Below are 57,671 nucleotides of genomic sequence, written 5' to 3'. Positions count from 1 at the left end.
AAAGTAGAGAGGAGCTATCCTCTGCTACCGAACTTGAAAACAGAGACTACAGCACCTCATGGATAAGACGTATCAACCGCAAGCAATCGAGCAAAAGTGGTACCAAGACTGGGAAGAGAAAGGCTTTTTCGCACCTTCAGGTGAAGGTGATGCCTACTCAATCATGATCCCACCGCCAAATGTCACGGGCAGCTTGCATATGGGTCACGCCTTCCAGCACACCCTAATGGATACTTTAATTCGATACCGTCGAATGCAGGGCCGCAACACGCTCTGGCAGGTTGGTACAGACCATGCAGGCATCGCCACTCAGATGGTAGTTGAGCGCAAACTAGCTGCTGAGACCGGCGAGAGTCGTTACGATCTTGGTCGCGATGCGTTCATTGAAAAAGTCTGGGAGTGGAAAGGCGAATCGGGTGGCACCATTACCCGCCAAATGCGTCGTCTAGGTAACTCTGTCGATTGGCCAACCGAACGTTTCACTATGGACTCTGGTTTTTACCATGCCGTTCAAGAGGTCTTTGTACGCCTTTACGACGACGGCTTAATCTATCGTGGTAAGCGCCTCGTTAACTGGGATCCTAAACTTCACACAGCAATCTCCGACCTTGAGGTGGAGAACCGCGAAGTGACTGGCAAAATGTGGTACATCCGTTACCCACTTGCTGATGGTGTGACAACCAAAGAGGGTAAAGATTACATTGTCGTGGGTACCACGCGTCCAGAGACACTGCTGGGTGACACTGGTGTCGCAGTCAACCCTGAAGATGAACGCTACGATGACCTAATCGGTAAAGAGATCCTACTGCCATTAGTCGGTCGTCGCATCCCGATTGTTGCCGATGAACATGCCAGCATGGAAAAAGGGACTGGCTGTGTAAAAATCACACCGGCGCACGATTTCAATGACTACGAAGTGGGTAAGCGTAACAAGCTGCCAATGATCAACGTTCTGACCCTTAACGCAGATATTCGTGATGAGGCTCAAACCTTTAACTTCGATGGCAGTGTCAACAAAGAGATCGATCCAACGCTACCTGAGAAATATCGTGGCATGGAACGTTTTGCTGCACGCCGTGCCATCGTCGCTGAACTGGAAGAGCTCGACCTTCTCGTGAAGATCGAAGAGAACGCGATGACCATTCCTTACGGTGACCGTGGCGGTGTGGTGATTGAACCGATGCTAACCGATCAGTGGTTCTGTGATGCTAAGACACTGGCTAAGCCAGCGATCAAAGCAGTTGAAGATGGCGACATTAAATTTGTCCCTAAACAGTACGAAAACATGTACTTTGCTTGGATGCGTGACATTCAAGACTGGTGTATCTCACGTCAGCTTTGGTGGGGTCACCGAATTCCTGCATTCTATGATGCTCAGGGTAACGTCTACGTTGCGAACTCAGCTGAAGCTGCGCGTGAAAAATACAACTTGGCGGCCGATTTAGAGCTCCACCAAGATGATGACGTACTAGACACCTGGTTCAGCTCGGCACTGTGGACCTTTGGTACTCTTGGCTGGCCTGAAAACACGGAACGTTTGAAAACCTTCCACCCTACCGACACCCTTGTAACCGGTTTTGACATTATCTTTTTCTGGGTTGCTCGCATGATCATGATGACCATGCACTTCATGAAAGATGAAAATGGCAAACCTCAAGTGCCATTTAAAAACGTCTATGTGACAGGTCTTATCCGCGATGAGAGCGGCGATAAGATGTCGAAATCGAAAGGCAACGTGCTTGACCCTCTCGATATGATCGATGGCATCTCACTTGAAGATCTGTTGGAAAAACGTACCGGTAACATGATGCAACCTCAGCTAGCCGAGAAAATCGGCAAACGTACTGAGAAACAGTTCCCTGAGGGCATTACGGCGCACGGTACTGATGCATTGCGCTTTACATTAGCAGCACTCGCTTCAACGGGTCGTGATATCAACTGGGATATGAAGCGACTAGAGGGTTACCGTAACTTTTGTAACAAACTCTGGAATGCTGCCCGCTATGTCATGATGAATACCGAAGGTGAAGATTGCGGCAACAATCAAGAGCCAGTGGAACTCTCACTGGCTGACCGCTGGATTATCAGCCAGTTACAACGCACCGAAGCGACCGTCACCAAACAGCTAGACGAGTACCGCTTTGACCTTGCTGCACAGACACTCTACGACTTTATTTGGAACCAGTACTGTGACTGGTACCTAGAGCTGTCAAAACCTGTTCTATGGGATGAGCAAGCGTCTGAAGCGGCTAAACGTGGCACACGTCGTACACTGGTTCGCGTTCTTGAGACGATTCTCCGTTTAAGCCACCCTATCATGCCATTCATTACTGAAGAGATCTGGCAGACAATCAAAGGGCTGGCCGGTGTTGAGGGTGAGACACTGATGCTTAAGGAGTTCCCTGTTGCATCAGAAGAGAAGATTGACGAGCAAGCAGAAGCTGACATCGAGTGGCTTAAGGGCGTGATCACAGCGGTTCGAAACATTCGTGGTGAGATGAAAATTGCACCATCACAGGATCTTGAACTTCTGCTATCTAACTGCAGCAGTGAAGACACTCGTCGTTTAGCTGAGAACCAAACATTCTTGATGAAACTAGCCAAATTGAGCAGCATCACGACCCTAAACGAAGGTGATGATAAACCTCTTGCCGCGACTCAGCTGGTTGGCGCAATGGAACTGTTGGTTCCTATGGCGGATCTTATCGATAAAGAGGCTGAAATGGCTCGCCTTCAGAAAGAGATTGATCGCCTACAAGGTGAGATTGACCGAGTTGATAAGAAACTGTCTAACGAGAAGTTTGTTGCCAACGCACCTGAAGCCGTTGTGACTAAAGAGCGCGCTAAGGCTGATGATGCTGCACGCTCTAAAGTTCAACTAGAGAAACAGTTAGAGTCGATTAAAAACCTTTAAGCGACGTTGATAGTTAAAAAGGGGCTCAATCTAAGATTGCGCCCCTTTTTTATACCTCTAGCGTTAGCGATACACCTCTATACTCCAGAGCCAAAATCGCCACTTTGAAGGTCTCTAATTGAGCCAATTCAACTAACAGTGTTTTATCTACTATCTCTGTATAGCTAGCCGATAGCTCTTCAGCCGCTACGGCAGCGATGACCTGTTGAATGTCAGCCTCTAGCTCGTAAGGATATCGGATCTGGCACTCAATCTTAGGAGCACATTCAATGGTCGGCAGATGTTCTGAGAGCTCACTAACCGAGGCACCATAGGCTCTAATTAACCCACCGGCTCCCAGTTTAGTGCCACCAAAGTAACGTGTCACGACGACACCGATGTCTCCCAAATTTTTATGCATGAGGATATTAAGCATCGGCTTACCCGCTGTACCACTGGGTTCGCCGTCATCACTGGAGCCAGCGGCCTTAGGTGCCTGAGGTGCGCCTAAAATATAGGCCAAACAGTGGTGGCTGGCTTTAGGGTGCAGACGCTGCATCTCTGATTGCAGCTGATAGAGTGCATCAGTGGAACTAAGAGGGATTGCGGTCGCTATGAAACGACTTTTTTTGACTTCGATCTCATACTCAAATCGATCGACTGGGGAGAAGTAAGCAGCCATAAGCCTCCTTAAAGAAGAGGCTTAGACTACTGACATGAAGAGGAATGTAAAGTGATTACTTTTTCTGATCTTCGTTCATCAGGTTCTTCACTTTGAAGAAACCCCAAGTCATTACACCTGCCATTGCAGCCACACCTAGAAGGCTTGGCCAAACTGTTTCAAAAGTGTATGCATCAATACCGAACATTTCGTTACTCCTAGTTATCAAGTTTTAATAACTGTAACTCGAAGGCGGCAACAATATATTGATATAACTCAAGCCTGCAGGGCAGACTCAAGAACATTCGGATTTAACAGGGTCTGTTTTATAGCCAATAGCAATATTACTCGGCTAACTCGGCTAGCTCCTCTTCAGTGGCCATGCGGACATCAATCACCTCAACATCAAAGTTTAAATCCTGCCCTGCAAATGGGTGGTTAAGATCAACCTTCACCTCGCGGATATCGATCTCTGCAACTCGACCCAAGCGCGGCTCGCCATCTTCATCCTCTAGCTGAACCAACATCCCTTTTTGCAAACCTGGCATATCAGCAAAGGCCTCACGAGGAAGTACATCGAACAGCTCCTCATCACGTTCGCCATAGCCGCGACCCGCTTCTACAAGAACCTGAAAATGATCACCAGCCGATCGCCCGTCTAGCGCCTGCTCAAGACCCGGCACCAGCATCTTGTAACCATGGACGTAGGTGAGCGGTTCATCATTTCTCGAACCATCTTTTACCTCACTCTCATCACTTACAATGGCGTAGTGAAAGGTGACGTAAGCATCTTTACAAATATTCATTATCCAAAATCCTTAAGGTTGCAGGCGGGTAACGACCCAACCTGTGTCTGATGGTTCAAAACGAAAACGGTCGTGCAGGCGACTTTCACGCCCTTGCCAAAACTCAAAACGGGTCGGTACAAGTCGATAACCGCCCCAGTTATCGGGACACGGAACCTCAGTCATATCTGACAGCTGATTGACCGCTTGTTCAAGCACAGCTCGAGATTCGACTGGCTGACTTTGATGAGACACAGCAGCACTTCTCTGGCTACCCACTGGGCGAGAGTGGAAGTAGGTTTCACTCTCAATGCGATCGATCTTTTCAACCTGTCCGCGAACGCGAACTTGACGCTCTAACATCGACCAGTAGAAAAGAAGTTCTGCTTGCGGATTGGCCGCTAACTGCTCCCCTTTCTCACTCGAATAGTTAGTAAACCAGGTAAACCCTTCTGAACTAAACTCTTTTAACAGAACAATACGCGCACTGGGCATCCCCGACTGATCAGAGGTCGCCAGAGTCATAGAGGTAGCATCTTTAGGATCCACAGCCAATGCATCCTGCATCCATGCATCAAACTGCTGAATCGGATCTCTGACTAAATTATCTTCATGAAGACCTGCCACGAGGTATTCACGACGCACATCACTTAATTGGGTTGTCGACATCGAAACTCCTATCATTCAGATTTTCGAGCGTTATACTCTAAACATTATCTGATCAGGATCCCAGCTCAAATGGCTAGAACTGCACAAATAGTGACGCTCATCATGGCACTCGCTCTTAGCGGCTGTGTCGGTGTTCAAAACAAAGAGCTTCGCCTGCAGAATCTCGCCAAGTCTGACGTCGATATGATCGTTGATCAACACATTAAGACGATCAACGCGATGAGTCGTGAACTCACCATCAAACTCTACAAACGCAACCCGCGCGAACTCAAAAAAGCGGCCGCTGGTACGACCGTTGAGACGCGTCTAAAACAGCTATTAAGTTACCCCAGACCCATCAGCCATCCTGAACTCAACCACCTCTACGGAGTTGATGCACTCAAACTGGCTTTTGATGAGGAGTATCAAGGGGACCGAGTCTTCGCTCTAATGGTGGCTATCACAGGTATGGTTCACGCCTCATACAACTACCGTGAAGAGTTCTTTATGCTCAACGAAATCGATTCGCAAAAGCTATATAACTCAGCACGTAATTTAGAGAAGATCGCTTGGCAACTGCACAACTTCAAAACATCGAGTGGCGAACTGTTCATTCTGACTGACAGCATGAATGAGGGAGTCATCAACCTCAGCTACGAGCGACTCTTCGGGAAGATGATTGCCACTCAGGATATGCTCGCTGAGATTGTTGCGCAGACGACGGACCGAACCATCAATCGAATTGTGCTAAGCGTCGCTACAGCTCCCTTTCTGCCCATTTAAGGCAGTATAATCTTCTCAATCTTGTGGTTGGCATTCAGCGCTAACGTAATGTCCGCTCGTGTTGGAATCTCATCGAGCATCCAACGCGTCAATCGCTCATAGTGCGCTATGAAACGTGTAATCTCAGTGCCATCCATAATCCGCAATGGGTCTGCAGGAGCTATTTCGTCATACAGCAATGAGGCTCGATCTTTGAGTTTCTGCTCTTGGACCGTACGCCAATCGTACACCGCCTGCATGTTGGGCACTTTGAGCATGACGAGCATATCTAAAAAGCTGAACAGCTCTTGATAAGAGGTTGCCAGCTGTTGATTGACATAATGTCGCCAGATACCCTCAGGGTCTTCGAGGGTCTCAAGCTCATTAACAGGTGCAGCGAGCGACTCTTCAGGCTCGGCGATACCACCGACACACCATCCATCAAAAATAATGACATCCGCTGAACCATGCCATTCATGCCACATCTGTTCTGGCACACGCTCATCGGTCGATTTATCAAAAATTGGGATCCGAGTAAGGTCGTCTGGCCCCGCGTGCTTGAGTCGATTTAATAGCTCTATACCCAAATCGACATCATGGGTACCAGGCACTCCACGTGTCTTTAAAAGAGGGTGAACGGACTGTGCCAACGCGTCCCTCTCAGCACGCGTCAGATAGAGATCATCAATCGAAAAACCCGTCACCTTTAACCCAAAACCCTCGGTGAGAATCACCTCTAGGAGGTTATAAAGTGTCGCTTTTCCCGCCCCTTGTGCACCATTAATTCCGACAACCAAAGGGGAACCCGGCATTAGTCGATCCAATATAGAGCAAGCAACGGGCACGTAGATCTGCTCAAACAGCTCATTCAAACCAAGATCGACATCTAAAGACTCGACGGTCGGCGCAAATGCTCGAGTGACCGCATCAAGCGCCTTCGCTCTCATCTCTGGGGAACCAGGCAGCCTATGTTTAGGCCAGGTCACTATGCTGCCCATCAGGCATCACTCCTTTTAAGAAACTCTGTAATTGCTTGGACCTCAAAGGGCGTCATTAGAGGCGGCGCGTGTCCAAGACCCTGTAACTGCAACAACTCCAAATCGGGCTTGTGTTCAAGCATTGCATCCACAATCTCTTGCGTCAGCAAGTCAGATGCGGTGCCGTGAATCAGCATCTGCGGGCACTCTATCACTTGCCATAATGGCATAAGATCAATGTCTTCGTTAGAACCCAAGCGAACGTTAGTGGCAATGGCTGGGTCATAGTGAAGATGCAGGCCATCATCAGCCTGTCGTGAACCATATTGAGCCACTCGCTGCCATTGCACTTCGGATAAATCGCGAAAACTGGGGTAAGTGCGTTTGATGTGATCAATAAGCGCCTGTTGATCGGTAAACAGAGGATCTTTAACGTAGGCTGCAATGCGCTGCAGAGACGCTTTGGGTATGTGACAACCCACGTCGTTCAGAACAAGTTTTTCAATATTGGCTAGCTTCAGGCTTGCGGCAGCCATAGCCAGAATCCCACCAAGGGAGGTACCCACCCAATGGACAGGCCGGTTATCTACAGCGTTCAACACCGCACTGATAGCCGGCAGATAGCTCTCTGGACTGTACTGCTCAGGTTGTTTCAACCAATCACTCTGACCACGTCCAGGCAGATCAATAGCAATACAAAGAAAATCATCCCTTAGCGCTTCGATCAACTCATCAAAATCACGACTACGGCCTAACAGTCCGTGAACACAAAACAACACTTTTTTTGCCAAAGGAGAACCACTCTGCCAATAAGCGACACGATAGCCGTCACCGTCCAAATGATAGGTAGTCGATTTTAATTCCATGAAATCTCAAACGCTGGGTAAAGTTTTGTAAAATCTTGCCTGATCTCATTGAAACGGTCCAGTTTCGCTGTGCGAACGTAGATCTCAAGCGGTATACTTACTGACAATTTAATTTAACTTCGTAGGGAGAAAAGCCTCCGTGAAACGGTTACTGAAATGGCTTCTACCAATCATCATTCTTGGCATCGCTATTGCTGGATTCATCTCGTTAAAATCAAGCAAACCCAAAATGCCACCCAAACCGATCACGGAACGATCTTGGAGCGTTAATGCAATTGCCGCGTCACCTCAATCGATCGCGCCAGAGATTGAGCTCTATGCTGAAGTTGAAAACCCCCGCCAAGTGGTTCTGCGCGCCTCGATTGCTGCCGATGTTCAATCGGTTGAAGTGCGTGAAGGGGCAACGATTAAACAGGGTGATCTACTGATTCAACTCGATACCCGCGACATCGATCTTCAAATCGCTCAGCAGCGTGCCCAAATCGATGCTCTAAAAGCACAACTGTCTGCAGAACTGCTTCGTTTTGAAACCGATAAAAAGGCCTTGGCCATTGAAGAAGAGATGCTAGTGATTGCTCAACGCTCTCAACAGCGCCAGCTTAACCTATCAGGTAAAAAACTCGCCAGCCAAGAGCAACTCGATACCGCTGAGATGAACACCCAGCAGCGTCAATTGAGCCTTGTATCTCGCAAGCAGTCTTTGGCGGACCACCCCAACCGCGTTGCGCAGCTCAAAGCATCGATTGCCCAGTCACAGGCTCAATTAGATAAATCACTACTTGATCGTGAACGTGCTTTCGTAAAAGCACCTTTCGATGGTCGTGCAACCAAAATTTCAATTGCCGTCGGTGACCGCCTAAGAGCCAATGATGCGCTTGCCTCTGTTTACCCGAACTCAGATCTTGAAGTTCGTGCTCAACTACCTAGCCGTGCACTAGCACTTATCAAGAGCCAATCGTCACTCGCTGACCTTGAGGCGGTCGCAAAGATTGATGGTCAGCAGTTCGAACTTGAACTTGATCGTCTCAGTGCCGAAGTCGCGACTGGCTCGACCGGTGTGGATGGCCTGTTCCGTTTTGTCGATTCTGACTACCTACCCGAGCCTGGTCGCACCATCAGCGTTGCACTGACGCTACCAGAGCTGAATGATGTCATCGCACTGCCGCCAGTGGCGCTTTACGGCACGGATCGCATCTATCGTGTCACCGACTCTCGACTCGAAGCGGTTAAAGTCAACCATCTAGGTTATCGAACTAACTCAGATGAGAAGCGTGAGATTTTGATCAAGAGCGATCAGCTCAACGCCGGTGATAAGATCATTACAACCCAGCTACCCAACGCGGTCAGCGGCATGTTGGTTGAGGTGAAACAGTGAGTCAGGCAACCGGTCTAAAAGGGTTTGTCAGCCTATTTACGACCCACCGGGTTGCGGCAAACCTGTTAATGATATTGATGTTAGCGGCCGGTCTATTGGGCCTTAACCGTCTTAACATCCAGTTCTTTCCAACCTTTGAGCTCGATATCATCAACATAACCGTTCCCTGGAGCGGTGCCAGTGCTGAGGATGTGCAGACCTCTATCGTGGTTCCTGTAGAGGAGGAGCTTCGTGCACTTGAGGGGATCAAAAAACTCTCGGCCATTTCACGTGATGGCAGCGCCGTTTTTCGTCTAGAGATTGAAGATGGTACCGATGTAGATTACACCCTGTCAGAGGCAAAGCAGAAGATGGATGCTGCACGTTCAGCACTGCCCTCTGATGCAGAAGACGCTGTTGTACAGCTACTGACGCGATACGACAACATTGCTGATCTTATCGTCACCAGTGATCGCGCCTCTCTTGAAGAGCTAAGAACTCTCGCGCGCACCTACGAGCAGCAACTTCTTCAGCGTGGCATTCGTAAAATCGATTTTACCGGCATGCCTGAGCAAGAGATTGCTATCCAGTTCAGTCCAGACAACCTTAATCAACTAGGCCTTACGCTGAGCGATATTTCGGGATTAATTCGCCAACGCTCAGTTGACCTACCTGCTGGCGTTGCAGCACAGGATGATGGCGCTCGAAGAATTCGCAGTTTAGGCCAACAACGCGATGTTACCGGCTTTGAAGAGCTACCTCTGATCACTGCAGGCCAAGGCAAACTGGTTCGCCTTGGCGATATCGCGCTGATCGAGCAGCGCGACAAAGAGGATCAAGTACGCCTCTACCATGAAGGCAACCCAGCGATAGTTCTGAGCCTGAAACGAACGGAATCAGAGAACAGCTTAAAGACGGCCAATCTGTTTAACTCTTGGCTGGAAGAGACCCGCCCTACTCTGCCAGAAGGCGTTGAACTACTGACCTACAATGAGCAGTGGACACTGATCAAAGACCGTATCGACCTTCTTATCGAAAACGGTGCTAGCGGCTTAGTTCTAGTTGTCTTGATTCTATTCCTCTTCCTAAACGGCCGTGTCGCGTTCTGGGTGACTATTGGTATTCCAACCTCATTCATGGCGACCTTAGCGGTGCTCTACCTAGTAGGCGGCTCGATCAATATGATTTCGCTGTTTGCACTGATCATGGCTCTGGGCATCATTGTCGATGATGCGATTGTCGTTGGTGAGGATACCCTCGCACATGCTCAGATGGGAGAGAGCTCTCGACGTGCTGCTGTTGGTGGCGCGCTTCGAATGCTCGCCCCTGTGACCGCCTCATCGATGACCACCATCGCGGCCTTTCTGCCACTGATGATGATCGGCGGTATCATTGGCAACATTCTGTTTGATATCCCGCTGGTGATTATCTGCGTCATTATCGCCTCGCTGGTTGAGAGCTTTTTGGTGTTGCCAGGTCACCTCCACCACTCATTAGCACGAGGGGATGCCGCCCACCCATCGAAAATCCGAATCAAGCTCGATAACGGGTTTAACTACTTCCGAGACCGCATCTTCAAACGTTTCGTTGAAACGGCAATCAACTATCGTTGGGCATCCATTGCAACCGGTGTCGGTGTACTGATCTTTGCTGTGGGCCTGCTTGTCGGTGGTCGAATTCAATTCACCTTTTTCCCAAGTACCGATCAAGACACCTTCTCGATCAACACGCAGTTTGTCTCTGGCACCAGTGGTGATCAGGTCAGTGAGTTTCTCTTCTACATCGAAGATCAACTTCACAAAACAGATGAAGAGCTGGGTGGTGGCATTCTTAAGTTTGCACTTATTCGCCAAAACATCTCCCAACCATCACGTAATGCGTCGCCTAAACGCGGTGATATTTATGGGTCGATACAGGTTGAGCTGACGCCGGGAGACAACCGAGAGGTCTCGACTAAAGCCTTTACAAGAGCTCTGCGCAAAAACATTGAGCAACCTGCCGGCCTAGAGCGCTTATCGATCGATGTCGATCGAGGTGGCCCTCCAGGTAAACCGGTTGAAGTTCAACTCACCGGCAGCAATATCAACCTGTTGAAACAAGCCTCACTTGAGCTCCAAGAGAAGCTGAAGGTTTATAACGGGCTCAGTAATATCGATGATGACCTCCCGTTTGGTACTTCTCAGCTAATCTACACCCTGACTCCGGCTGGTGAAGCGGCAGGTTTAAGACTTGAGCAGGTTGGACGTCAGTTAAGAGCTGCCTTTGATGGCCAAGAGGTACAGAGCTACTTTGAGGGCCGTGATGAGATCAGTGTGCGCGTTCAGATGCTCGATGAGCAGAAGAATCAACTAAGCTCGCTCAGTCAGCTACCGATCGTGTTACCGGATGGCCGAGTGACACCGGTATCCAACGTCGTCAACTTCACCGCACGTCAGGGTTTCGATTCACTTCAACGTATCGATGGTCTTCTGTCGATCAACGTATCGGCTGACCTTGATGAGAGCGCCAACAATGCCAATGAGATCATCGCTGACCTGCAACAGAAGGTGATGCCTGAGATCCTTGGTAAGTATGGAGTTGATTCGAGCTTTGAGGGTAAAAACCGTGATCAACGCGAAACCCTGGGTGATATGAAAACCGGCCTAGTCATTGCATTGGTGCTGATCTACGTGATTCTGGCTTGGGTATTTGGTTCCTACAGCTGGCCAATCACGATCATGCTGACCATTCCGCTTGGATTAACCGGCGCCCTATTGGGACACTGGGTGTTAGGACTGGATCTGACCATCCTGTCACTGTTTGGCTTCTTCGGTCTTTCCGGGATCGTGATCAATGACTCAATCGTCTTGGTGACGTTCTACAAGAAGTTACGTGAACAGGGTATGGCGATTAAAGAGGCGGCTATTGAAGCCTCCTGCCAGCGCCTGCGTGCCGTGCTGCTAACATCACTAACAACCATTGGCGGCCTGACACCCATCCTATTTGAAACCTCCATTCAAGCTCAGTTCTTGATCCCAATGGCGGCTGCCATCGTATTTGGATTAGGTTATGGCACCTTGTTAATACTGGTTGTGGTTCCATCCCTGCTGACACTGATCGAAGGGGGTCGGGAGAAGCTAGGAATGAAACCGATCAGCTCTTACTCGGTCGATACACCTTAAAGCAAATTACGACCTGTGTTCTAAGGCGGCGATCCATTTATTGGATCGCCGCCTTACGTTATACTGTCGCACCCATTTTTAATGACTAGAGCGCTTGGTCGCTTGAGACACTGTTTATGAATCGAGATCTTTCGTTACTACAGCCTTATCCTTTTGAAAAACTGGCAAAGCTATTGGGCGGTCTAAAACCACCTCAAGAGATTGAGCACATCTCATTGGGCATCGGTGAACCGAAACACCCTGCCCCTGAGTGTGTGACTAAGGTGTTAAACGAAACCGTCGATCTTGTTGCAAACTACCCAACGACCAAAGGCAGTGCCGAGCTTCGCGATACGATTGCCGCTTGGGCCACACGACGCTTCAAACTTAAAAGCGATAGCCTAACTGGAGAGCAGAACGTGCTACCGGTAATGGGTACTCGTGAAGCGATCTTTGCTTTCACACAGTGTGCAGTCGATCGCAAACCAGGGGCTTTGGTACTATCACCGGATCCTTTCTACCAGATCTATGAAGGTGCCGCTTACCTAGCGGGAGCAGAGCCTTACTTCCTACCCACTTTGGCTGAAAATGGGTTTATTCCAGATTACGACTCGATCACTGATGATATTTGGGAACGTTGTGAGCTGCTATTTATCTGTTCACCCAACAACCCAAGCGGTTCAGTCCACTCTGCAGAGACCATCAAAAAGCTGATTGCGCTAGCGGATAAATTCAACTTTATCCTAGCCTCTGATGAGTGCTATTCCGAGATCTATTTTGACGAAGCGAACCCACCCGTAGGTCTCCTAGAGGTCTGTGCGCAACTTGGCCGTCACGATTACAAAAATTGTGTCGTATTCCACAGTCTCTCAAAACGTTCCAACCTGCCTGGACTTCGCTCAGGTTTTATCGCCGGTGATGCCGCTCTAATCAAGCCGTTCCTGTTGTTCCGCACCTACCATGGATGTGCGATGCCACTTCAGGTTCAGAAAGGCTCCATTGCTGCTTGGAATGATGAGACTCACGTCCAAGATAACCGTGAACAGTACCGTCAGAAATTTGCGGCCGTTCTTGAGATTCTTGCACCGGTTATGGATGTCAAAATGCCGGATGCTAGCTTCTACCTTTGGGCGAAGACACCGATCGATGACGACGCTTTTACCGCAGGACTGTTTGAACAACAAAACCTAACAGTGCTACCCGGTCGTTACCTATCGCGTGAAACCGATGCAGGTCTCTACCCTGGTGCCGGTTATGTTCGTATGGCACTGGTAGCAACGGTTGAAGAGTGTGTCGAAGCGGCTTGGCGAATTCGCCGTTACATCGAGTCGCTGTAAGGATGGCTATGAACCTTTACGGCATTCCAAACTGCGACACGGTAAAAAAAGCGCGCAAGTGGCTCACTGATCAGGGTGTGGAGTTTACCTTCATCGACTTTAAAAAGAGCCCACCCACAGTTGAACAGATTAAGCAGTGGGTTGACGCGGCCGGTATTGAGGTTGTCCTAAACAAACGCGGTACAACCTGGCGCAAGTTGGACGATGCCACAAAAGCGATGACAGATGAGTCTGTATTGATCAATTTGATGAGCGAACAGCCCAGCATGATCAAACGCCCAATTTTTGAATTCAATGGTCAGATTGAGGTCGGTTTTACCCCTGATACTCAATCGGCATTAACGATTTAACACGAGGATATAGAGATGACTAATTTTGCATTTGGCCTAGGTGTAGGTACTAAATCAGCGGCTGGCGACTTGCTAGAGGTCTACTACAACCAACCACTGCTTAATGCAGACTCAGCACTGGTTAATGCTGCAGGTAAAGCTGTGGGTTACACCGGTGGCAACGCTGCGATCGAGGTAGATGCCGCTCAGCTAAAAGCTCTAGAGGCTGCATTTTTGAGCGTTGGCGCTGAAGATCAAGCCGAGATTGTCGAGGTTCTTGAAGGAACCGCACAGCCCGTCATCTTGACGATCCTTGAATCTGACGATGCACCAACGACCACGGCTGAAGTCTACCTTAAGCTGTCATTGATCTCGCACCGTCTCGTTAAGCCTCACGGCCAGAACCTAACCGGTATCTTTGGTCTGCTACCGAACATCGCCTGGACGAACGAAGGTCCAATCGCGGTCGATGAGCTCTCTAAGCGCCAGCTAGCCGCTCGTGCACAGGGTCGCATGCTTCACGTTCACTCAGTCGACAAGTTCCCACAGATGGCGAACTACGTTGTGCCAACGGGTGTTCGTATCGGTGCCGCATCTCGAATCCGCCTAGGTGCTCACGTAGGTGAAGGCACCACTGTTATGCACGAAGGCTTCATCAACTTCAACGCAGGCACTATGGGTGTCAGCATGGTTGAAGGTCGTATCTCTGCCGGCGTCGTCGTAGGAAACGGCTCAGACCTAGGCGGTGGTTGTTCGACTATGGGCACTCTCTCTGGCGGCAACAATGTCATCATCTCTGTTGGTGAGAACGCACTGCTAGGTGCCAATGCAGGTCTAGGCATTCCACTAGGGGATCGCTGCACACTGGAAGCGGGCCTCTATGTAACAGGCGGCTCGAAAGTGACCATTCTTGATGACCAAAACAACGAAGTAACCACGGTTAAAGCGTCTGAACTGGCTGGCAAGTCGGATCTACTGTTCCGTCGTAACTCACAAAACGGCCGTATCGAAGTTAAAACAAACAAGTCAGCAATTGAGTTGAATGAAGAGCTACACGCTCACAACTAATCCTGAAAGACAAAGGTAGATAGAAGATGACTCAGCGCTCCGCCACTCTCGAACTTGCTTGCGATCTAATCAGCCGCCCTTCTGTTACCCCAGAGGACGCAGGTTGCCAAGCAATGATGTGTGAGCGCCTTGAAGCGCTGGGCTTCACTATCGATCATATGCCGTTTGAAGAGGTGACCAACTTCTGGGCACGTCGAAACCAAGAGGGTCCTGTACTCTGTTTCGCAGGACACACTGATGTTGTGCCAACCGGCCCTATTGAGCGCTGGAAAACTCCACCCTTTGAACCGACCATCATTGATGGTCAGCTGCACGGGCGCGGCGCGGCTGATATGAAAGGCAGTATCGCTGCCTTTATGACGGCACTGGATCGATTCGTTGCTAAACATCCGGATCATAAAGGCTCTATCGCTCTTCTGATCACCAGTGATGAAGAGGGTCCCTACGTCAATGGCACAACGCGAGTCATTGATACCTTGGAAGCTCGCAACGAGAAGATCACCTGGGCAATTGTGGGCGAGCCATCGAGCACAACCTTGGTTGGCGATGTCATCAAGAACGGTCGTCGCGGATCGCTTGGCGCCACCCTGAAAGTGAAAGGGGTTCAAGGCCATGTCGCCTACCCTCATCTGGTGCGCAACCCCATTCACGAATTCGCGCCAGCATTAGCCGAACTGTCACAAACTGAGTGGGATCAGGGCAACGACTTCTTCCCACCCACCAGTTTTCAAGTCTCTAATATCAACGCAGGCACCGGTGCGACCAACGTTGTACCTGGCGAAGTCGAAGTGAAGTTTAATTTTCGTTTCTCAACCGAGGTGACTGACACTGAACTGCGAACGCGTGTTGAATCGATTCTAGAGAAGCACAATGTTGAGTATGAGATTGAGTGGAACCTATCGGGTCAGCCTTTCCTAACGGCAGCCGGTGATCTAGTCGATGCGGCTCGTGATGCCATTCGATCGGTCACAGGCCGAGAGACCGAACTGTCAACAAGCGGTGGTACATCAGACGGTCGCTTTATCGCTCCGACAGGTGCACAGGTGGTTGAGCTAGGTCCTGTTAATGCCACCATTCATAAGATTGATGAAAACGTTTCTGTCGCCGATCTAGACACCCTCTCCGAGATTTATGAACAGGTCATGATCAACCTGTTGACTGACGCCTAACATGGAGCTGATCTGCCCTGTCTGTCAGGAGCGACTATCACTCAACGAGCAAAAGAAAACGCTCCGATGTGATAACAATCACAGCTTTGATCGAGCCAAACAAGGCTACTGGAACCTGCTTTTAGTGCAAAACAAACGCAGTAAGGATCCTGGTGACAACCCCGAGATGATTGCTGCGCGAAGTGACTTCTTGAATGCCGGCTATTACGCCCCAGTCTCAGACACTTTGAACGAACTAGCTCGGCAATATACTGACACCCACCCAAGCGTTATCGATTTAGGCTGCGGCGAAGGCTACTACACCCTCGCACTGCAAAACACCTTAGATCAGGCCGAGATTCTAGGCTTAGATATTTCCAAACACGCCATCAAAGCGGCCTGCAAACGCTCGAAGTCAATCACCTGGGTGGTTGGATCATCAGCTAACATCCCAACAGAGAATCACAGCTTAGATCTCGCTGTCATCGTATTCAGCCGCATACTCGGCGAGCCTATCGCAAACGCCCTGAAAGAAGATGGACACTTAATCATTGCCTATCCAGGCGAGCGCCACCTCTACTCACTGCGCGAAGCGATCTACGATGAGGTGCGAGAAACCGACTCTTCACCCGAAAGCGCTTTAGGTACACAGTTCGAACGCATTGATGAGCGACGTGTTCATTTTGAGATTGAACTCACCTCACGCGACGCACTGCATAACCTATTTATGATGACCCCCCACGGCCAACGCGCAGCAAAACAGCTGGCTGATTATCAACAATTCACGACCGAAGTGGATATTCATCTCGCAGTTTTCAAGAAAAGCGCCTAAATTACCCCTATACCCTGTCATTCGCGTTAAGGAACAGTGATGAGCGAGCAACGCCACCCCGACATCGAGGTCTACGTCAAAGAGCGCACAGCCCAACAGATCCTAGAGTGGGTCCAAACACTCGGCACCCTGACAACCGATAAGAGCACTAAAGAGTCGATAAAATCTAAGCTCCTCATCGGCGATGTTGAAATCCCCGTTTTGATTCAACAGCGTGTTATCGGTAAAGCGTGGAGCTCTGTTTGGTTTGATAGCAGCGAGACACCCTGGGCAACCGATCTCGAATGTGCGCATCAAATCGCGAAAGAGATGGAGACTCAAACTCGCTGTATCGCCTCCGGCTGGCAAGAGGGAGATGAGCCCGATGAGTGGTATAAAGTCCACCAGGGGGGCGAGGAGAAAATTGTATGGAATACGAACTAAAACAGCCTGCACTACTCCACGCTCTTTTGCTAGATGGTCAGGGCGGTGCTATTGCACTGAATTCTGAACAGATCTCTCAGCGGAGTGAGCTTGACGGTGAAGTTTGGATACATTTGGACTACACCGAAAAAGAGAGCCACACCTGGCTAGAGGAGCACTCAGGTCTATCGCAATCAGCGATCGATACCCTTCTAGCTGATAAGGTTCGTCCAAGAACAACCAGACTCGATGATGAACTGCTCATCGCATTGCGAGGGGTCAACTTAAACGTCAATTCTGACCCTGAAGACATGGTCTCTATACGCCTTCTTCTTAAACAGAATTGTCTCATCACGACACGCAAGCGTCGCCTACAATCTGTGACACAACTGGTTGAACAGCTCCAACAGGGCAAAGGTCCACACACCCTCTCGGATCTGATCACAGAGTTGGCAGACGGCCTGACAGAACGTATTGGTCGTTTAGTAGAAGAGTTAGATGTGCGGCTTGAGTCCCTTGAAGAGCAACTGGAGCAACAGGGCTCAAAGAGCCTGCGTGAACCGCTAGCCGAGATGCGTACGACTAACGCTCGACTCAAACGTTATTTAGGCCCACAAAAAGAGGCTCTGACACAATTGATAGCCTCTAAGAGCACTCTTCTCAATGACGATCATCGCGCCTCGCTGTTTGAGACGAATGACCACCTCACTCGTCATATAGAAGATCTAGACATGTTGCGAGAACGCGCAGGTGCGGCACAAGATAGCATCATGGCCCAGCTGTCAGAGCAACTGAATGAGCGTCTATACCTTCTCGCCATCATCTCCGGACTCTTTCTACCCTTAGGATTTTTAACCGGTCTACTCGGAGTAAATCTTGGTGGTATACCCGGTGCTGACAACAGTTCAGCGTTTTTCATTTTCCTAGCGGCTCTATCGGGTACGACCGGCTTACTGGTCTACCTACTTAAGCGCAAAGGCTGGCTCTAGTGGGCCGTTGGCGACCCCCTGCAGAGAAGAGCTCCCCCTACATTACCAAAGAGGGGTATGAGCGCTTGAATGCAGAGCTTAAACATCTTTGGAAGGTCCGACGTCCTGAGGTCACACAAGCCCTCAAAGAGGCTGCTGCAGAGGGCGATCGCTCAGAGAATGCCGAGTACATCTATCGTAAAAAAGAGCTCAGAGAGATCGATAGGCGCGTTCGATACCTCGCTAAACGTATGGATCACTTTAAAGTGGTCGAGCATCTACCAGAGCAACGCGATACCGTCTTCTTTGGTGCCTGGGTGACCCTAGTTGATGAAGAGGATAACGAGATTGAGTACCGAATTGTCGGAGCCGATGAGATCAACCCTAAACTAGGTTACATCAGCGTTGACGCCCCACTGTCGAAAAAACTGCTAAAGCGTCAACTAGGCGAAGAGATAGAACACAATACACCAGACGGAAGAACACTCTGGTATGAGATATTGGCGATACGATATGAGTAGCAAGAAATGGTGGGTCGTATAGGATTCGAACCTATGACCAATTGATTAAAAGTCAACTGCTCTACCAACTGAGCTAACGACCCTGAACAGGTAATGTGAGATTTGTGAGAATGGTGGGTCGTATAGGATTCGAACCTATGACCAATTGATTAAAAGTCAACTGCTCTACCAACTGAGCTAACGACCCACTCCAAATCTCGGTTTGGCTCCTCGAGCTGGACTCGAACCAGCGACCAATAGATTAACAGTCTACTGCTCTACCAACTGAGCTATCGAGGAATAAACCTTGGACATCCTAATGGCGGAGGGACAGGGATTCGAACCCTGGGAGCCTCTCGACTCGTCGGTTTTCAAGACCGGTGCTTTCGACCACTCAGCCATCCCTCCGTTAGGATGGGCGCAGATGTTACCGTCCTCAGTTTTTCTGTCAACCATTAGCCACAAAAAATTCACAAAAAAGTGAAAAAAAGTTCTTTTTTGATCACCCAATGATCAGTTTGTTCAAGGATTGATCAGACAAGCGACATAAATCGGAAATCTTCCAACAAACGCCTTAGCGAATTGTGATGAATGTCAGTACTTGCAGCGACCGCCCTGTGATAGGATTCGACTAACAATTTCTACATTGAGTAACGCTATGTACAACATTCCTAAGGTCAATCTTCGGGGCAAAGTATCTGATATCGAGTGGCAAACACGCATCGATTTAGCTGCAGCCTACCGACTGGTCGTACTGCATGGTTGGGATGATCTTATCTATACCCACATCTCGGCACGTATCCCCGGTACCGAAGAGCTACTGATCAACCCGTTCGGCCTACGATTCGATGAGGTAACCGCTTCCAATCTGGTCAAGATCGACATTGATGGCAATAAAATCGATCCGGACTTTCCGTATGACATTAACCCTGCGGGTTTTACCATTCATAGCGCGGTGCACCTCGCACGCCACGAAGACCAGTGCTCATTTCACCTGCATCACCCTGATCTGATTGCGGTTGCGACTCGCAAAGAGGGACTACTGCCATTAAGTCAGTACTCAGCCTTTGCGTTAGCCAGCATCGCTTACCACGAGTATGAAGGTCTGGCGGTTAATCCAGAGGAGATCAAGCGTCTACAGGATGATCTTGGCAACGCTAACTTCTTCATGCTGCGAAATCATGGTGCACTGACAATGGGCAAAACCATTGGCGACGCTTTCATGCACATGTACGACCTGATTATGGCCTGTGAAGTGCAGGTCAAAATGCAGCATAACGCGACTGATATTGTTCCTGTTCCACAAAGCGTGATCGATGGCATCAAAGCCCAGGCGAATGTCGTACACACCGGAACAACGGGTGGCCAAAAAGCTTGGCCAGCGATGCTACGAAAAGTTAAACAAGCTTACCCAGAATTTGATCAATAATTATTAGAGTTTAAGCAATGAAAATCACCGAAGTAGAGATTTTTGATATCCACTGTCCAGAGCGTCCACCCTGGAACCCTGTCTTTGTCCGCATTCATACCGATGAAGGCATTCACGGCCTCGGTGAAGCGGGCCTCGCCTACGACTGGGGACACAGTGCAGCGGCCGCAATGATTAAAGAGATCGCCGAAGCGGTGCTGATCGGCTTTGATCCGTTTAAGACAGAGCTTTTATGGTCACGCATGCTACGCGAGAGCTTCTGGGGACTTGGTGGAGGCCCTGTTCTATATTCGGCGATGAGTGCCATCGACACAGCACTGTGGGATATCAAAGGTAAAGCACTCGGACTCCCTGTCTACCAACTGTTAGGTGGCAAGACCAATGACAACCTGCGCACCTATGCCAGCCAACTGCAGTTCGACTGGGATAAAGATTGCACCAAGATGCTAACGCCTGCTGATTACGCCCGTGCAGCCTCAAAGGCGATGGCAGAAGGCTACGATGCCGTTAAAGTCGATCCGATCGTCTACGATGCTAACGGTGATTCAAGCTTTGACCGCACCAAGCTCTTTACACCTGCGCAGATGAAGCTGTTTGGAGATCGCCTGCGTGCCATTCGTAACGAAGTCGGTGACGAAGTCGACATTATCTTCGAATCACACTCTTTAATGGGTGCCGCATCGGCCATCCAGATGGGTAAAGTGATCGAAGAGGTGGGCTGCATGATGTACGAAGAGCCTGTGAACTACCTCAACTCTAAAGTGCACAAAAAAGTATCCGACGGTGTTAACGTGCCCATCGCAGGGGGTGAGCGCCTATATCACCGCTGGGATGTTCGTCAGTACTTTGAAGATCAATCGATCGATGTACTACAACCCGACGTCGGCCTTTGTGGCGGCTTCACTGAAGCTAAGAAGGTGTGTGACTACGCCGATGTCTACGACATTCGCATTCAAGCCCACGTGTGTGGCGGACCCGTAGCAACCGCCGCGTCACTGCAACTGGAAGCAGCGATACCTAACTTCCTAATACATGAGCACCATACCTATGCCATCAAGTCTTGGAACCGCGAACTCTGTATTCAGGATTATCAGCCAGTGAACGGCAAGTTCAGCGTACCGGATCTTCCAGGCATCGGAATTGAGCTAAATGATGAGATCGTCTACCGCTCACCCAACGTGAAGGTTAAATAATCCCGGAAGAAGCTAGAAACGGTAGATCTCACGCGCGTTGAGATCTACCAACCGCTCTAAATCCAATCCCGATTTACGCACAGATTCAACAACCAACAACCAATAGGCCTCATAGCTCATAGAGAGGGTTATCAGCGGGAAATTAGACGCCACCATCACCCTACTCTGACCAAAAAGAGTCACAAGCTGCTCAAGCGTCTGTTGAAGTGTCTGTGCAGTAAATGCTCTATCCAACATCTCGAACCCTGAACACTTAACGTACAGGTTTGGCAGCTCAGCAAGCTTCGTTAAACCGGTTAGCCAATGGTGCTTTTGCTCGCTAGAGAACGCGGCTGAACCAAAGCCTTGGTGATTCAAAACCACCGTCAGATTAGGTAGCTGTTTGAAAAGCACTACGACCTTATCGACAGCCACTTCATCCGTAGCATCAAATTGCAGCTCAAAGAGCAGTCCGGCCGACTCTAGGATTTTAAGATTAGACAGGGTGTTAGGGTGGCTAATGATCAAATCTAACTGATCATCAAAGATATGACGCACCCCCACCATGGATGAGCGCTCGGTTAGCTCTGAAATAGCGTTTCTGAACTCAGACTGTGAACGACAAAGATCTACACAGCCTATCGTTCGAACAGGGAGGCTGGCCTGTGATTCAATCCAATCGATCTCAAGCCAGGATTGATCATTACTAAAACCCGCTTCAATGTGTGTATAACCCGCCAAGCGCATTGGTTCAGATAGACGTATATCTGACTCAGTAAAATTACGAAGCAAGGCTGATTTATCAGGCCAATTAGGCCCTTGATTAGGCTGAAGCCAACCATACTCACCCTGTGAAAGATTAAACAGATGCAGGTGCGGATCAGTAATATTGATCATTAGCGTGCAGTGTATCCACCATCAATCGGCAGCATGGCACCGGTGACAAAACCCGCCTCATCACTGGCCAAGTAAGCCACCATCGCGGCCACCTCATTAGGTTGTCCAATGCGCCCGATAGGCTGCTCATTGGCCTCTGCCTGATGCACCTCATTGAGATCTGAACCCGAGCGAGCACAATAGGCCTCGACCGCTTTAGTGTAGAGCGGCGTCTCTATCGTACCTGGGCAGACAATATTGGAGCGGATATTAAACTGGGCGTAATCGATTGCAGTGGTTTTGGCGAGTGAAGCCAGAGCGTGCTTAGTCATGTTGTAAGCACAAGAGTTCGACTTAGCCACTGACGATTGATCTGAACCGATAAAAATGATCGAACCGCCCTGCTCCTTCATGTGCGGAACAGAAGCCTGCACCAGGGAGAAGGCGCCCTTCACGTTCAGATCAAACATCGCAACGAAATCCGCTTCGCTCGTCTGTTCAATATTAGCTGATAGATGACGCCCCGCATTGGATACGACCACATCGATGCCGTATTGATCGGCAATCTGATCAACCGCGTTTGTTACCGCTTGATGATCCGTCACATCACAGATCAACGTCTCGCCAACGGAGCCTTCACTGATGTCGAGGTTAAAGACCCTATCGCCCAGCTCAGCAAAGCGCTCAGCAATCGCCAAACCTATCCCCGAAGCACCACCTGTAATCACAACTGTTCGCTGCATAACTCACCTATCTAGACTGAACAAGCATTGTAACCATCAGTCGTCTGACCCGTCTATTAGGCTAGAGTGAGTAATAGTTTTTTTCGACTTTTATTTCTCAGAAAATGTACTAATCTAAAGTTTCATTAAAAGAGCGATCGACTATGTCTGCCAAGTCACCAGAACTAAACTACACAATGCGGGTCGGGCTTATCCCTCGCCTCGGCAACTCAATTCCCAACGACCCCGTTAATTGGGCAATTGATCAACTGAGTTATAACAAACCACTTAAATCGCCGGCTGCTAATCGGAGTACAGATCCAGTCTATGAAGAGTGGCCTGCTCATTTAGATCCAGGATTAAAAGAGCGCTTAATCAATGTATGGCGTTGGGACGAAGCAAGGGAGTCACTTCGAAAACAGCATGCAAATGAGGAGCGACTTTTAAGGCAAAAGTTGGATGAGGCTCAATTCAAGTATGACCTAAGGTGGTTTGATGCAGCTAAATTTAACCACTATGGAGCATACGGTGAAGACCCCGTTAGACAGCGTCTTGGGCACTTCTGGTTCAACCATTTCACCATTGGCTCGTACGACTCTTTTTACACAGCCGGTGATTTTTACGAGCATCGTATTCTAAAAAATTTGAACGGTAGCTTTGCTGATCTACTCTACGAAGCAACCACGCACTACTCGATGCTACGCTATCTCGACAATGTCGATAACGTTTCACCCAATTCTGAGCAGGGACGTCATCGAAGGCAGAAGGGCAAACAGGTCGGACTCAATGACAATTTAGCTCGTGAGATCATGGAGCTTCATAGCTGCTCTCCTGCTCAGGGTTACACCGAAGAGGACATTCACAACGCAGCAAGAATACTGGCCGGATGGGGAGACTATGCTTTTAATCCACGCTGGGCCTATCAAGATTGGAAAAGTGCAGATTACCCGTACATTCGAAAGCGTGCCGATACCGGTACCAAAGTGGTAATGGGTAAAAAATATGGTCGTGGCAGCTCTGCACTTAAAGAGTTTACCAATGACCTTGCCGCACTGGATAAAACGCGAGAATACATATGCCACAAACTTGCACTGCACTTCATCAGTGACAATCCCAGTAAAAAGGTCACACAAGCCCTAGAAAGTAGCTGGAAAAACTCCAATGGCAACTTACTCGCAGTTCATACAAAACTTTTAGAGCTCGCCTGGAGTGAGGGAGAAAACAAAGTCCTGTGGCCAAGCCATTGGCTATTCAACATAGTAAGAGCCGCTGATGCACACTATTTTGATAGTCACCAAGACATTACCTCTTGGCAGATGGGGCGTGAGGTGGTTAAGCCGATGCGGGAGCTCGGCAACAGTTTTTGGGAAGAGCGTCAGCCCAATGGCTTCCCTCTCAAATCTAGAGAGTGGATAAGCCTAGAGCACCTTGATAGGCGTGTGCGATTTGCTCAATCCGTCTGGAACAGAGCTTTTGTTACCGCCAAACCTGAAGAGATTATGGATCACCTACAGGTTCCTCTGAGCTACCAATCAAAGGTGATGGAATTTGGTCAGGGGCATGAGCAATTCATTGCATTAACTGTGAACCGCTGGATGATGGAGGTGTAATTTGAAACGTAGAGACTTTTTGAAATTATCAGGCGGTTCATTAGCACTTGCGTCTGTTCCAACCTGGGCACGCTCCAACAACCCAAATCGACGCTTAGTTGTCTTCTTCTTAGAGGGTGGTCTAGATGGCCTAAGTGCATTGATACCCAAAGCGGAAGGTGCACTGGAGAGCCACAGGGAATCGTTGTTACCTACCTCACTTCTAGATCTCAATAGTCACTGGGCATTGGACCCATCGCTTCGAAACACGCACAAACTGATGCTGAGTCAGGACATACTTGGAGTCCATGCAACCAATTTCCCTTACACCAAACGTTCCCATTTTGAGGGACAAAACTTCATACAGGGCGCTGGCAAAGCTCCTTTTACAGAGAGTACTGGCTGGATAGGTCGAGGCTTAGATTTAGTCAACTACGGTGGACGGGCGATGAGCTTGGACACCCCTCTTCTACTCAGAGGAACGACTAGCATCGACAACTACTATCCGGCTCATGTAAAGGGTGCCTACAACCCCTCTTCCGATCTCTTAAAAAGAATTCACTCAGGTCTATCAGAGCAGTGGCAAACCACCAATGAAAAACTGATTGCTAGGGTGACTAAAAACACTTACCAATCCAATGATCGAAGTCCGAATGCCTTAGCGCGAGAAGCCGGCAAAGCACTATCACAAAAGGATGGCCCCATCGCCGCAATGATTCGACTAGGGGGGTATGACACTCATGCAGGACAAGGATCTCGTTTAGGATCTAAGCTAACTGAGCTAGATCTATGCATCAGTTCATTAAAAGATTCACTCGGTGAGGCTTGGGATAACACGACATTTATTACTCTCACCGAGTTTGGCCGAACCGTCAAAGTGAATGGCAGCAGCGGCTCTGACCATGGCTACGGCACCTGTATGTTTATTGGGGGTGGCGCTGTTAATGGTGGTGCGGTATTGGCTGACTGGCCCGGATTGGCAAAGAGTGACCTATTTGAGCGACGCGACCTGATGGCTACTTTGGATTCACGAAGTCTGTGTGCAGCTGCACTAGAGCACACACTTGGCCTTGAGCACGACGAAATCGCGGAACGCGTATTTTTTGAGCCAAACCTAAAACGAGTTACTGACAGGATATATCTATGAAGCTAGCTTATCTGGCGGTCGTTACCGCTATGCTGGCAGGGTGTCAGTCAGCACCACAAAAACCCAATGGAACCGGTTCTGTTGAACGAATTAACATTGAGTCACAAACCTATCAAGAGGGAATGCACCGATACCCAGTCGATGCCGAGTTTTTAAAACCTAAGCTGAGCATTGCACAACAGCAGTTAGCGAAACGAGAGGCTGAAAAAGAGCGAAATCGCAAACGCAATTTAGAAATGGCCGAGGATGTTCAACTAGCCTCTAAATTTTATGCCGAGAAAGATGGCTGGTTCACATGGGTTACAGATCAAAAGCAATTCATAGCTGCTCCCAATCTAAAATCCAAACCGATGCGACTTTTGATGGCGGATGGCAGAGAACAGATCGTTAAAGGACAACTCGGCAACAGACAAATCGAAGCCCGCGCAAAGGTGATTCATTTTGGGGTATTAACAGACCGAAGCGTCATGTTGATTATTGCCCCGATTAATAGCACTCCGGGCTCTGAAACCAGCATATCTATATTCAATGATGCAGTTGCAGCCTGTGGAACCGCACTGCCTTACGCCTTTGGAGATATTCACTTTATCTCCAAAACCACAAACCCTGCTGTAGCTGCTAAACAGGCATGTATCGTAGAAAAAACGCAGCATGATCGATTCTTAAGAGTTTTCTACAACAACGCACTCTCTATCGAGCAACAGGTTGAAGGGGCTGAGTTGGAGTTGGGACTCTCCTCATAAAAAACAGCCACTCAGCTCTGATGAGCTGAGTGGCTAGCAAAGAGTAAGACAGTTAACGATTAGCCAACCAAGCCTCTAGATCGTCAGCTCCACCGACTCGCTGACCATCAATGAATACCTGCGGTGTTGTTCCCTGACCAGTTACAGCGGCTAGTGTCGAGTAACTTAGTCCTTTCGCACCTAGGTTGATCTCTTCGTAGCTGAAACCAGCCTCACTCAATGCTTTCTTAGCACGCGTACAGTGCGGGCATCCTGGTTTGGTAAACACAGTGACGCGTTTAGGCTGCTCCGCATTGGCGTTGATGTAGTTCAACATTGTGTCGGCATCGGACACTTGGAATGGGTCACCTGGCACATCCGGTTCGATGAACATCTTCTCAATGACGCCATCTTTAACCAGCATCGAGTAGCGCCAGCTGCGCTTACCAAAGCCAAGATCCGCTTTATCAACCAACATACCCATGCCGTCGGTAAACTCGCCATTACCATCAGGAAGCATGTAGATATTCTCTGCACCCTGATCACCAGCCCAGGCATCCATCACAAATGGATCATTCACTGATAGGCAGATGATGCTATCCACACCCTCTTTGGCGAAGACAGGAGCCAATTCGTTATAGCGAGGCAAATGGGTGCTTGAACAGGTCGGTGTAAATGCTCCGGGTAATGCAAACACAATGACCGTTTTACCCTTGAAAAGATCATCTGTAGTGACTTTAGCCCACTCGTTACTTTCACGAATTGGAAATGTAACCTGTGGGACTGTTTGTCCTTCTCGATTCATCATGGCTTGACTCCTTTTATGTAAAGCTCGTTCGTTTCGATAGATTTAGAATATGAGAAATAGATATTTTAATAAAATTAATTAAAACTAATCACTTCATATTTAAAACCTATAGCAACAATAAATAGAGAGCCCTGTTGCCTAATCTGATAGAATCGCGCCATTCATTTATGTAGGAACTTTGCGTGTTTAGCGAACTCGATATCAGTGATCGTATCTTAAAAGCGATCGACCAAATGGGCATTACTCAACCCACCCCAGTGCAACAGGAGAGCATCCCTGTCGCGTTAGAAGGTAAAGACCTTCTGGTTGGTGCAGAAACAGGCAGCGGTAAAACACTCGCTTTTGTTGTGCCACTGCTACAAAAGCTGCTCGACACGCCTAAACCTCGCTCGGGCACACGCGGACTGATTCTGACCCCTACACGAGAGCTGGCTGAACAGGTCGAAAACATGTGTGCAGAGCTAGCGGCATTTACACAAATTCAGGTTCAGAGCGTGTGTGGCGGTGAAAACTGGTCAAACCAGGTCGCTCGTCTACGTAAAAACCCAGAAATTTTAGTAGGCACACCAGGTCGTTTGAAAGAGCACCTTGAGCGCAACACCCTCGATTTTGATGATCTTGAGTACCTTGTTCTTGATGAAGCCGATCGCATGCTCGACATGGGCTTTAAAGATGAGATGAGCTTTATTATTGATGCCTGCCCTGCACAGCGTCAGACGCTTCTGCTCTCTGCAACGCTCAACCACAGCAAACTGCAAAGCCTCATCAATGTTGGTCTTAAAGAGCCAGTTCGATTGCAGCTTGCGACTGCACAAGATGCTGTTGAGACGATCACACAGCAGATGATCCTAGCTGATCACCCTGGTCACAAAGAGAAGATACTACTTTGGCTGCTAGATAACGAAGAGCATGAGAAAGGGATTATCTTCTGTAATACCCGTGCCTTTGCAGAGCAGCTTGGTACTAAATTACAACGTGAAGGTCGTCGCATCGGCATTCTTCATGGCGAGATGGAGCAGCCGGAACGTAAACGTATTCTCCAGCTATTCAGAGATGGCCGCATCAACCACCTAATCGCAACCGATGTTGCTGCACGTGGATTGGACATTGAAGGTGTCGACCTCGTCATCAACTTTGATATGGCGCGTAAGGGTGACGAGTACGTTCACCGTATCGGCCGCAGTGGTCGACAGGGACGCAAAGGTTTGGCCATCAACCTGATCATGTCGAACGAGTGGAACCTATCCGCGACCATCCAGCGCTACCTTAAGGTGACGTTTGAGATGCGATCCATTGCGGGACTGAAAGGTCACTACAAGGGACCTGAAAAAGTTCGTAAGAACGGCCGTGCAGCGGGTACTAAAAAGCGCAAAGAGTCTGATAAACGTAAGAGCAGCGATAAGCCTAAGGTTAAACAGCGCGCTCGCGATAAGAAGGATATCGGCAAGCGTCGTCAACCAGCAGCTGCTGCATTAGGCGATGGCAATGCACCAATGATGCGCCGTAAGACAACGGGACTGGATCCAAACGACTGATGAAACAAGCACTGCCCTCTTTCTATCTGAGCCACGGCTCACCGCTTGATGCATTGGTGTTCGGGGAATCTGAACAGCAGCGCCTTGATGAGCTAGCAAAATACCCGCAACCCAAGGCGATACTCATCATGTCGCCCCACTGGTTTACTGGCGGGATTAAACTGACCTCATCACTCCAGCCTGAAACCATTCATGATTTTTACGGCTTCCCTGATGAGCTGTTTGCCATTCAATACCCTGCCAAAGGGGATTTAGAGTTGGCGATTTACACGCAGTCGCTACTCACCTTTGCCGGTTATGAAGTGGAGTTGGATACACAACGCGGTTTAGACCACGGAGTCTGGGCCCCGCTTAGACATCTCTACCCAGAGGCAGATATTCCGGTTGTGGCTCTCTCTATGCCAAGAACCAGCACGCCTGAATCACTCTACAAGATGGGGTATGCACTGCGTTCCTTAAGACAAGAGGGAGTGCTCGTCATTGGATCCGGCAGCACAACCCACAATCTAAGAGATGTTCGCCAACCTGGGCAGCCTGAGTACGTAAGCATGTTTACCGACTGGCTAAAAACTCGACTGGAAAAACGTGAACTGGCCACTCTACTGAACTACCGTTCAGTGGCCCCTTATGCACAAGCCGCCCACCCCACTGATGAACACCTTATCCCGCTCTACTTTGCACTGGGTGCGGCCGGTGATGAGTGGGTCAATCTGAAACATATGAACGACGAAGTCCGACACAGCGCTATCGCCATGGACTCTTGGATGTTTGGCATCAATGCTGAGTAAGTTGTTTAAATCAAACATCGATAAACTCAAAAAGGCTCTTCTCAAAGAGGATCTCAAAGGCTTTAGGGAGATCCTAAACAGAGTCGACCCTGCTGATCTATCAGCTGCATCCACACAGCTCATTGAAGCGGCGATTCACGAGTCCGCACCTGACTATCTAGAGTCACTTCTGCAGAAGCTGCAGATCTCTGATACTGAAAAATTGCTCAATTACGGGCTATTAGCCTGCACCACTGAACAGCCGATCAAGACCCTAAGAGTGTTACTAAGAGAGGGGTTAAATCGCATCTCCAACCAGCAAATCAATCAGCTGAGTAGGTTTATTGTAAACAATAGGGAGAGTGATCGAATGGCCCTGCTCAGCCTAGTGTCACAACATGGCTGTGACCTCAACGGTGCGACTGAAGCGATTGTGTTCGCAATTAAAAATGAAGATAGAGAGCTGATGAAGTTTTTGATTGAGTCCGGTGTCAGACTGAACGAGCAACAGTTAACAGAAGCCTCTGAAACCTTTCAAAGCTACGCCAGCCGCATTGTAGCTGACAAAACATTGAGAGACAGTTGGCTTTAAATCCCACTAAGATTTAACCACAGACCTCACAAGTTGCTCGCTTAGATAACTTCAACGTTTGAAATTGCATCGTCTTGGCATCAATAAGCAGCAACCGCCCTTCTAAAACCTCGCCGATGCTAGCCAACACTTTGAGTGCTTCCGCTGCTTGAATCGTACCGACCATACCAACAAGAGGCGCAAACACGCCAGAGGTTGAACAGTTTTGATCAACATTGGCATCCGCAGGATAGAGGCACTGATAGCAAGGTGTTTCAGGGTGGCGAGGATCATAAACACTGACCTGCCCTTCAAAACGAATCGCAGCACCTGAGACCAGCGGCTTACCGGCCTCAAAACAGGCTCGATTCAGTGCATGGCGGGTTTGGAAGTTATCGGTACAATCAACGACCAGATCCACACTGCTGACGGTGCGTTGCAACAACTCACCATCTAATCGATCAGTGATCACGCTGGCCTGGGTATTGGGATTGATCTCAGCAATCTGCGCTTGGGCCGACTCTACTTTAAACTCACCCAATCGTTGATGCGTATGGATCACCTGACGCTGAAGGTTGCTTAGCTCGACTCGATCATCATCAGCCAGTACCAACTCACCCACACCTGCCGAAGCCAAATAGAGTGCAACTGGGCTGCCTAATCCACCCAAGCCAACGATCAACACTTTGGCGTTTAACCAAGCCTCTTGACCGGCCGCGTCGACTTCCGGCAACAGAAGGTGTCGGCTGTATTGCAATAACTGTTCATCATTTAACATCAGACTCTCCAACAACCACCGGTAATTCTGGGATTACCCCCATAATCTTGCCGTGTTTCAACCTGTTCAAATCCAACCTGTTTAAGTTTATTGGCCACCTGCTCCGCTTGATCATAGCCATGCTCTAGTAGCAACCAGCCATCACCCTTCAAATAGGCTGGAGCTATCTCAATAATATAGAAGAGATCGGCTAGCCCTTCATCCTCGGCAGTCAATGCCGTTAGGGGTTCAAAGCGGACATCACCCTGCTCTAAATGAGTATCTTTAGGATCAATATAGGGTGGATTTGAAACGATTAAATCGTACTGACCGGCCAAAGGTTCAAACCAAGAACCGGATAGCACCGTTAAATTAGAGGCGCCTAAACGAACTGCGTTTCGTCTTGCCAACTCAGCGGCCTCTGCAACGAACTCCACAGCACTCACTTGCCATGCAGGGTTTTCCAGCGCCAACGCGATGGCGATAGCACCCGTTCCTGTACCTAGGTCGACTGCAGATGCTTTCGAATTGAGAGGCAACTCAAGGGCCCACTCAACCAAGGTTTCGGTATCAGGACGAGGAATTAACGTGTGTTGATTGACCTCTAGATCAAACGACCAGAAGCCACGACGTCCCGTTAAGTGAGCGACAGGAGTGCCCTGTGACCGTTTAACTAGGAGTGAATCAAACTGGCTAAGCTGCTCTGCTGTCAGCTCTTTTTCCGGCCAAGTTCTAAGATAACTGGGGTCTTTTTGAAGGACAAAGCAGAGTAGATGTTCTACATCGACGCGAGCAGAGTCTGATTTCAGCTCTGCCGATTTCGCTAGGGCCTCGTCGATGCGCATCAATTAATCGTCAGACAGCGCCGTTAGCTGCTCTGCCTGATACTCCTGCATTAGCGTATTGAGAACCTCATCCATATCACCCTGCATCACCTCATTTAGCTTGTAGAGGGTCAGGTTGATACGGTGATCGGTCAGACGTCCCTGAGGGTAGTTGTAGGTACGAATACGTTCTGAACGATCGCCCGATCCAACCAAGCTTTTACGGGCGCTGGCCTGTTCCGCTTGCACCTTATCGATCTCTGCCTGCTGCAGACGTGAGGCGAGCAGCGCCATCGCTTTAGCACGGTTTTTGTGCTGCGAACGCTCCTCCTGACACTCAACCACTACACCTGTTGGGATGTGCGTAATACGAATTGCGGAGTCTGTTTTGTTGACGTGCTGACCACCGGCACCGGATGCACGGAAGGTATCAACTCGCAGGTCCGCTTTATTGATATCGATTTCGGCCGACTCATCCATCTCAGGCATTACCGCAACGGTACAGGCCGAAGTATGAATGCGTCCCTGGGATTCGGTTTCAGGCACACGTTGTACACGGTGCGCACCCGATTCGAACTTCAGTCGAGAGTAAACGGCATCGCCGATAACACGAGTTATGATCTCTTTGTAACCGCCGTGCTCACCTTCATTCGCACTGATGACCTCTACCCGCCAACCGATCTTCTCGGCATAGCGTGAGTACATTCGAAACAGATCACCGGCAAAAATAGCCGCCTCATCACCCCCGGTTCCCGCTCGAATTTCAAGAAAGACGTTACGACCATCATTAGGGTCTTTCGGCAGCATCAAAATTTGCAGATCAGCATCAAGTTGCTCTTCTAGGGCTTTAGCCTCTTTGAACTCCTCTTGCGCCATCTCTTTTAGATCAGCGTCGTCCTCTTCCATCATCAGAAGCGCGGTCTCTTGATCCTCTTTCGCCTGATTCCACTGGTTAAAGGTGGCGACGATCGGCTCTAGGTCCGAATATTCACGTGAGTAATCACGGAACTGATCTTGATTGCTAATAACACTCGGATCGCTCAGCAGAGCCGACAGCTCTTCAAAACGATCAACCAACGACTCCAGTCGCTGACGTATGGATTCTTTCATCTTTAATTTCCGACGCTAATCTTTCGATTGCGGATTGAGTTGAAACAGCTCTTGAACCGATCGCTGCAGATCGTCACGACCCTCGGCAGACGCTTTGCGCAACTGCACACTAGGCTCGTGTAAAAACTTGTTGGTTAAACCATTCGCTAAACGCTTTAGCACCTCTTCAGGTGACTTACCATTTTGCAGTTGCGATAGCGCCTTCTCTAGCTCTTCATCGGCTATGCTCATCTGCTGCTGTCGAAGAGCAGTCAATGTATCGACGGCATCCAACTCACGCAATTGACGCATGAAAAGTTCTGCACCCTGCTCAATGATCGCCTCAGCCTCTTGCGCGGCCTCCTGTCGTGAGCGCTGATTCTCTTCGATCACCTCCGTCAGGTCATCAACGGTGTAGAGGTAGACATCCTCAAGATCGCCCACCTCGGCTTCGATGTCACGAGGAACGGCAATATCCACCATAAACATAGGACGGTGACGACGAACCTTGAGCGCACGCTCAACACTGCCTTTACCCAAAATAGGCAACTGCGATGCCGTAGAGGTAATCACGATATCCGCGTTAGGAAGCTCATCAGGGATAGAGGCAAACTCAACCGCTTTACCATCTACCTCATCAGCCAATGCCAGAGCACGTGATAGCGTTCGGTTCGCGATGGTAATCGATTTGATTCCAGCATTTTTCAGGTGTCGAGCCACCAGCTCGATGGTTTCACCGGCACCAATCAGTAGCGCTCGGCTATCCGCCAAATCGGCAAAAATGTGCTGCGCCAAGCTGACCGACGCATAGGCAACAGAGACTGGGTTCTGTCCAATACTGGTCTCGGTTCGAACCTGTTTGGCCACAGAAAAAGTCTGTCTAAAGAGTCGACCTAACTCTGCATGCGCTCGTCCCGCCTCTTGCGAAACAGAGTATGAGTCTTTCAACTGCCCAAGGATTTGAGGTTCGCCCAACACTAAGGAGTCCAAACCCGATGCGACACGCATCATGTGACGTGCAGCACCTAAATCCCAGTGCTCATAGATACAGTTGGCGAGTTGTGACTTATCGACCTGGTGATAGCTAGCCAACCAGTTGAGCAACTGATCTGATCCATCACCCTCTAAACGGCAGTACAACTCAGTACGGTTACAGGTAGAGAGTATAGCCACCTCTTCAAGTGCGGCCTCTTCACAGGCTTGCTTTACAGCGTCAACCAAAGACTCGGGCGCAAAGGAGACACGCTCCCTGATCTCAACCGGAGCGGTTTTATGGTTAATCCCTAAAGCGAGTAAAGACATGAATCCCTTTTGTACCTAAATATTACAGGTCGCTAATAATACACGGTAAAGACTAGTCTAATAAGACCTAGACCACTGTTTTTGTTCTGTTTTGCAGCTTATACACATGACAACACCCGATCGGTTTTCTATAGTGATGAGATTGGTAACCTAGGAGTTGAGATTTGAGATCGACATTATTCAGTGCATTGGCCCTTTCGGCTCTTCTAGCGGGTTGTACTCCTACAAAACCAAACAGCCCTTCAGAGCAGGCAGAACTTAAAAGCGCCGACTCGACTACCATCTATACACCGGGCGAACTTAACCAAGAGTCTTTGCTAGATTTGATCAGCGCTGAGCTCTATGGTCAGAATCGGGACTTTGCTCAATCCCAAGCACTTTTTTACAAGCAAGCACAACTCTCGCAAAGCCCTGAACTGGCTGAACGCGCTACTCGCATTTCACAATTCATGCGTGATGCAGAGCTTGTCGAGCAGTCGGCAACACTATGGCAAACGCTCGATCCAAACAAAGCCTTACCCTTTCAAATTTTGCTTAACCTCTACTTTCAAGAGGGCAAAATCGATCAAGCGTTGGAGCTCCTAGCAAGCCGTTCCGAATTTAGTGCTGAGACTTATGGCCTGATCGAAAGCCACCGTGCAACCTTACAACCCACGGAACTCAATGCACTGTTCGATCTCCTTCAGCATCTAGGGCCAGAGCAACAACAAAAGCTACCCAATATTCTGCTTCAAGCGCGCATCCAACGCTCACTTCAGCAACCCAACAAGGCCATTGATCTACTTGATCAGGGGCTGGCCATTGATCCTAATAATGCCGATCTAACTTTGGATAAGGCACGCATCATTGGCATCGACCTTGAAGAGATCCCACGCGCACTGGATCTCATGCAGCCTGCACTAATAGAGCATACAGACCACAGAGAGCTTCAGGCTTTCCAAATTCGACTGCTTCTAATAGAGAGCCCAGATCAAGTCCCTAACCTAGTTGAGTCGGCCATCAACGAGAGTAATGAAGATCCACAACTGATCTACTACTACGCACTGCTACTGCTGGAAAACGAATTGCTCGACCCGGCTGAGCGTTGGATAGACCGCCTGATTGCCATGGATCCAGAGAACAGCGATATCTACCTCTACAAAGGAGCCATCGAGCAACAGCGTGGCAACACCGAAGCGGCTCTGAACGCTTACGGCAAGGTTAAATCAGGTGACAATCTACTAAACGCTTTTGCAAGAACCTTAGAGCTCATTGATCCAGCAACATCTAGCAGTGAGTTAGAGGTGCGCCTAGCGACGCTCATCAAACAAGATCCAGAACGTATAGAGCCTTTGACCCGCATCGCCGCCGAATGGTTACTCGATCAACAACGCAACCAAGAGGCGATCGATCTGATCGACGAACAGCTAAAAATTGTTCCACAAGCCAACTCGCTCATTTATGCGAAAGCGATCGCTTTTGAACCGATCGATCCTGAGCAGATGCTGATCAACCTTGAACTAGCACTCTCATTGGATGAAGAGAACCCAAGCCTTAAGAATGCTCTAGGCTACTCAATGCTGCTCTATTCAGACGATTTTGAGAGGGCATTTAACCTGATTAAAGAGGCTTACCAGTCAACCCCGGACGATCCAGCAGTCATCGACTCTATGGGGTGGGCGTTTTATCTATCAAATAACTATCAAGAAGCTCTGATCTACATCGAACAAGCCTTTAAAGCCTTTCCCGACCCAGAGGTCGCTAAACACTACATTCAGGTGCTGGCCAAATTGGAACGGATTGACGAAGCCAAGACATTACTGGACACTCTGCTTCAAGATCACCCTGAAAACCGTCATACCCTTGAGGCCGAGCAGTGGCTAAACAGCTTGTAAAACTTTTTATACTGATCAGCTCAATCGCGTACCTAAGCGGGTGCATAACAAAACCTAAACCTATTCCTGTGCAACCGCTGACTGAACCCGTTCACTTCTCCTTTAGTGTGAGCGGAAAACTCGGTGTACGCGGAGATCAGATCAGCGAAAGCGCCCGCTTTAACTGGACCCAAAACCAACAGACGTTTGACCTAGCGCTGATCGACCCCTTTGGCCGCCAGGTCATGAGACTGACCGGCAATGATCGTTTTGCAAAGCTCGAAACGGACGATCAACAGAGCTACGTAGCAGATTCAGCCGAAGCCTTGATGCAGGAGTTATTGGGCTGGCAACTTCCAGTAAATCATGCCCTCTACTGGATTCAAGGCAGACCCGATCCAAGACAACCCTTCGTTGCAAAAGAGCCTGGGCAATTTCTGCAAAACGACTGGCAGATTAGCACGCTCGCACAGACGACTCTTAGCAGCGGCAAGACAGCACCTCGCAAGCTTAAAATGAGCCACACCCAACTGGATGTCACCTTAATCATCTCTGACTGGCAATTCCCACACTGATTCTGTGTAAAAAACAGTCAACAGGGGTTGATTTATAGCGCCTCTAATTTAAAATATGCGCCTCTTAAATTTAGTGGGAAACCACTGGAGAGCGCTAGGGGTATAGCCAAGTTGGTAAGGCACTGGATTCTGATTCCAGCATTCGTAGGTTCGAGTCCTGCTACCCCTGCCATTTATTACGATGACAGATCCTCAACAAACGACTTCATCATACATTTCTTTTGACAAAGAGCAGGACTACGACGTGTCTAAGATGATGGTATTTACTGGCAATGCAAACCCAGCATTGGCAGAACGTGTAGCAGAGCGCCTAGATTTGGATCTTGGCCAAGCGACAGTATCCCGCTTCAGCGATGGTGAAGTAAGTGTAGAGATTCAAGAGAACGTTCGCGGTAAAGACGTTTTCATCGTGCAGTCGACCTGCGCACCGACAAACGACAACCTAATGGAGCTTATGGTCTTCATTGATGCTATCCGTCGTGCGTCAGCAACACGTATCACAGCGGTAATTCCTTACTTCGGTTACGCCCGCCAAGATCGTCGTCCACGTTCAGCACGTGTACCGATTAGCGCTAAAGTTGTGGCGACCATGCTAACCAACGTAGGCGTTGACCGCGTTTTGACAGTAGACCTGCACGCAGACCAGATCCAGGGTTTCTTCGATATCCCTGTTGATAACGTCTACGGTTCACCTGTTCTTCTAGACGACATTAACGACCAGAACTATGACGATGTTGTGGTTGTATCACCAGACATCGGTGGTGTTGTTCGTGCTCGCGCAGTCGCCAAACAGCTTGATACGGATCTTGCGATCATCGATAAGCGTCGTGAGCGTGCGAATGAATCACAGGTTATGAACCTCATCGGCGACGTTGAAGGTCGTACTTGTATTCTTGTTGATGACATGTGTGATACAGCAGGCACACTGTGTAAAGCAGCAGCTGCATTGAAAGAGAAAGGCGCGAAACGCGTTGTCTCTTACATCACACACCCGGTTTTCTCTGGCCCAGCCATTGATAACATTGCAAATTCTCAGCTTGATGAGATGGTTGTTACTGACAGCATCCCACTAAGCGAAGCCGCGAAAGGCTGTAGCAAAATTCGCCAACTTTCACTGGCACCCATGTTGGCAGAAGCGGTACGCCGTGTCTGCAACGAAGAATCAATCAGCGCGATGTTCCGTTAAGAACAGCTGATTTTAAGAGCTTCGGCTCACTAAACGCCCTTCGGGGCAAACAAAGCTGTAGAGATCTGGTCGCGGGTCCCTGCAGTTTTTAAATTTATATAGGTATATAAAATGTCTAACTTCACTCTAAATGTAACTGCCCGCGAAGATCAGGGGAAAGGTGCGAGCCGCCGCCTGCGTCGCGCTGGCCAAGTACCAGCAATCGTTTACGGTTCAGCTGAGCCACAGAGCATCAGCCTAAGCGCAAACGAACTAAGTAAAGCACTACAAAACGATGCGTTCTACTCATCGCCAATCGCGCTAGACCTAGACGGTACTAAGACAGTTGTAATCATCAAAGATCTACAGCGCCACCCTGCGAAGCCTGTTGTTCTTCACGCTGACTTCCAGCGCATCGATGACAACCAGCGCATTAAGATCCGCGTTCCACTTCAGTTCGTTAACTTCGAAAAATCAGCGGCTGCTAAAGCATCTGCTAAATTCGCTGCAGAAACAGCTGTTGTAGAAGTAACTTGTCTAGCTAAAGACCTTCCTGAGTCAGTCTCTTGTGACCTTTCTCAGATCCAGACTGGTCAGATTGCTCACCTTTCAGACATCGCTTTGCCAGAAGGTGTTGAAATCGTTGCTCTGCGTCGCGGCGAAGACCACGACCAAGGCATCGGTTACTGTTACTCACCACGCGGTGCTAAAGTAGCAGGCTAATAGCCTAATACGCGCCAGCTTATGGAAGGTATCAGCCTCATTGTCGGACTAGGCAACCCAGGTGCTGAGTACCACGAAACACGCCATAACGCTGGTGCAGAACTGGTTGAGCAGCTCGCTGCTCAACACAGTTCACCTCTTCTGCCCAACAAGAACTACTTTGGGCTCTACAGCAAGATCTTAATCAACGGACAACCCGTTCATCTATTGGTCCCCACGACCTTTATGAATCGGTCTGGCAAAGCCGTTGCAGCACTTGCGAACTTTTTCAAGATTCCCGTTCAATCCATTTTGGTCGCTCACGATGAGCTGGATCTACCACCGGGTGTATCACGTCTAAAAAAAGGCGGCGGTCACGGTGGACACAATGGTTTACGCGACATTATTGCCAGCATGGGCAATAACAAAGATTTTTACCGCCTCCGTTTAGGTATTGGACATCCTGGCAGCGCTCAACAAGTTGCAGGATTTGTTCTGCGCAAAGCACCGATTGCTGAACGCGACTCTACCCAACAGGCGATTGATGAAACGTTGAGATACATCCCGATGATTGTCTCAGGGGATCATGCAAAAGCAATGAACACACTTCACAGTTTTAACGCATCAGCGAAATAGGACAGTATCATGGGATTTAAATGTGGCATCGTCGGCCTACCAAACGTCGGCAAATCAACGCTCTTTAACGCGCTTACTAAAGCGGGTATCGATGCAGAGAACTTCCCATTCTGTACAATCGAGCCGAACTCAGGCATCGTGCCTATGCCAGATCCACGCCTAAACGCACTGGCGGAGATCGTAAACCCAGAGCGCATCTTGCCAACCACGATGGAGTTTGTTGACATTGCAGGCTTGGTAGCAGGCGCCTCTAAAGGCGAAGGTCTTGGTAACAAATTCCTTGCTAACATTCGTGAAACGGATGCCATTGCACACGTGGTTCGCTGTTTCGAAGATGAGAACGTCATCCACGTCGCTAACCGCATCCACCCACTAGAAGACATTGAGACAATCAACCTTGAGTTGGCTCTGTCAGATCTAGAGTCCTGTGAGAAGCAGCTACAGCGTGTGCAACGTTCAGCTAAAGGCGGTGACAAAGAGGCAGTGGCACAGAAAGCCCTGCTGGAAAAACTGATCCCTCACCTATCAGAAGGTCAGCCAGTTCGCTCCCTAGAGCTCTCTGACGACGAGCAGAAGCTAACGAAGGGATTCCACCTACTGACGACTAAACCGACCATGTACATCGCTAACGTCTCTGAAGAGGGTTTTGAAGATAACCCTCATCTAGATGCGGTTCGTGAGTTTGCCGCTAATGAGAACGCTGAAGTCGTTGCGATCTGTAACAAGCTAGAGTCTGAAATCTCAGAACTGGAAGATGACGAACGCCTTGAGTTCCTACAAGACATGGGTATGGAAGAGCCAGGCTTGGATCGTGTAATTCGTGCAGGTTACCAGCTACTGGGTCTGCAAACTTACTTCACAGCCGGTGTTAAAGAGGTCCGCGCTTGGACCGTCAAGATCGGTGCTACTGCACCCCAGGCTGCAGGCGTCATCCACACCGATTTCGAAAAAGGCTTCATCCGTGCTGAGACGATCAGCTACGATGATTTCATCGAATATAAAGGTGAAAAAGGCGCTAAAGAGGCGGGTAAAGCTCGCCTAGAAGGTAAAGATTACATCGTCAAAGATGGCGACGTTATCCACTTCCGTTTCAACGTTTAAAACGAAAATTTGTGAATTGATCAGCGATTGATCGATTCACAATTTTATCAGGCCGAATTTGGGTTTTTCCCTTAGATTCTATTGACATAGAAGCCTATAGAAGGAATAATTCGCGGCCTTGAAAGATGGCAATGTAGCTCAGTTGGTTAGAGCAACGCATTCATAATGCGTGGGTCACAGGTTCGAATCCCGTCATTGCCACCATCTAGGGGTATAGCCAAGTGGTAAGGCAGGAGGTTTTGATCCTCCCATGCGCAGGTTCGAGTCCTGCTACCCCTGCCATCTAAGTCTTTCAAGCATGGCAATGTAGCTCAGTTGGTTAGAGCAACGCATTCATAATGCGTGGGTCACAGGTTCGAATCCCGTCATTGCCACCATTCTAGGGGTATAGCCAAGTGGTAAGGCAGGAGGTTTTGATCCTCCCATGCGCAGGTTCGAGTCCTGCTACCCCTGCCATTTTTTTGAGTAATACTGCTTCATCACCACATCAATCTCATATTTCCATCGCGACCTTTTCAAGGACGCTCCAACAGTTAAAACTAAACACTAATGACTTTAGCATTGTTGGAGCCTTATCGCAGATGAGGCGATTTTCTAGGTATTGATCGCGACCTTTTCAAGGACGCTCCAACAGTTAAAACTAAACACTAGTGACTTTAGCATTGTTGGAGCCTTATCGCAGATGAGGCGATTTTCTGGGTATTGATCGCGACCTCTTTAAGAGATGCTTCAACAAAAAACCTCGCCGAAGCGAGGTTTTTTGATTCAGACGCTCAATCACACATCCCGATCGCGGAAACCAATCAAGTATAGAATACCATCTAGGCCAAGAGTGCTGATCGACTGTTTAGCATTCTCACGCACTAGAGGTTTGGCTCTAAAGGCAATGCCTAAGCCCGCGATAGAGAGCATTGGCAGGTCGTTTGCACCATCACCTACTGCGATAGTCTGCTCTAGAGAGACACCCTCTTTGGCGGCAATCTCACGAAGCAGTTCTGCTTTACGCTCACCATTGACTACCGTACCGACCACTTTACCGGTCACTTTGCCATCTTGGATGTCGAGCTCATTGGCGTGAATGTAATCAAAACCTAAACGCTTCTGCAGGAACTTGGCAAAGTAGGTAAAGCCACCCGAAAGGATCGCGGTCTTATATCCAGTGCGTTTAAGCTGTGACATTAACTGTTCGGCACCTTCGGTCATTTTCAGGCGCTGAGCGATGCCTTCAAGGACCGACTCATCCAACCCTTCCAGAAGAGCCACACGACGCTTAAAGCTCTCATTGAAGTCGATCTCACCGCGCATAGCCGCTTCGGTAATCTCTGACACCTGATCGCCGACACCAGCCTCTTTCGCCAACTCATCGATGACTTCAGCTTCAATCAGTGTCGAGTCCATATCGAACACCACCAGACGGCGGTTACGACGATAGATGTCGTCACGCTGGAAGGCGATATCCACACCCAGCTCTGATGCCAAAGTTAGCAGAGTCTCACGCACTTCAGCTTCATCCGCAGACATATCACGTACAGAGAACTCGACACAGGCCTTGCTGCTCTCCTCTTCAACCTCATCAATTGAGACACGGCCAGATAGGCGTGAGATGTTGTCGATATTAAGATCGTAACGCGCAGCCACCTCAGTCACTTTGGCGATATGCTCAGCCGAAATGCGTCGTGCTAGCAGAGTGATAATGTGACGTGACTTACCCTGTGCACCGACCCAGCTTTGGTACTCTTCTAGAGTGACCGGTTCAAAGCGCGGCACCATGTTCATCTCGTGCGCTTTGAACAGCAGATCACGCAGCAGCGGTGAAGATTCAGCCTCATGAGGTACTTTTAACAGTAAACCTAGGGATAGGGTGTTGTGAATGACTGCTTGACCGATGTCTAGAACCTCAACATCGTATTTAGCCAAAATCGTAGTAATACCCGCGGTGACGCCCGGTTTATCGGAACCAGACAAGGTCAACAAAATCAGTTCGTTCATTCTCTTACTCGAGTCAAAGAAAGCTGTATGCGATTATACCCAGTTAAGAGCGCTTGCGCTTAGACGCGCCGCTCTTTTTTGCTCCACGGCTTTTGCTGGCTGTCTTACCGCCAAACTTTTCACCAGAGCCGCCGCCTGAACGACCACCGCTTGAACGCCCAGAGCCTGAACCCTTTCCGCGCGCACCTGATTTAGCACCGCCCTTACCTTTCTGATCAAACAGCCCCATGGCCAAACGCTCTCGGACTGATGGTTTTTTCGTCGGTTTATTTTTCTCTGAATCGAGCAGTTCGAAATCAATCTTGCGCTCATCCAGATTGACCTGTGCAACGCGCACGCCTAATCGATCGCCTAGCTTAAAGACGCGTCTTGTACGTTCGCCGATCAAACGCTGCTTGCCCGCTTCGAACTGGTAGTAATCACTTGGTAGACTGGTGATATGAACGAGACCATCGACAAAAAGATCATCCAACTCAACAAACACACCAAAGCCTGTTACCGCAGAGACAACGCCAGTGAACTCTTCACCAATCTGGCTCTGCATGTACTCACACTTCAGCCAAGAGATCACGTCACGAGTCGCCTCATCGGCACGACGCTCGGTCATCGAGCAGTGTTCACCGAATTGCAGCATCTGCTCTGCACTGTAGTTCATGACAAAGCTTGGGTTGCGTACAAAACCATCCGGTCTCGCTACCCCTTTAATCTTCTTATCTTCGTGAATCGCTGATCGAATCATACGGTGGACAAGCAGGTCAGGGTAACGTCGAATCGGTGAGGTAAAGTGAGTGTACTCCTCATACGCCAAACCAAAGTGACCATGATTATCAGGGCTATACACAGCCTGCTGCATCGAGCGAAGCATCATGGTTTGGATAATGTGTCGATCTGGGCGATTTTCGATCGCCGACGCCAGTTTTAGATAGTCCTTAGGCTCCGGTGAATCACCGCCCGGCAACGCCAGACCCAACTCCCCCAAAAAGGCACGCAGGTTTTCCAGACGCTGCTCTTTAGGGCCGTCATGGATACGGTAGATCGCAGGCTTTTTACGCTTCGCTAGGAACTTAGCCGTTGCCACATTGGCAGCCAACATACACTCTTCGATGAGCTTATGCGCATCATTACGTGTCACGGGTACTATGTTCTGAATCTTACGCTCATCACTAAAGACGATGCGTGTTTCGGTGGTATCGAAATCGATCGCACCCCGATCATCGCGCGCTTCACGAAGCCGGTGGAACAACCCATGAAGCGTCTGAAGATGAGGTAGCACTTGTTTGTATTGATCACGCCACAACTCAGCGTCAGCAGAATCATCATCACGATCCAACATAGCACCCACTTTGGTGTAGGTCAGACGGGCTTTAGAGTTTATGATCCCTTCAAAAAACTCTGCATCACCGATAGATCCATCTCGTTTAATATTGAGCTTACAGACCATCGCCAAACGATCAACGTTGGGATTCAGCGAACAGAGTCCGTTGGATAACAGCTCAGGCAGCATCGGCACAACATACTCTGGAAAGTAGACAGAGTTACCACGTTTAACAGCCTCTTTATCCAGCTCGCTGTTCGGTTTAACGTAGTAAGAGACATCGGCAATTGCAACCCATAGGCGCCAGCCACCCATACGCTTCTTCTCAGCGTATACAGCATCATCAAAATCGCGAGCATCTTCACCATCAATCGTAACAAACGGAAGATCACGCAGATCGACACGATTGGTCTTGTCCTCTTCCCGAACTTCCGGTGTTAAATCACCGATCTCTTGATGAACGCCGGCATTCCATTCATTGGGAATGTCGTGGTTATGAATGGCAACTTGAATCTCCATCCCCGGCGCCAAGTGATCACCCAGCACTTCAACCACTTTAGCGCGCGCAGGGTGGCGCTTATCCGGTTGTTGAACCAACTCAACAACAATCAGCTGACCATCTTCGTATTTAAGATCTTTATCAGGATCCGGCATCACCACAATCTGATTGGTAATGCGTTGGTTCTCTGGAATCAGTGAACCGAAGCCATTCTCCCCATCAAAACGTCCCACGACCTTTTTCAAAGGGCGTTCTAGCAGCTCGATAACTTTACCTTCAGGTCGGCCTCGATGATCAGAGCCGATCTCTTGAACGAGAACGCGGTCGCCATCGAATAGCTGTTTCATCTGGCGAGCACTGATAAACAGATCATCACCGCCCGCATCGGGCTTAACAAAGCCAAAGCCATCTCGGTGACCAATGACACGACCAGGAATCAGATCCATCTTCTCGATCAAACCGAATTGATTGCGACGATCCGATATCAACTGCCCATCACGGCACATTGCGATCAAACGGCGACGCACCGCTTCAATATCATCAGGATGACTGAGCTTTAGCTCGGCACAAAGGTGCGCATGGCTTATAGGAGCCCCCCACTTTCGAAGAAACTCAATAATGTAGTCTCGACTGGGCACAGGTCGGTCGTATTTACCCGCCTCTTCCTGTGCGTTGGGGTCGTTATCGCGCCACTGTTTACTCATTAATCATCCAATCCATAATAGTGTTTCAGTCATATTAACCTGAAATAAAAAAGCCGGCATCAAGAGCCGGCTTTAACCTTAGGGCATTTCGTCTATTTCTGACTCTTCTTTAGGCGGAGGAATCAGATCCTCCTTCGTAATCTTGAGTGCCAAAAGCAGATTCGCTGCGACATAGATTGAAGAGTAGGTACCAATCACAACACCCGCCAGCAGCGCAATCGCAAAGCCACGGATGGTCTCACCACCGAAGACCAACAGCGCAACCAATACGAGCGCCGTGGTTAAAGAGGTCACCAATGTACGGCTCAACGTCTGCGACAGCGAGCTGTTCATTATCTCAAGTGGACCACCTTTACGCATGATGCGGAAGTTTTCACGGATACGGTCATAGACAACAATCGTATCGTTCAACGAGTAACCGATCACCGCAAGCACCGCCGCCAAGACCGTTAGATCGAAATCCAACTGCATGATCGAGAAGAAGCCGAGCACGATGGTCACGTCGTGAACCAAGGCCAAAACAGCACCAAGAGAGAACTTAAATTGGAAACGGAAAGCAAGGTAGACCATGATCATCGCGAGCGCCAGCAGCATGCCTAAGCCGCCCTGCTCGCGAAGCTCTTCACCGACCTGAGCACCGACATACTCGTTACGACGCAACTCGACAGCAGAACCATCGGCTTTTAGCGCCTCAACTACTTTGTCACCCAACTTAGGGTCGTGCGTCTCACCCAAGCGGATTAACACATCGGTACTAGACCCAAAGTTTTGCACGACGGCATCTTCATAACCCGCCGTCGACAGCTGCTGACGAATAAGGTTCAGATCCGCTGACTCTTCATAGCCCACTTCAACCAAGCTACCGCCTGTGAAGTCGAGACCAAAGCGAAGACCGTTAACCGCTAATGACGCGACTGATGCGATCATCAAAACGATCGAGAAGATACCAAGGGCCTTGCGTAGGCCCATGAAATTATAGAGTTTGTGAACTTCTGACATCTCTAGACCCCCTTACAGCTTGATCGACTTAAGTTGTTTGCGGCCATACACCAGATTCACCATCAGGCGAGTCACAAGGATGGCTGTAAACATTGAGGTCAAAATACCGACTGACAGTGTAATCGCGAACCCTTTCACCGGCCCCGTACCCATCGCAAATAGGATCAACGCTGCGATCAATGTCGTGACGTTGGCATCCAAAATCGTTGTGAAGGCACGTGCAAAACCGGAGTGAATCGCTGACTGCACCGGCATGCCGACTTTAAGCTCCTCTTTGATGCGCTCAAAGATCAGCACGTTGGCATCTACCGCCATACCGACGGTCAAAACAATACCCGCGATACCCGGCAGGGTCAGAGTGGCCGATAGAATCGACATAACCGACACCAGCATCACCAGGTTAAGTGTCAATGCAATGTTGGCGATTAAACCAAATACACGGTAGTAAGCCAGCATAAAGAGCATCACCACAGCGAAACCGATTTGAACGGACGTCAAACCAAGCTCGATGTTTTCAGCACCCATCGATGGACCTACGGTACGCTCTTCGACGAAGTAGATAGGTGCTGCTAGTGCACCAGCGCGTAGCAACAGCGCCAACTCAGACGCTTCTTGCGGGTTATCTAGACCGGTAATACGGAAACTAGAGCCCAACGCACTCTGAATCGTTGCAAGGGAGATGATCTTCTTCTCAACGTATGGCACACGTTTTTCAACCTGCTGACCATCAACCGTCTCAGTCACCATACGCGCTTTAAACTCGACAAACAGAACCGCCATGCGACGTTGAATAGCATCACGCGTCGTGCGGTTCATCAGCTGTCCCCCTTTGGAATCAAGGCTGATTGATACCTGAGGCATGCCGTTCTCATCGAAGTTCGACTGCGCATTAGAGACGCTAGAGCCGGTAATGATGACATCACGTTCAAGGTTCGCTTTACGGTTCTCATCTGAACGGAATGAGTAGGTCTCAGTCAGCGCACGAGAGGTGTCAGGTTTTGCTTCTAGACGGAACTCAAGGTTAGCGGTTTTACCAATGATACGTTTAGCGGCGGCCGCATCCTGAATACCCGGCAACTGAACCACGATACGGTTACGACCTTGGCGCTGTACCAGCGGCTCAGCCACACCCAGTTCGTTGACACGGTTACGCAGCGTTGTCAGGTTCTGCTTAACGGCATAATCTTCAATATCACGCAGTGTCTGCTCACTCAAAGAGATCTGCAGGCTCGAGTAGTCCTCTTCATCCAGATCAGTGATCAAAAACTCCTGGTAGCTCTTTCTGAGTAGCGAAGAGGCCTCATCACGCGTAGCAGCATCGGCAAAGCGAACCGCTAGCGTACCATCATCCAGAGTCTCTACCTGACGGTAACGCAGACGCTCTTTACGCAGGTTAGATTTGATCTCACTGACGTACACTTCAAGACGCTGAGAGACGGCAGTCACCATATCCACTTCTAGCAGGAAGTGGACACCACCACGAAGGTCCAGACCCAGTTTCATTGGGCCGGCACCGATGTCTGTCAGCCAGCTAGGTGTCGTGGGTGCTAGGTTTAAAGCTACGGTGTAATTTTCACCCAGGATACGGCCGATCACTTCACGGCCACGTAGCTGAGCATCACCATCGGCAAAGCGGATCAGACCTTTACCCTCTTCTGCTTCAAGCGATTTGTACTCGATCTGGTTGTTATCCAGAGCAGCCGTCACGCGAGCAAGAGTGCGATCATCCACTTTAAAATCTTGTTTGGAACCCGACACTTGAACCGCAAAGTCGTCAGGGTATAGGTTTGGCATAGCGTAGATAGCTGCGAACAAAAGTGTCACAACAATCATCAAGCTTTTCCAAAGGGGAAAACGATTGAGCATTACAGGCCCATCCTTTTAAAAACAGAAAAGCGCCGTTACCGTTCAGTAACAGCGCTGTAAGCAAGGTCGATTAAATACCTTTAATAGTGCCTTTTGGCAGTTCAGACGCAACGTGAGTCTTCTGGAACTTAAGCTCAACACCTTCTGATACTTCAAGTGCAATGTAGTCGTCAGATACACGAACAACCTTACCGATGATACCGCCAGCAGTGATCACTTCATCACCTTTAGCAAGACCAGAAACCAGTGCTTTGTGCTCCTTCTGACGTTTTGCTTGTGGGCGCCACATGAAGAAGTAGAAGATCAGACCGAAACCCAGTAGGAAAATAAGGTTAAACATACCTGGATCGGTAGCACCAGCTGCACCTTCAGCGTAAGCAGGTGAAATAAAGAAGCTCATTAAAAGCACTCCTGTAACATCATTTATATAAGTTTATTTAAGTTATTCAGCCAACGCTGGCGTTTCCATGCCACGTCGACGGTAGAACTCATCTACGAAGGCGGTCAATGTACCCTGTTCAAGGGCTCCACGCAAACCTGCCATCAAGTCTTGGTAGTAGTGCAAGTTGTGAATCGTATTCAACTGCGAACCTAGAATCTCGCCGCACTTATCAAGGTGGTGCAGGTAAGATCGACTGAAGTTCTGACAGGTGTAACAACCGCACTCCGCATCCACTGGTCCAATATCTGTTTTATGGGACGAGTTACGGATTTTTACAACCCCTTCACGGGTAAATAAAAAGCCGTTTCGTGCATTACGGGTTGGCATGACACAATCGAACATATCAACCCCACGACGCACCCCTTCCACCAAATCTTCAGGCTTACCCACGCCCATCAGATAACGTGGCTTATCCTCCGGCATCTTATGCGCCAAATGATCCAACACTTTGATCATCTCATGCTTAGGCTCACCCACCGACAGACCACCAATCGCATAGCCGTCAAAGCCAATATTAGTGAGCCCCTCTAGAGATTCATCACGCAGGTGTTCATACATACCACCCTGCACAATACCGAACAGAGCCGAAGGACTTTCACCGTGCGCATCTTTAGATCGCTGTGCCCATCGCAGAGAGAGACGCATAGAGTCAGCCGCCTCCTGCTCAGTGGCAGGGTAAGGCGTACACTCATCAAAGATCATGACGATGTCAGACCCTAGCTTGCGCTGGACTTCCATCGAGACTTCGGGGCTGACAAAGACCTTATCGCCATTCACAGGCGATTGAAAAGAGACACCCTCTTCTGTGATCTTGCGCATTTTACCTAGGCTAAATACCTGGAAACCGCCTGAATCTGTCAGTATCGGTTTATCCCACTGCATAAAGTCGTGCAGATCGCCATGAAGTTCGATCAGATCGGTACCAGGACGCAACATCAGGTGGAATGTGTTACCTAATAAGATATGAGCACCTGTCGCCTCAACATCACGTGGCAGCATACCCTTTACAGTTCCATAGGTACCCACAGGCATAAACGCAGGGGTTTCGACCTCACCACGCGGGAAGGTCAAACGACCACGACGCGCTTTACCTTCGCTCGTAATCGTCTCAAATTTCATAAAACAGTGACGGCTCATCTACTTTCCTGCTTAACCTTGGGTGTTGCGCGTTAAGAACATCGCATCACCGTAACTAAAAAATCGATATTTCTGTTCAACGGCCTCTTTATAAGCCGCCATGGTGGTTTCATATCCAGCAAACGCAGAGACCAACATCAACAGTGTCGACTCCGGTAGGTGGAAATTGGTGACCAGAGCATCCACCACTTTGTATTGATAGCCTGGGTAGATAAAGATCTGCGTATCGCCAAAAGTTGGCTCAATACGGCCTGATTGGGCTGCTGATTCAAGCGAGCGCACACTGGTCGTTCCCACCGCAATGACTCGATTCCCCCTCGCCTTGACCGCGTTTACCGCATCACATACCGATTGATCGACCTCGATGTACTCGGCATGCATCTCATGGTTTTTAATGTCATCCACCTTTACTGGACGAAAGGTACCCGCGCCGACATGCAGAGTGACAAACGCACGCTCTACACCTTTGGCTTCTAACTTAGCGATCAACTCATCATCAAAGTGCAGACCAGCAGTTGGCGCTGCGACAGCCCCGGGCTTTTTGTTGTAAACAGTCTGATAACGTTCACGGTCAGAGAGTTGGTCCTCACGTTTGATATATGGCGGCAATGGCATGTGGCCAACACGCTCTAGCGCTTCAATGATCGACTCGTCAATATCAAACTGCAGATCGAACAGGCCATTTTCACGACCTACGACCTCTGCGTTTATACCCCCTTCGAACTGCAGTTTAGCGCCCTCTTTTGGAGTACGACTGGCACGCAGATGGACAAGGGCACGCTTCTCACCGATGACACGCTCCACCAACAACTCAACCTTTCCGCCACTCTCTTTCTGCCCAAACAGACGTGCCGGAATGACCCGAGTATCGTTAAAGACCATCAGATCACCAGGTTCGACCAGATCGAGAATGTCGCCAAACGAGCCATGCACACGTTCACCCGTATTCCCATCGACCTGCAACAGGCGACTGGCGGTACGTTGTTCTAACGGGAAGTGTGCGATCAACTCTTCAGGCAGATCAAAATCAAAATCACTAAGCTTCATAGATACCGAGCGTTAAAATTGCGGGGCGCAAATATTAACAAAATCTACTTAAAAACGTCACAGAAGATTGACCTATTCTGAAACCCGCTTATAATGCGCCACACTCTCTGCCGGTGTGGTGGAATTGGTAGACACGACGGATTCAAAATCCGTTGCCTATAAAGCGTGTCGGTTCGAGTCCGACCATCGGTACCATTTAAATAACCTTTCTGGACAATGGGTTATTGGTTACTAGAGAGATATGAAAGCCCCGTAATACATTGGTTGTCACTAAATTAAGCGTAATTAAACGTAATGAGGTGACACATGGCCACAATCAGACCCATCAAGGGTAAAAAAAGTACCAGCTATCGTGTAGAAGCAATGATAGCAGGCACCCGTTCTAGTAAAACCTTCAAAACAAAATCAGAAGCACTACGCTATCAGGCACATCTGACTCTGAAATCAGATTCAATTGCACATCAGAATTACAATTTACTACAGACAATGTCCTTGTCAGAACTGCTTGATGAGTTTCTCTGCAGCTACAAAGGTAAAGACACCAGCTTGCATCAACGTATTATGTGGTGGCGAAGCGAATTAGGTCACTACGCCGTTGGTAAAATTTCAAAGAAATTAATTAGAGACTCCCTAAAAAAATTACAAACGAAAGGGTTATCAAATGCCACATACAACCGATATAAAGCTGCTTTAAGCTCAGCATTCACATTCGCAGACGACGAATACGACACTCAATTCAATCCAGCAAGACAGGTTAAACAGCTACCAGAGAACAAATCTATCGATAACCCTTTGAACTTAGACTCTGTTGAGGCAATCCTTAAAGCATGCAAAAAGAGCTCTTGGGAAAGACTCTATATGTTTGTTGTAATGGCTCTGCACACTGGTGCGAGGCGGAGTGAGTTACTGGGGTTGAAATGGTCTGACATAAATTTCACAAATCAAACTGCTTATCTCAGTAAAACGAAAAACGGAGATCCCCGAATACTTCCACTTAACTCTGAGGTGATTGCTGAACTGCAAAAATATAGAGTAGTTGGTAATTCATATGTGTTTCCTCACCCAACTTCACCGCACAAGCCATTTGTTAATATCGATAAACACTGGTACAAAGCTCTAAAAATAGCTTCTGTAGGACATTATCGAATACACGATTTGAGGCATACAACAGGGACATGGCTTGCAAACGCAAACATTCCAATCACTGCCATTCAGCAGGTTATGGGTCATAAAACCATTCAGACCACACAACGCTACATCCATCATGACATACTACATAAATCTAAAGTGCTACAAAGTGTATTTAGAGGGGTTTCGTAATGAAAAGGCTGTTAAGCAATTACTTGGATAGCAAACTTATAACATTTCCTTCTGATCACATTTATAACTGCATTAGCGTAAATGATATCAAGTACTTAACTGCATCACTGTGGGCATACATTGCTGGATATCATGTAGGAGAGCTAACTTTTGAAAGAGCTGTATCTTCAGCATGGTTATTCTTAGATGATTTTGAAGGCGAGACACATGACAAGACCCGTTTAAGACTCTATAAGTCCGAATTGTTAAATGAAGTAATCGAACGAATTACGACTCAAAAGCCTCAGAATGGATCAAAAAAACAACCGACTAAAGGAACACCTCCCCCTCAGTTGAGGCGTGCTATACCTCGATTAGTTAATGAGTTTTTAATTGTGGATCCCTCATTGAAATTGGCTAACATTGAAAACGATCAAGTGGATCCGAAGAATGTATTCGAAGCGGTCGCAGATAGATTTAGAAGAAATGGCTTTGAAAATACGACTGCACAAATTATTTCCACTGTTTACTACAATAAAGATAAAAACTGATTGTCAATTAGTACATTTTAAAATCTACAAATACAGAAAGTAGCAAAGATTAATCAATATTAGCTCCAGACAACCAAAGTCTACGGAGCTTAACTATGAACAACCCAGATAAACTATGTGAGATTCTTTCAGAACTGTCCAACTGGAAGACCCTTGCAAACTTAGCAGACGAGAATCCTCAGTTCTCTTATTCACAACTCAAAACACTATTTTGGAAACGTACTGAACACGAAGGCTTATCAACATGCGTAAGGATTATAGGCAACCGCCTATACATTAATGCACCTGCATTCGGGCTTTGGTTAGCCAATCCTGAATTATTCACGTCACACATATACCCTCCTAAAAAGACGAAGATGGAGGTAGTGTAATGAAAGAAACACAGCTAGAACTTTTATTAGACTTCCAGATAAAAATACAGCCTGAGGCCAGTAATGATGCGGTCTCTAGTCTTATTCCATCTATGATTAGAGAAGCGGTCGCCGACTCTCCTGTCTCTTTCCGCTCTGCCCCTTTTGAGCCTCACATGGATACTGCCAATGATCCTTCATATCAGGAGGATATTGAGTTTGGACGCCTCTATTTAAAAACACCTGCACCCAATGGAAGATGGATAGACAATAAACTAAAGCTAGATGCATCGGGCAGTTTGGTTATACATCGTTTAATGCCTGAACTGGAGCAATGGAAGGATGCTCAACGATTCCATGCGGCTAAGTATTGGAGTGCTCTTGAGGTTCTGCTTGCCAACCTATTGGATAGCTATGAAAGGTCACAGCAACTCCTTATTAGCTTTAAGACCGCGCATAAAAGTGTGATTCACGGTTTACGACAGGTGACTAACAATAGAGTAGCTGAATGCGTGAGATTCTTGGAAAGTGGTGATTACATACAGGTCGTTAGCGGCAGGAACAATCAGTTCGATGGTATATCTTCTTGGTGTACTCCAAGATCAAAGCTAATCGCATTATTTGACCAAACCCAAGCGTCGGTGCGGCTGGCAGAAGGCTCTCCTCTAGCGGTGGTTAGAGAGCGTCCAAAAAAGTCGTATGGAGCCTATGGCAAGGTACACAAGGAGACTGGAGCTGTTATTAACTTCCCCCTGTACAGTCGTGAGCACAATAGGCTTCGTTTGGCTGGTGAGGTGTTAATTAGTTATACAGAGACTTGGTGTCACCATACCGCAACTCTTCATGGTAGGTACGTTACGCCTTGGCTGGAAAGAATCTTTATTGAGAAGACCACTCTTGGTGGACGCTTCTACGGTGAATACCAGAACCTTCCTAAATCCGAGCGGAATCAAATATTGATAGATGGTGAGAGGACTGTTGAGTTGGACTTCAAGTCACTTCATTACGCCATGATGTATGCAAAAGCAGGCTTACAGCTTGAGGACGACCCATACAGTGTAGAAGGCTTTTCACGGCAGACCATTAAGTTAGTGTCGCTGATACTTGCCAATACTAGCCACCTCCATGTCCTCAAAGGTCAGATTACGCAAAGTGGTAATCCAGAGAACCAAAAACTATACCCAATTCTTAAGCAGAAGCTCGCTATCTACAATGAGTACAGGAAGCGAGGTTTAGTGTGTGGTAAGCCATACATACCGAATTGGTACGAATCCTTTATAGAAGGGGTACCTGCGGGAATGACTGGTGAGGAGCTTATTTGCGCGATACAAAAACGACACCCTGCAATAGCAGACCAATTTGGACAGGCTGACATTGGGCTAAAGCTCCAATACCTCGACAGTCAAATTATGACACATACTCTGGGCCATTTAGCTAATGTTCCTATACTGCCTGTTCATGATTCTATTCGCTGTAGAGCGAGTGACAAAGCTCGGGTTAGAGCTGCTATGTTAAGGGCTGGAAGGGTTGTACTAGGAGTTGATCTAGTGATATCAGACTAATAAGAAGCCCTTGATTGAAAGGAATCATAAATATAGTTGAATACATTTGATGGAGTGCTAATCTTATAACAACCGTCGATTCAACTTGGCGCTTGAAGCCTCATTGAGTGGAAAGTAGATATGAAGTCAATTTTAAATCGCTTGTCGTTGATAGCTTTTGCACTGGCCTTGCAGGGGTGTTTCTCCGCAAGTGGCTTCCACAAAATTGCAGGATCAAATGTTGGGTTCAAAAACTCTAACGAGATAGACTATCGGGTTGATAAAGAGGTTGTTACTGGTGAGCTAACAGTAAGGTTGGTAAGTCATAGAGCCGAAAACTGCGAGAATGGTCGGGATTATCATCTGGAGTTAAACGGTGCGATAGGGCCTGACGCGACAAGGGCTGTAAAACTTATTCTAGATAGCCTCCCGAAGTGCTTTCGGACTGATGCTTCCTTAAGGGGTTCTGGTACTTGGGTATTTATGAATTCAGGTGGGGGCAGATTAGTTGATGGGATAGAGTTAGGGCGCCTATTCAGAGAACGTAGAATCCCAGTTTCGCTGGTAAAGGGGCAGATTTGTGCAAGTTCGTGCGCTGTAGCATTTATAGGGGGCTCGCAACGTGAAATGGAACCGAACACTGAATTATTTTTCCATTCACCGTATAGATTCAAGTTTAACGGAGGTATCAGCTGTGTAGATCGTAATGATATTCGTATTTTAGAATTGTACTTCAACGATATGCTTGGCAACAAAAACGGAGAATATGCATTCCGTCGTATGATGGATTATTGTTCTACTTCAGATGGTTGGGTTCTTAATAAAGACGCGGCAAGAACTTTCGGCCTGCTTGGTTTTGCTAACTAGTTCAGGATATTTGTTTGTAGCCCGAAATAGACGTTCTAATCCTTGCTCATGCCTGATAATCACGAAGTAACACGCCACAAGGATGGGCGGTTCAAACAAGGATCTTCTGGTAATCCTAAAGGACGTCCACCTATGATGCCTACCGAGATGCGTACAAGGCTCACAGCAGATAAGATTCTTTACTTGGCTTGTTAAGCATTGAGCTTATCAATTACATAAAGAACCCATCATGTTTGCGAAAATTGGGTCTGAACAGCCTTCAGGCTTCGTTTTTTCTTTTACCTTCTCAAAACGGCTGGCTGGGAGCTTTTCAACTTCTTTTGTCATATACCAATCAGTGTAATACAGCATCTGTGTTGGTAGCTTGACTGGCCAATCGTAATCAAAAGGCGACGCTATTTTAGAACTCACTGCACCGTTGCGTTCGCCTTTAGAATCTTGTTGATATCCTGAAAATTTAATATTGTTTTGCTGAATCCAGCGTTGATTTTCCACTTGTGCCAAAAGCCACTTTGAGGGAAATGTGTTGTATATACCAAATTTTAGTTGGAGCTTTTTCTCACCTCCATCACGAAGTCCAGCTTTGGTAATCAGAGGCTTCCATAGCGTGCAAAGCTCTTTACCATTTATAAAATACCTAAACGATGGCTTAACCTTTTGCGCATAATTTGAGTTGCGAGATTGGAGGTATGCCTCTTCAGCTAATTCAAGTTTTTCGGACGAATAAAGCTCATAGTTTGTATGAATTTCAATTTCTAACCATTTACCGCGGGGTAAGAATTCTTTATCAATTATGCAGCCGCCTGCACTATCGGTACTTATTCTTAGCCCACCTCTCTGATCAATATGCACCATCCAGATTGGATTATTTTTTGATTTGAGTTTTGTTTGGTGAATCATCTGTGTCATCGGGGCAGTGATAGGAAACATCTCCTCGTCGGGAATGAGAAGATTGGTTCGATAATATCGTTCTAGATTTTTTTCCTTTGACCATGTTTGAAGACTAACTTTATATCCATCTTTCAACTCAACACGTTGACGATCGTTATTACAATCTGACCAGTAACCATCTTCGCCGCAACCACCATGTTGGATCTGGAATCGATAAACTGTTTGGCCATCAAACTTTTGCTCTTCAGGATTTTTTGTAACAGAGGATAATCGTTTATTACTAAGGGGATCTTGTTTGAAATATACCTTGCTAGCTTCAGATGGCAGCCCTATAAGCAAAGCTGAAAACAAGAAAGCAATTTGAAACATTGGACGTCTAAGACTCATTTTTCGATCCTTATTAATATTTTCGATCTATTTTTCGATACTACGCTTTACTTGATCAAAGGTGAAGTATTAAGAAAGGTTATTGATGTGGCTTTTAGTTACGCTTGGGAAATCACATGATACAATAACCAAGTAAAATAGTAGGTTATTATGATGCCTGAAAATCACGATGTAACACGTCATAAAAACGGTCAATTCAAACAAGGCTCTTCGGGGAACCCTAAAGGTCGACCTCCCATTATGCCTAATGAAATGCGCACAAAGCTCACAGAGGCTTCTCCAGCCATTATTGATAAGATAATAGAATCGGCCAAGTCAGGTGATATGACAGCCGCGAGACTTGTTATGGAGCGTGTGGCACCTGTACGAAAGACATCTAGTGAACCAGTAGTTATCGATGGTTTAGAAAGCGCAGGGAGCCTTTCAGATAAAGCTAAATGCATACTGAATTCTGTTGCTAGAGGTGAGTGCCCTGCAGACATAGGTGCAACGCTAATACAATCGATTGGTGCTGTGGCTAAGATCATAGAGATAGACGAGCTGGAAAGTCGAATTTCAGTCTTGGAGAATGCGTGACCAATACAACATACTCCCTTAAAAATAGATTAGATGCGATTGAAGCCAAGCAAGGTACTCATCTAAAACCAATACTAATTTTCACATATCATCCTGCTGATGTTGAACCGAAAATCTTTAATGGAATAGAGGTTCATTGGAAAACAAATCGGATGAAATTTTCTGGTAGAACTCGATCTGAGTCTTTGGATAAAGCAGAAGTTTACATTTCAAGTATTGAGTCTGGCCTTCAAATGATAGATGTGAAAGTTAAACATTTAATGTAAGAAAAAAGCGTAATTAGGCGTAAACCACACACAACCACCCTCAACTACACTTCACTAGAACCCTTTACTTTCAACCCTCTGAAACCTTATTCTATCCATGACAACCATTGTTGTGGGATTCAAAATCCGTTGCCTATAAAGCGTGTCGGTTCGAGTCCGACCATCGGTACCAATATCTTGTTGGTATATGTTGAGAGTATGTAGATAAAATGCACGAATACGCAGGTATCGTGCATTTTTTATTTGCACCCACCCTGAAAATTTCGCTTAGCACACTCGGTGCACACTTTTTAGGGCTATTGCCCGTTCTTTTAACGAAGCTATAATCCAGTTAAATCCACTAAAAAAGTGCGAAAAAAATGGCAGAAATGGTTTCAGTAGTCCCTGGGCTTATCGTGCTATATCGACGTTCTCGCAGCGCTCGCTGGCAAGCACGAATAAAAATTGAAGGCGAATGGATTAGACGCAGCACAGGGTCAGCAGACCTAGATGAGGCCCGTGAAAATGCTCTAGATATTCGCACGGAACTTAGAACACACGTCAAAAACAACCTGCCACTCACTACAACAAAATTTCGTGCTGTTGCAGAAAATGCGATCAAGCGAATGGAAAATGAACTTGCTAGCAGACGTGGCAAGGTTGTTTACAAAGACTACATATCAGCTCTGCGCAAATATCACATTCCATATCTTGGAAAATTCAACATCAATCAAATCACAAATGAACGTTTAGATGGTTTTGATGATTGGCGCCTTGAGCAAATGGGCAAAACAGAAATGTCCAAAAGTACTCACAACACACATAACTGGCAAGGCCCTAGTATTGTAGACACCTGTTAGCGTTACAATAACGCCTAACAAGAGGTGATCACCAATGAGTGCAAAACGTTACACCGAAGAGTTCAAAATCGAAGCGACTAAACAGGTCACGGAA

The 57,671-nt window shown here is 48.2% G+C and carries 55 protein-coding genes and 11 tRNA genes; 41 read left to right on the top strand and 25 right to left on the bottom strand.

Annotation, left to right across the window (positions count from 1 at the left end; all coding sequences use genetic code 11):
* The first annotated feature begins 58 nt into the window (after positions 1-58).
* The gene (locus tag XMM383_RS10490; protein ID WP_173480671.1) at positions 59-2,914 is read left to right on the top strand and encodes a valine--tRNA ligase; all 2,856 of its coding nucleotides are present in this window, start codon (positions 59-61) and stop codon (positions 2,912-2,914) included.
* A 49-nt stretch (positions 2,915-2,963) separates the two neighbouring features.
* On the opposite strand, the gene XMM383_RS10485 is transcribed toward XMM383_RS10490, so the two are convergent.
* From XMM383_RS10485 to pdxH, 4 genes are all read right to left on the bottom strand, one after another.
* A complete protein-coding gene (locus tag XMM383_RS10485) occupies positions 2,964-3,575 on the bottom strand; it encodes a YigZ family protein (RefSeq protein WP_173484565.1) in 612 nt (203 codons plus the stop codon).
* Positions 3,576-3,630: 55 nt separating this feature from the next.
* Positions 3,631-3,762 carry a hypothetical protein gene (locus tag XMM383_RS11815; RefSeq protein WP_256368167.1) on the bottom strand — a complete coding sequence of 44 codons (132 nt, stop codon included), beginning with the start codon at positions 3,760-3,762 and terminating at the stop codon, positions 3,631-3,633.
* 136 nt (positions 3,763-3,898) lie between these two features.
* Entirely contained in the window at positions 3,899-4,360 is a 462-nt protein-coding gene (locus XMM383_RS10480; protein WP_173480669.1) for a peptidylprolyl isomerase, read from the bottom strand.
* A 12-nt stretch (positions 4,361-4,372) separates the two neighbouring features.
* Entirely contained in the window at positions 4,373-5,008 is a 636-nt protein-coding gene (pdxH, locus tag XMM383_RS10475; protein WP_173480668.1) for a pyridoxamine 5'-phosphate oxidase, read from the bottom strand.
* A 69-nt stretch (positions 5,009-5,077) separates the two neighbouring features.
* Here pdxH and XMM383_RS10470 point away from each other — a divergent pair, with 69 nt between their 5' ends.
* Positions 5,078-5,770 carry a hypothetical protein gene (locus tag XMM383_RS10470; RefSeq protein ID WP_173480667.1) on the top strand — a complete coding sequence of 231 codons (693 nt, stop codon included), beginning with the start codon at positions 5,078-5,080 and terminating at the stop codon, positions 5,768-5,770.
* On the opposite strand, the gene XMM383_RS10465 is transcribed toward XMM383_RS10470, so the two are convergent.
* Both XMM383_RS10465 and XMM383_RS10460 read right to left on the bottom strand, forming a co-directional pair.
* Positions 5,767-6,747, bottom strand: a complete 981-nt coding sequence (locus XMM383_RS10465; protein ID WP_173483550.1) for a hypothetical protein — start codon at positions 6,745-6,747, stop codon at positions 5,767-5,769. The genes XMM383_RS10470 and XMM383_RS10465 overlap by 4 nt on opposite strands.
* Positions 6,747-7,592 carry an alpha/beta fold hydrolase gene (locus XMM383_RS10460; protein ID WP_173484566.1) on the bottom strand — a complete coding sequence of 282 codons (846 nt, stop codon included), beginning with the start codon at positions 7,590-7,592 and terminating at the stop codon, positions 6,747-6,749. The genes XMM383_RS10465 and XMM383_RS10460 overlap by 1 nt, the downstream gene beginning before the upstream one ends.
* 139 nt (positions 7,593-7,731) lie before the next feature.
* Here XMM383_RS10460 and XMM383_RS10455 point away from each other — a divergent pair, with 139 nt between their 5' ends.
* The 10 genes from XMM383_RS10455 to greB all read left to right on the top strand — a co-directional run bounded on the left by XMM383_RS10455 (position 7,732) and on the right by greB (position 18,691).
* Positions 7,732-8,967, top strand: coding sequence for a biotin/lipoyl-binding protein (locus XMM383_RS10455; protein WP_173483548.1), 1,236 nt, complete (start codon positions 7,732-7,734; stop codon positions 8,965-8,967).
* On the top strand, positions 8,964-12,107 hold the full coding sequence (locus XMM383_RS10450; protein WP_173488634.1) for an efflux RND transporter permease subunit: 3,144 nt from the start codon (positions 8,964-8,966) through the stop codon (positions 12,105-12,107). The genes XMM383_RS10455 and XMM383_RS10450 overlap by 4 nt, the downstream gene beginning before the upstream one ends.
* Before the next feature lie 116 nt (positions 12,108-12,223).
* A complete protein-coding gene (gene dapC / locus XMM383_RS10445; protein ID WP_173483546.1) occupies positions 12,224-13,423 on the top strand; it encodes a succinyldiaminopimelate transaminase in 1,200 nt (399 codons plus the stop codon).
* Between the two features lie 8 nt (positions 13,424-13,431).
* The gene (locus XMM383_RS10440) at positions 13,432-13,773 is read left to right on the top strand and encodes an arsenate reductase (protein WP_254442791.1); all 342 of its coding nucleotides are present in this window, start codon (positions 13,432-13,434) and stop codon (positions 13,771-13,773) included.
* Between the two features lie 15 nt (positions 13,774-13,788).
* Complete coding sequence (gene dapD / locus XMM383_RS10435) at positions 13,789-14,820, top strand: 2,3,4,5-tetrahydropyridine-2,6-dicarboxylate N-succinyltransferase (protein WP_173480660.1); 1,032 nt, start codon at positions 13,789-13,791, stop codon at positions 14,818-14,820.
* Positions 14,821-14,846: 26 nt separating this feature from the next.
* Positions 14,847-15,989, top strand: a complete 1,143-nt coding sequence (dapE, locus tag XMM383_RS10430; protein ID WP_173480659.1) for a succinyl-diaminopimelate desuccinylase — start codon at positions 14,847-14,849, stop codon at positions 15,987-15,989.
* 1 nt (position 15,990) lies between these two features.
* Positions 15,991-16,800 (top strand): putative RNA methyltransferase, encoded by an 810-nt coding sequence (locus XMM383_RS10425; protein ID WP_173505624.1) that lies wholly within the window; start codon positions 15,991-15,993, stop codon positions 16,798-16,800.
* Positions 16,801-16,839: 39 nt separating this feature from the next.
* Positions 16,840-17,223, top strand: coding sequence for a hypothetical protein (locus XMM383_RS10420; RefSeq protein ID WP_173495060.1), 384 nt, complete (start codon positions 16,840-16,842; stop codon positions 17,221-17,223).
* The gene (locus XMM383_RS10415) at positions 17,208-18,191 is read left to right on the top strand and encodes a zinc transporter ZntB (protein ID WP_173484572.1); all 984 of its coding nucleotides are present in this window, start codon (positions 17,208-17,210) and stop codon (positions 18,189-18,191) included. Before XMM383_RS10420 ends, XMM383_RS10415 begins: the two co-directional genes overlap by 16 nt.
* Positions 18,191-18,691 carry a transcription elongation factor GreB gene (greB, locus tag XMM383_RS10410; protein WP_173480655.1) on the top strand — a complete coding sequence of 167 codons (501 nt, stop codon included), beginning with the start codon at positions 18,191-18,193 and terminating at the stop codon, positions 18,689-18,691. The genes XMM383_RS10415 and greB overlap by 1 nt, the downstream gene beginning before the upstream one ends.
* Before the next feature lie 7 nt (positions 18,692-18,698).
* Here the strand turns inward: greB and XMM383_RS10405 are convergent.
* The 4 genes from XMM383_RS10405 to XMM383_RS10390 form a co-directional block, all read right to left on the bottom strand.
* Positions 18,699-18,774, bottom strand: a tRNA-Lys gene (locus XMM383_RS10405).
* A gap of 28 nt (positions 18,775-18,802) precedes the next feature.
* Positions 18,803-18,878 (bottom strand) — tRNA-Lys (locus XMM383_RS10400).
* 16 nt (positions 18,879-18,894) lie between these two features.
* A tRNA-Asn gene (locus XMM383_RS10395) sits at positions 18,895-18,970 on the bottom strand.
* Positions 18,971-18,990: 20 nt separating this feature from the next.
* Positions 18,991-19,078: transfer RNA gene (locus XMM383_RS10390), tRNA-Ser, on the bottom strand.
* A gap of 250 nt (positions 19,079-19,328) precedes the next feature.
* Between XMM383_RS10390 and XMM383_RS10385 the strand changes: the two genes are divergently transcribed.
* Entirely contained in the window at positions 19,329-20,099 is a 771-nt protein-coding gene (locus tag XMM383_RS10385) for a class II aldolase/adducin family protein (RefSeq protein ID WP_173495059.1), read from the top strand.
* A gap of 17 nt (positions 20,100-20,116) precedes the next feature.
* Complete coding sequence (locus tag XMM383_RS10380) at positions 20,117-21,292, top strand: mandelate racemase/muconate lactonizing enzyme family protein (RefSeq protein WP_173484574.1); 1,176 nt, start codon at positions 20,117-20,119, stop codon at positions 21,290-21,292.
* A gap of 12 nt (positions 21,293-21,304) precedes the next feature.
* On the opposite strand, the gene XMM383_RS10375 is transcribed toward XMM383_RS10380, so the two are convergent.
* Positions 21,305-22,168, bottom strand: coding sequence for an amidohydrolase (locus XMM383_RS10375; protein ID WP_173484575.1), 864 nt, complete (start codon positions 22,166-22,168; stop codon positions 21,305-21,307).
* The gene (locus tag XMM383_RS10370) at positions 22,168-22,890 is read right to left on the bottom strand and encodes an SDR family NAD(P)-dependent oxidoreductase (protein ID WP_173495058.1); all 723 of its coding nucleotides are present in this window, start codon (positions 22,888-22,890) and stop codon (positions 22,168-22,170) included. Before XMM383_RS10370 ends, XMM383_RS10375 begins: the two co-directional genes overlap by 1 nt.
* Before the next feature lie 143 nt (positions 22,891-23,033).
* Here XMM383_RS10370 and XMM383_RS10365 point away from each other — a divergent pair, with 143 nt between their 5' ends.
* From XMM383_RS10365 to XMM383_RS10355, 3 genes are read left to right on the top strand one after another with little or no spacing between them, the layout of a single operon-like run.
* A complete protein-coding gene (locus XMM383_RS10365) occupies positions 23,034-24,479 on the top strand; it encodes a DUF1800 family protein (protein ID WP_173495057.1) in 1,446 nt (481 codons plus the stop codon).
* Between the two features lies 1 nt (position 24,480).
* Positions 24,481-25,605 (top strand): DUF1501 domain-containing protein, encoded by a 1,125-nt coding sequence (locus XMM383_RS10360; RefSeq protein WP_173495056.1) that lies wholly within the window; start codon positions 24,481-24,483, stop codon positions 25,603-25,605.
* A complete protein-coding gene (locus XMM383_RS10355; protein WP_173495055.1) occupies positions 25,602-26,348 on the top strand; it encodes a hypothetical protein in 747 nt (248 codons plus the stop codon). The genes XMM383_RS10360 and XMM383_RS10355 overlap by 4 nt, the downstream gene beginning before the upstream one ends.
* A 52-nt stretch (positions 26,349-26,400) precedes the next feature.
* Here the strand turns inward: XMM383_RS10355 and XMM383_RS10350 are convergent, their stop codons facing one another.
* Positions 26,401-27,135: a glutathione peroxidase gene (locus XMM383_RS10350; RefSeq protein WP_173495054.1), complete on the bottom strand. Its 735-nt coding sequence runs from the start codon at positions 27,133-27,135 to the stop codon at positions 26,401-26,403.
* A 182-nt stretch (positions 27,136-27,317) separates the two neighbouring features.
* Here XMM383_RS10350 and XMM383_RS10345 point away from each other — a divergent pair, with 182 nt between their 5' ends.
* The 3 genes from XMM383_RS10345 to XMM383_RS10335 are packed head-to-tail and all read left to right on the top strand — an operon-like array spanning position 27,318 to position 30,029.
* Positions 27,318-28,670, top strand: a complete 1,353-nt coding sequence (locus XMM383_RS10345; protein ID WP_371731499.1) for a DEAD/DEAH box helicase — start codon at positions 27,318-27,320, stop codon at positions 28,668-28,670.
* Complete coding sequence (locus tag XMM383_RS10340) at positions 28,670-29,458, top strand: class III extradiol ring-cleavage dioxygenase (protein WP_173495053.1); 789 nt, start codon at positions 28,670-28,672, stop codon at positions 29,456-29,458. The genes XMM383_RS10345 and XMM383_RS10340 overlap by 1 nt, the downstream gene beginning before the upstream one ends.
* Positions 29,448-30,029, top strand: a complete 582-nt coding sequence (locus tag XMM383_RS10335; protein ID WP_173483586.1) for a hypothetical protein — start codon at positions 29,448-29,450, stop codon at positions 30,027-30,029. The genes XMM383_RS10340 and XMM383_RS10335 overlap by 11 nt, the downstream gene beginning before the upstream one ends.
* 13 nt (positions 30,030-30,042) lie before the next feature.
* Here the strand turns inward: XMM383_RS10335 and XMM383_RS10330 are convergent, their stop codons facing one another.
* From XMM383_RS10330 to hemA, 4 genes are read right to left on the bottom strand one after another with little or no spacing between them, the layout of a single operon-like run.
* Positions 30,043-30,786, bottom strand: coding sequence for a molybdopterin-synthase adenylyltransferase MoeB (locus tag XMM383_RS10330; protein WP_173480647.1), 744 nt, complete (start codon positions 30,784-30,786; stop codon positions 30,043-30,045).
* Positions 30,786-31,610, bottom strand: coding sequence for a peptide chain release factor N(5)-glutamine methyltransferase (prmC, locus tag XMM383_RS10325; RefSeq protein WP_173480646.1), 825 nt, complete (start codon positions 31,608-31,610; stop codon positions 30,786-30,788). Before prmC ends, XMM383_RS10330 begins: the two co-directional genes overlap by 1 nt.
* Before the next feature lie 3 nt (positions 31,611-31,613).
* Positions 31,614-32,699 (bottom strand): peptide chain release factor 1, encoded by a 1,086-nt coding sequence (gene prfA / locus XMM383_RS10320; protein ID WP_173480645.1) that lies wholly within the window; start codon positions 32,697-32,699, stop codon positions 31,614-31,616.
* Positions 32,700-32,714: 15 nt separating this feature from the next.
* A complete protein-coding gene (gene hemA, locus XMM383_RS10315) occupies positions 32,715-33,980 on the bottom strand; it encodes a glutamyl-tRNA reductase (RefSeq protein ID WP_173480644.1) in 1,266 nt (421 codons plus the stop codon).
* A gap of 164 nt (positions 33,981-34,144) precedes the next feature.
* Here hemA and XMM383_RS10310 point away from each other — a divergent pair, with 164 nt between their 5' ends.
* From XMM383_RS10310 to XMM383_RS10260, 11 genes are all read left to right on the top strand, one after another.
* Positions 34,145-35,854: a tetratricopeptide repeat protein gene (locus tag XMM383_RS10310; protein ID WP_173484579.1), complete on the top strand. Its 1,710-nt coding sequence runs from the start codon at positions 34,145-34,147 to the stop codon at positions 35,852-35,854.
* Positions 35,836-36,408: a lipoprotein insertase outer membrane protein LolB gene (gene lolB, locus XMM383_RS10305; RefSeq protein ID WP_173480642.1), complete on the top strand. Its 573-nt coding sequence runs from the start codon at positions 35,836-35,838 to the stop codon at positions 36,406-36,408. Before XMM383_RS10310 ends, lolB begins: the two co-directional genes overlap by 19 nt.
* A gap of 96 nt (positions 36,409-36,504) precedes the next feature.
* Positions 36,505-36,580 (top strand) — tRNA-Gln (locus tag XMM383_RS10300).
* Positions 36,581-36,652: 72 nt separating this feature from the next.
* Positions 36,653-37,594 carry a ribose-phosphate pyrophosphokinase gene (locus XMM383_RS10295; protein WP_173480641.1) on the top strand — a complete coding sequence of 314 codons (942 nt, stop codon included), beginning with the start codon at positions 36,653-36,655 and terminating at the stop codon, positions 37,592-37,594.
* 111 nt (positions 37,595-37,705) lie between these two features.
* Positions 37,706-38,296, top strand: coding sequence for a 50S ribosomal protein L25/general stress protein Ctc (locus XMM383_RS10290; protein WP_173480640.1), 591 nt, complete (start codon positions 37,706-37,708; stop codon positions 38,294-38,296).
* A 21-nt stretch (positions 38,297-38,317) separates the two neighbouring features.
* A complete protein-coding gene (gene pth / locus XMM383_RS10285) occupies positions 38,318-38,911 on the top strand; it encodes an aminoacyl-tRNA hydrolase (protein ID WP_173495052.1) in 594 nt (197 codons plus the stop codon).
* A gap of 9 nt (positions 38,912-38,920) precedes the next feature.
* On the top strand, positions 38,921-40,012 hold the full coding sequence (gene ychF / locus XMM383_RS10280; RefSeq protein ID WP_173495051.1) for a redox-regulated ATPase YchF: 1,092 nt from the start codon (positions 38,921-38,923) through the stop codon (positions 40,010-40,012).
* A gap of 127 nt (positions 40,013-40,139) precedes the next feature.
* Positions 40,140-40,216: transfer RNA gene (locus XMM383_RS10275), tRNA-Met, on the top strand.
* 3 nt (positions 40,217-40,219) lie between these two features.
* Positions 40,220-40,294: transfer RNA gene (locus XMM383_RS10270), tRNA-Gln, on the top strand.
* An 18-nt stretch (positions 40,295-40,312) separates the two neighbouring features.
* Positions 40,313-40,389, top strand: a tRNA-Met gene (locus tag XMM383_RS10265).
* A gap of 4 nt (positions 40,390-40,393) precedes the next feature.
* Positions 40,394-40,468, top strand: a tRNA-Gln gene (locus XMM383_RS10260).
* 321 nt (positions 40,469-40,789) lie between these two features.
* Here XMM383_RS10260 and serB read toward each other — a convergent pair.
* The 7 genes from serB to queA all read right to left on the bottom strand — a co-directional run bounded on the left by serB (position 40,790) and on the right by queA (position 50,010).
* On the bottom strand, positions 40,790-42,001 hold the full coding sequence (gene serB / locus XMM383_RS10255; protein ID WP_173495050.1) for a phosphoserine phosphatase SerB: 1,212 nt from the start codon (positions 41,999-42,001) through the stop codon (positions 40,790-40,792).
* Positions 42,002-42,044: 43 nt separating this feature from the next.
* Entirely contained in the window at positions 42,045-44,519 is a 2,475-nt protein-coding gene (rnr, locus tag XMM383_RS10250; protein WP_173495049.1) for a ribonuclease R, read from the bottom strand.
* 78 nt (positions 44,520-44,597) lie between these two features.
* Complete coding sequence (gene secF / locus XMM383_RS10245; protein ID WP_173495048.1) at positions 44,598-45,518, bottom strand: protein translocase subunit SecF; 921 nt, start codon at positions 45,516-45,518, stop codon at positions 44,598-44,600.
* Positions 45,519-45,530: 12 nt separating this feature from the next.
* Positions 45,531-47,384, bottom strand: coding sequence for a protein translocase subunit SecD (gene secD / locus XMM383_RS10240; RefSeq protein WP_173495047.1), 1,854 nt, complete (start codon positions 47,382-47,384; stop codon positions 45,531-45,533).
* 70 nt (positions 47,385-47,454) lie between these two features.
* Positions 47,455-47,784: a preprotein translocase subunit YajC gene (yajC, locus tag XMM383_RS10235; protein ID WP_173480633.1), complete on the bottom strand. Its 330-nt coding sequence runs from the start codon at positions 47,782-47,784 to the stop codon at positions 47,455-47,457.
* A gap of 42 nt (positions 47,785-47,826) precedes the next feature.
* Entirely contained in the window at positions 47,827-48,945 is a 1,119-nt protein-coding gene (gene tgt, locus XMM383_RS10230; protein WP_173480763.1) for a tRNA guanosine(34) transglycosylase Tgt, read from the bottom strand.
* A gap of 30 nt (positions 48,946-48,975) precedes the next feature.
* Positions 48,976-50,010, bottom strand: coding sequence for a tRNA preQ1(34) S-adenosylmethionine ribosyltransferase-isomerase QueA (gene queA / locus XMM383_RS10225; RefSeq protein WP_173480632.1), 1,035 nt, complete (start codon positions 50,008-50,010; stop codon positions 48,976-48,978).
* Positions 50,011-50,119: 109 nt separating this feature from the next.
* Between queA and XMM383_RS10220 the strand changes: the two genes are divergently transcribed.
* From XMM383_RS10220 to XMM383_RS11890, 6 genes are all read left to right on the top strand, one after another.
* Positions 50,120-50,205, top strand: a tRNA-Leu gene (locus XMM383_RS10220).
* A 111-nt stretch (positions 50,206-50,316) separates the two neighbouring features.
* Positions 50,317-51,330 carry a site-specific integrase gene (locus tag XMM383_RS10215; RefSeq protein WP_173495046.1) on the top strand — a complete coding sequence of 338 codons (1,014 nt, stop codon included), beginning with the start codon at positions 50,317-50,319 and terminating at the stop codon, positions 51,328-51,330.
* Positions 51,330-51,860, top strand: a complete 531-nt coding sequence (locus XMM383_RS10210) for a hypothetical protein (protein WP_173495045.1) — start codon at positions 51,330-51,332, stop codon at positions 51,858-51,860. Before XMM383_RS10215 ends, XMM383_RS10210 begins: the two co-directional genes overlap by 1 nt.
* Positions 51,861-52,230: 370 nt before the next feature.
* The gene (locus XMM383_RS10205) at positions 52,231-53,772 is read left to right on the top strand and encodes a hypothetical protein (RefSeq protein ID WP_173495044.1); all 1,542 of its coding nucleotides are present in this window, start codon (positions 52,231-52,233) and stop codon (positions 53,770-53,772) included.
* Positions 53,773-53,892: 120 nt separating this feature from the next.
* The gene (locus tag XMM383_RS10200) at positions 53,893-54,618 is read left to right on the top strand and encodes a hypothetical protein (RefSeq protein WP_173495043.1); all 726 of its coding nucleotides are present in this window, start codon (positions 53,893-53,895) and stop codon (positions 54,616-54,618) included.
* A gap of 48 nt (positions 54,619-54,666) precedes the next feature.
* Positions 54,667-54,813, top strand: a complete 147-nt coding sequence (locus XMM383_RS11890; RefSeq protein WP_371744239.1) for a DUF5681 domain-containing protein — start codon at positions 54,667-54,669, stop codon at positions 54,811-54,813.
* Positions 54,814-54,825: 12 nt separating this feature from the next.
* Here XMM383_RS11890 and XMM383_RS10195 read toward each other — a convergent pair whose 3' ends face one another.
* Entirely contained in the window at positions 54,826-55,896 is a 1,071-nt protein-coding gene (locus XMM383_RS10195) for a heparin lyase I family protein (protein WP_173495042.1), read from the bottom strand.
* 150 nt (positions 55,897-56,046) lie between these two features.
* On the opposite strand from XMM383_RS10195, the gene XMM383_RS10190 reads away from it, so the two are divergent.
* From XMM383_RS10190 to XMM383_RS10175, 4 genes are all read left to right on the top strand, one after another.
* Positions 56,047-56,472: a DUF5681 domain-containing protein gene (locus XMM383_RS10190; RefSeq protein ID WP_173495041.1), complete on the top strand. Its 426-nt coding sequence runs from the start codon at positions 56,047-56,049 to the stop codon at positions 56,470-56,472.
* Complete coding sequence (locus XMM383_RS10185; protein WP_173495040.1) at positions 56,469-56,738, top strand: hypothetical protein; 270 nt, start codon at positions 56,469-56,471, stop codon at positions 56,736-56,738. The genes XMM383_RS10190 and XMM383_RS10185 overlap by 4 nt, the downstream gene beginning before the upstream one ends.
* 103 nt (positions 56,739-56,841) lie before the next feature.
* Positions 56,842-56,910, top strand: a tRNA-OTHER gene (locus XMM383_RS10180).
* 187 nt (positions 56,911-57,097) lie between these two features.
* Positions 57,098-57,577, top strand: coding sequence for a hypothetical protein (locus XMM383_RS10175; RefSeq protein ID WP_173495039.1), 480 nt, complete (start codon positions 57,098-57,100; stop codon positions 57,575-57,577).
* Positions 57,578-57,671: the final 94 nt, after the last annotated feature.

Source organism: Marinobacterium sp. xm-m-383 (genome assembly GCF_013283255.1).
Taxonomy (GTDB): domain Bacteria; phylum Pseudomonadota; class Gammaproteobacteria; order Pseudomonadales; family Balneatricaceae; genus Marinobacterium_E.
This window is presented reverse-complemented; position numbering and strand designations above follow the sequence as displayed.

Bases quoted from the DNA above. Each gene is read 5' to 3' on its own strand.
- XMM383_RS10490 (WP_173480671.1), top strand. From the start codon at position 59: ATGGATAAGACGTATCAACCGCAAGCAATCGAGCAAAAGTGGTACCAA.
- XMM383_RS10485 (WP_173484565.1), bottom strand. From the start codon at position 3,575: ATGGCTGCTTACTTCTCCCCAGTCGATCGATTTGAGTATGAGATCGAA.
- XMM383_RS11815 (WP_256368167.1), bottom strand. From the start codon at position 3,762: ATGTTCGGTATTGATGCATACACTTTTGAAACAGTTTGGCCAAGCCTT.
- XMM383_RS10480 (WP_173480669.1), bottom strand. From the start codon at position 4,360: ATGAATATTTGTAAAGATGCTTACGTCACCTTTCACTACGCCATTGTA.
- pdxH (WP_173480668.1), bottom strand. From the start codon at position 5,008: ATGTCGACAACCCAATTAAGTGATGTGCGTCGTGAATACCTCGTGGCA.
- XMM383_RS10470 (WP_173480667.1), top strand. From the start codon at position 5,078: ATGGCTAGAACTGCACAAATAGTGACGCTCATCATGGCACTCGCTCTT.
- XMM383_RS10465 (WP_173483550.1), bottom strand. From the start codon at position 6,747: ATGGGCAGCATAGTGACCTGGCCTAAACATAGGCTGCCTGGTTCCCCA.
- XMM383_RS10460 (WP_173484566.1), bottom strand. From the start codon at position 7,592: ATGGAATTAAAATCGACTACCTATCATTTGGACGGTGACGGCTATCGT.
- dapC (WP_173483546.1), top strand. From the start codon at position 12,224: ATGAATCGAGATCTTTCGTTACTACAGCCTTATCCTTTTGAAAAACTG.
- XMM383_RS10440 (WP_254442791.1), top strand. From the start codon at position 13,432: ATGAACCTTTACGGCATTCCAAACTGCGACACGGTAAAAAAAGCGCGC.
- dapD (WP_173480660.1), top strand. From the start codon at position 13,789: ATGACTAATTTTGCATTTGGCCTAGGTGTAGGTACTAAATCAGCGGCT.
- dapE (WP_173480659.1), top strand. From the start codon at position 14,847: ATGACTCAGCGCTCCGCCACTCTCGAACTTGCTTGCGATCTAATCAGC.
- XMM383_RS10425 (WP_173505624.1), top strand. From the start codon at position 15,991: ATGGAGCTGATCTGCCCTGTCTGTCAGGAGCGACTATCACTCAACGAG.
- XMM383_RS10420 (WP_173495060.1), top strand. From the start codon at position 16,840: ATGAGCGAGCAACGCCACCCCGACATCGAGGTCTACGTCAAAGAGCGC.
- XMM383_RS10415 (WP_173484572.1), top strand. From the start codon at position 17,208: ATGGAATACGAACTAAAACAGCCTGCACTACTCCACGCTCTTTTGCTA.
- XMM383_RS10385 (WP_173495059.1), top strand. From the start codon at position 19,329: ATGTACAACATTCCTAAGGTCAATCTTCGGGGCAAAGTATCTGATATC.
- XMM383_RS10380 (WP_173484574.1), top strand. From the start codon at position 20,117: ATGAAAATCACCGAAGTAGAGATTTTTGATATCCACTGTCCAGAGCGT.
- XMM383_RS10375 (WP_173484575.1), bottom strand. From the start codon at position 22,168: ATGATCAATATTACTGATCCGCACCTGCATCTGTTTAATCTTTCACAG.
- XMM383_RS10370 (WP_173495058.1), bottom strand. From the start codon at position 22,890: ATGCAGCGAACAGTTGTGATTACAGGTGGTGCTTCGGGGATAGGTTTG.
- XMM383_RS10365 (WP_173495057.1), top strand. From the start codon at position 23,034: ATGTCTGCCAAGTCACCAGAACTAAACTACACAATGCGGGTCGGGCTT.
- XMM383_RS10355 (WP_173495055.1), top strand. From the start codon at position 25,602: ATGAAGCTAGCTTATCTGGCGGTCGTTACCGCTATGCTGGCAGGGTGT.
- XMM383_RS10350 (WP_173495054.1), bottom strand. From the start codon at position 27,135: ATGATGAATCGAGAAGGACAAACAGTCCCACAGGTTACATTTCCAATT.
- XMM383_RS10340 (WP_173495053.1), top strand. From the start codon at position 28,670: ATGAAACAAGCACTGCCCTCTTTCTATCTGAGCCACGGCTCACCGCTT.
- XMM383_RS10335 (WP_173483586.1), top strand. From the start codon at position 29,448: ATGCTGAGTAAGTTGTTTAAATCAAACATCGATAAACTCAAAAAGGCT.
- XMM383_RS10330 (WP_173480647.1), bottom strand. From the start codon at position 30,786: ATGTTAAATGATGAACAGTTATTGCAATACAGCCGACACCTTCTGTTG.
- prmC (WP_173480646.1), bottom strand. From the start codon at position 31,610: ATGCGCATCGACGAGGCCCTAGCGAAATCGGCAGAGCTGAAATCAGAC.
- prfA (WP_173480645.1), bottom strand. From the start codon at position 32,699: ATGAAAGAATCCATACGTCAGCGACTGGAGTCGTTGGTTGATCGTTTT.
- hemA (WP_173480644.1), bottom strand. From the start codon at position 33,980: ATGTCTTTACTCGCTTTAGGGATTAACCATAAAACCGCTCCGGTTGAG.
- XMM383_RS10290 (WP_173480640.1), top strand. From the start codon at position 37,706: ATGTCTAACTTCACTCTAAATGTAACTGCCCGCGAAGATCAGGGGAAA.
- pth (WP_173495052.1), top strand. From the start codon at position 38,318: ATGGAAGGTATCAGCCTCATTGTCGGACTAGGCAACCCAGGTGCTGAG.
- ychF (WP_173495051.1), top strand. From the start codon at position 38,921: ATGGGATTTAAATGTGGCATCGTCGGCCTACCAAACGTCGGCAAATCA.
- serB (WP_173495050.1), bottom strand. From the start codon at position 42,001: ATGAACGAACTGATTTTGTTGACCTTGTCTGGTTCCGATAAACCGGGC.
- rnr (WP_173495049.1), bottom strand. From the start codon at position 44,519: ATGAGTAAACAGTGGCGCGATAACGACCCCAACGCACAGGAAGAGGCG.
- secF (WP_173495048.1), bottom strand. From the start codon at position 45,518: ATGTCAGAAGTTCACAAACTCTATAATTTCATGGGCCTACGCAAGGCC.
- secD (WP_173495047.1), bottom strand. From the start codon at position 47,384: ATGCTCAATCGTTTTCCCCTTTGGAAAAGCTTGATGATTGTTGTGACA.
- yajC (WP_173480633.1), bottom strand. From the start codon at position 47,784: ATGAGCTTCTTTATTTCACCTGCTTACGCTGAAGGTGCAGCTGGTGCT.
- tgt (WP_173480763.1), bottom strand. From the start codon at position 48,945: ATGAAATTTGAGACGATTACGAGCGAAGGTAAAGCGCGTCGTGGTCGT.
- queA (WP_173480632.1), bottom strand. From the start codon at position 50,010: ATGAAGCTTAGTGATTTTGATTTTGATCTGCCTGAAGAGTTGATCGCA.
- XMM383_RS10215 (WP_173495046.1), top strand. From the start codon at position 50,317: ATGGCCACAATCAGACCCATCAAGGGTAAAAAAAGTACCAGCTATCGT.
- XMM383_RS10210 (WP_173495045.1), top strand. From the start codon at position 51,330: ATGAAAAGGCTGTTAAGCAATTACTTGGATAGCAAACTTATAACATTT.
- XMM383_RS10205 (WP_173495044.1), top strand. From the start codon at position 52,231: ATGAAAGAAACACAGCTAGAACTTTTATTAGACTTCCAGATAAAAATA.
- XMM383_RS10200 (WP_173495043.1), top strand. From the start codon at position 53,893: ATGAAGTCAATTTTAAATCGCTTGTCGTTGATAGCTTTTGCACTGGCC.
- XMM383_RS11890 (WP_371744239.1), top strand. From the start codon at position 54,667: ATGCCTGATAATCACGAAGTAACACGCCACAAGGATGGGCGGTTCAAA.
- XMM383_RS10195 (WP_173495042.1), bottom strand. From the start codon at position 55,896: ATGAGTCTTAGACGTCCAATGTTTCAAATTGCTTTCTTGTTTTCAGCT.
- XMM383_RS10190 (WP_173495041.1), top strand. From the start codon at position 56,047: ATGATGCCTGAAAATCACGATGTAACACGTCATAAAAACGGTCAATTC.
- XMM383_RS10175 (WP_173495039.1), top strand. From the start codon at position 57,098: ATGGCAGAAATGGTTTCAGTAGTCCCTGGGCTTATCGTGCTATATCGA.